This window comes from Rathayibacter sp. VKM Ac-2759 (assembly GCF_009834225.1).
Classification (GTDB): domain Bacteria; phylum Actinomycetota; class Actinomycetes; order Actinomycetales; family Microbacteriaceae; genus Rathayibacter.
On sequence record NZ_CP047176.1, the window covers coordinates 622392 to 679229 of the forward strand.

Sequence of the window (56838 nt, forward strand, 5' to 3'; positions counted from 1 at the left end):
CCTCCTCGAACGGGAGGGGGTCGAGTACGTCTTCGCGCCGACAGTCGCCGAGATGTACCCCGACGGACCCTCCGCGACCCGCGTCGTCGCCGGGAAGGCCGGCACCCTCTACGAGGGCCGCTCCCGCCCCGGCCACTTCGACGGGATGCTCACCGTCGTCGCCAAGCTGCTCGGCATCGTGCAGCCCGACGCCGCGCTGTTCGGGCAGAAGGACGCGCAGCAGCTGTTCCTCGTGCGCCGCATGGTGCGCGACCTCGACCTGCCCGTCGTGATCGAGGCCGTCGAGACGGTCCGCGAGGAGGACGGCCTCGCGCTCTCGAGCCGCAACCGCTACCTCGACGCCCGCGAGCGCCGGGCCGCGCGCACCGTGCCGCTCGTCCTCGAGGCCGCGGCGTCCGCCGCCGACCGCGGTGTCGACTCCGTCATCGCCGCGGCCCAGTCCGCCGCGATGGGCGAGCCGCTGGTTAAACTGGACTACCTCGCCGTCGCTGACCCGACGACGTTCCTCCCGGTCGACGACGACTACCGCGGCCCGGCCCTCGTGCTCGTTGCCGCGGTCGTCGGCTCCACCCGCCTCCTCGACAACGGCCCGATCCTGCTCGCCTGATCGCGCCCGCCGCCTCCGACCGAAAGCACCGTTCCGCCATGGCCGACACCCCCGACCCCACCGAGCTCTCCGCCGAGGAGGCCTCGGAGCAGAAGGCCGTGCGCCTGGCCAAGCGCGAGCGCCTGCTCGAGCGGGCGGGGGACGACCTCGGCGGTGGCGCCTACCCGGTCGCCGTGGGCGTCACCGACACGATCGCCGCGGTCCGCTCGCGCCACGAGGGCATCGAGCCGGACACGAGGACGGGCGACCGCGTCGGCCTCGCCGGCCGCGTCGTGTTCCAGCGCAACACCGGCAAGCTCTGCTTCGCGACGCTGCAGTCCGGCGACGGCGAGCGCATCCAGGCGATGGTCTCGCTCGGCGACGTCGGCGACGAGTCGCTCGCCGCGTGGAAGGAGCTCGTCGACCTGGGCGACCACCTCTTCGTCGAGGGCGAGGTCATCTCGAGCAAGCGCGGCGAGCTGAGCGTCTGGGTCTCGGCGTGGACCATCGCCGCCAAGGCGATCCTCCCGCTCCCGAACCTGCACAACGAGCTCGGCGACGAGACCCGGATGCGCCAGCGCTACCTCGACCTGATCGTGCGCCCGCAGGCCCGCGACACCGTGGTCACCCGCGCGAAGGTCAACGCCTCGCTCCGCAGCACGTTCGTCGGCCACGGCTTCCTCGAGGTCGAGACCCCGATGCTGCAGGTGATGCACGGAGGCGCCTCCGCCCGCCCGTTCGCGACGCACTCCAACGCGTTCGACACCGAGCTCTTCCTCCGCATCGCCCCCGAGCTGTACCTCAAGCGCGCCGTCGTCGGAGGCATCGAGCGGGTGTTCGAGATCAACCGCAACTTCCGCAACGAGGGCGCCGACTCGACGCACTCGCCCGAGTTCGCGATGCTCGAGGCCTACCAGGCGTACGGCGACTACACCTCGATCGCCGACCTCACGCAGGAGCTGATCCAGAACGCGGCGCTCGCGGTCGCCGGATCGCACGTGGTCACCTGGGCCGACGGCACCGAGTACGACCTCGGCGGCGAGTGGGAGCGGATCTCGATGTACGAGAGCCTCTCGCTCGCGGCCGGCATCGAGATCACTCCGTCGACCCCGCTGGTCGAGCTCGAGACACTCGCCGAGCGCGAGGGCGTCGAGGTGCACGTGCCCACGCACGGCAAGTACGTCGAGGAGCTCTGGGAGCACTTCGTGAAGGGCGGCCTGACCCGCCCGACCTTCGTCATGGACTTCCCGGTCGACACCTCGCCGCTCGTGCGCGCGCACCGCAGCATCCCGGGCGTCGTCGAGAAGTGGGACCTCTACGTCCGCGGCTTCGAGCTCGCGACGGGCTACTCGGAGCTGGTCGACCCGGTCGTGCAGCGCGAGCGCTTCGTCGAGCAGGCGCGCCAGGCGGCCGCGGGCGACGACGAGGCGATGCGCCTCGACGAGGACTTCCTCCGCGCCCTCGAGCACGGCATGCCGCCGACCGGCGGCATGGGGATGGGCATCGACCGCCTGCTGATGGCGATCACCGGTCTCGGGATCCGGGAGACCATCCTCTTCCCGCTCGTGAAGTAGACAGGGGGAGACGTGGTCCGCGCATCCAGCATCGTCGCGACGGCTCTCGCCGGCGTGCTCACCCTGGCGCAGTTCGGGGTGGGCACCGCCGTGGCCGCCTCCGTCCTCGTCGACTCCTCCGATCTGGGCACGGCCCTCGCCGACCAGCGTGCGGCCGAGGCGTTCACCCCCGACGAGACGATCAGCGGATTCGCGGAGCGCACCGCGATGTCGACGCGCGGCCGCGCCCTCTACTACGCCTCGAGCCCCTCCGTCGAGCCGACCGCCGGCTTCAACACCCTCTGCGGGTACGGCGCCTCGGACGACATCGTGCTCGGCTGCTACACGGGCAGCGACATCTACATCTCCGATGTCGAGAACGCCGATCTCGACGGGATCCGCGACGTCACCGCCGCGCACGAGATGCTGCACGCGGCGTGGGTGCGCCTGGACGCGAGCGAGCAGGAGGAGCTCGGCGCCGAGCTCGAGGCGGCGTACGCGGCGCTGCCCGCGGACGGCCCGATCGCCGAGCGGCTCGAGCTCTACCGCACCGGCGGCCTGGGGGAGCGCGTCAACGAGCTCCACTCGATCCTGGGCACGGAGGTGGCGGATCTGCCGCCGGCGCTCGAGGCGCACTACGCCGCGTACTTCACCGACCGCTCCGTCGTCGTCGGGCTGAACGCGCGCTACGAGGCGGTCTTCACCGACCTCGAGAACCGCATCGCCGATCTGGTCGCCCGGATCGACGCGATGTACGCCGACCTGACCGCGCGCGTGGACGCGAACAACGCCGACTACGACGCTCTGAACGCCGAGATCGACGACTTCAACGCGCGCGCCGACAGCGGCGACTTCTCCTCGAACGCGGCCTTCGACGCCGAGCGGGCCGAGCTCCTCGAGCGCGGCGACGAGATCGACGCGACGCGCGACGCCATCGACGCCGACATCGTCGTGTACGACGGCCTGCGCTCCGAGCTCGAGGGCCTGAACGCCGACGCCTCGGCCCTCAACCAGTCGATCGAGAGCCGCTAGCGCCCGGCGGCCACTCCCGGGGGCTTCCCCGCGCCGCCCGGTAGGATCGCCGCATGGACTGGGAGATCTGGAATCAGGGGCTGTGGGCACTCGTGCCGACGCTCAGCGTCGGGCTCCTCTTCTGGTTCATCATGCGCGCCGTGATCCGCTCCGACCGCAACGAGCGCCGCGCCTACGACCGCATCGAGGCCGAGGAGCGCGCGCGCCGCGGACTCCCGCCGCGCGACGTCTGAGCCGCCCCGACCACCGAACGCATCCGAGGAGTCGCGCGTGCCGCGCCTCGGTGCCCCCTGACAGAGCGACCGGCGAGGAGGAGCGGTGACGGGACCCGACTGGTCGCTGGTGCTCGCCGTGGGGGCGATCGTGGTCGAGCTCGTCGTCCGGGTCGTCGCCGTGATCGTCGTCCCGCGCAACCGCCGCCCGACGACCGGTCTCGCCTGGCTGATGGCGATCTTCCTGATCCCCTACGTCGGCATCCTGCTGTTCCTGTTCATCGGGAGCTACAAGCTGCCGCGCAGGCGTCGCCGCAAGCAGGAGGAGATCAACCGCTTCATCCTCGAGTCGACCGAGGGCATCGACCGCGTCGCGCGCGACCACCCGTGGCCGCAGTGGCTCGAGTCGGTGGTCACCCTCAACCGCAACCTCGGCGCGATGCCGCTGGTCGGAGGCAACGACGCCGGTCTCCAGGGCGGCTACGAGGAGACCATCCAGGCGATGGCCGACGAGATCGACCGCGCCCGCCGCTACGTGCACTGCGAGTTCTACATCCTCGCGGCCGATGAGACGACCGCGCCGTTCTTCGCCGCCCTCGACCGGGCCGTGGCCCGCGGGGTGACGGTGCGGATCCTGCTCGACCACATCGCGTCGATCCGGGTGCCCGGGTACTTCACCGGCACGCGCCGCCGCCTCCGCGCCCTGAAGGAGGCCGGCGCGCACTGGTCGTACATGCTGCCGGTGCGCCCGTGGCGTCTGCAGTACCAGCGCCCCGACCTCCGCAACCACCGCAAGCTGCTGATCGTCGACGGCAACACGGCGTTCATGGGGTCGCAGAACGTCGTCGACTCGAGCTACAACAAGCGCGGCAACATCCGCCGCGGCCTGCACTGGCACGACCTGATGGTGCGCCTCGAGGGCCCGGTCGTGCAGGGCATCAACGCCATCTTCATCACCGACTGGTACAGCGAGACCGACGAGCTCCTGCTCCGCGAGTCCGAGCCGATGGAGGCACTGCAGAAGCGCGACACGATCGACTGCCAGGTCGTGCCGAGCGGGCCCGGCTTCGACGGCGAGAACAACCTGCGCCTCTTCCTCACGCTGCTCTACTCGGCCCAGAAGTCGATCATCATCACGAGCCCCTACTTCGTCCCGGACGAGGCGATGCTCTACGCGATCACCACGGCCACCCGGCGCGGCGTGCACGTCGAGCTCTTCGTCTCCGAGATCGGCGACCAGGCCGTCGTCTACCACGCGCAGCGCTCGTACTACGAGACCCTGCTGACCGCGGGGGTGCGGATCTGGATGTACCGCAAGCCCACGATCCTGCACGCGAAGCACTTCACGATCGACGACGACGTCGCCGTGATCGGCTCGAGCAACATGGACATGCGCTCGTTCAGCCTCAACCTCGAGGTGTCGCTCATGGTCCGCGGCTCGGAGTTCGTCGAGGACCTGCGGCAGGTGCAGCAGGACTACCGCGAGCACTCCCGCGAGCTCACCCTGCGCGAGTGGCGTCAGCAGCCGCTGCGCTCGACGATCCTCGACAACCTGGCGCGACTCACCTCCGCTCTGCAGTGACTCCCCCCGGACGGGGCTGAGGCGAGGAACTCTCACGTCTTATAGGCTCCCGGAGGACGAACGCTCCCCGAGCGGTCGTCCCGACGATCGGAGTCGCCACCGTGGTCCCTCGCCCCACCCTGCTCAATCCCGTCAGCATCCCTCTGAGCCCCGGGGTCCGAGCCGTCCGGCTCCGAGGTGCCGACGGCGTCGCGGCCCTCCGCCGCCTCCTCGAGACCGGCGTCGACCTGCCCCTCGGCTTCCGGATGGACCTCGCCGTCGGCGCCGTCGAGAACCTCCGGGTCCTGCACGTCGTGTCCACCCCGTTCGCGGCGCGCTGGCCCGGCCCGTCCGCGTCCGACGGCGCCTCGGTGTTCGTGCTGCCGATGGAGGGGATCCTCACCCTGGAGTCCGCCTCGAGGCTCGTCGAGGTCGACGAGGGCGGGATCGCCCTCTCGGCCGACTCGCCGGCGGTCCTCCGCGCGCGGCGCCCGGTCCGGTTCCTCGTGCTCTGCACCGACGCCCCGGCCTCGGAGCGCGCGCGCCGCATCGAGCCCGCGCGCACCCTCCCGGAGTCGCCGCTGATCGCCTCCGCGCGGACGGTGCTCCGCGCGTTCCTCACCGACCTCGACATCGCGCACCCGGTGCAGACCGAGTACCTGCAGGGCACGGTGCTGCGCCTCGCCCGCATCCTCGGCGCCGAGCGGGAGGAGGAGGACGTCGAGCGTCTCGGTCTGCACGACATGGTCGACGCCGCGTTCCACGTCATCCGCGCCGACTACAGCGATCCGCTGCTCGACCCGGGGACGGTCGCGCGCCGCTGCCGGGTGAGCCTGCGCACCCTCCAGCGCGCGGTCGCCGACGAGCGCGGCACCACGCTGCGCGAGATGATCTCGGCGGTCCGCACCGAGAACGCGCTGCGCCTCGTCGCCACGGCGGAGGCGGCCGGGCTGCCGCTCAGCGACATCGCGCGCCGCTCCGGCTTCTCTTCGCCCGAGCGCCTGCGGCGGGCGATCACGACCGAGACCGGGCTCTCGCCGAGCGAGTACCGCCGTCGCCTCCGTCTCGAGGAGCGGGCGGCCGGCTGACGCGCGGGCGGCCGCTGCGCAATCCCCTGGATCGGTCGAGGATCGCGGCGTAGCGTCGGAGACTCCCCAGCACCGGTGCGCGCGGCTCCACCTCTGCGCGTCGTCGGCGGAGGGCTCGAGAAGGGAACGGACATGACGGCATCCGGAACGACGCGCATCCTCATCCTCGGCGGCGGCTACGTCGGCCTCTACACCGCGTGGGGGCTCGAGAAGCGGCGGGGGCTTGCTCCGATCGACGTCACCGTGGTCGAACCCAACCCCTACATGACCTATCAGCCGCTGCTGCCCGAGGTCGCCGGCGGGCACGTGCAGCCGCGGCACGTCACGGTGCCCCTGGTGTCGGCGCTCAAGCACACCCGCGTGATCCGCGGGGCGATCACGGGCGTCAGCCTCGCCGATCGCACCGCGACGGTCGCCGCGCTGGACGGCTCGACCCGCACGCTGGCGTTCGACCAGGTCGTCTTCGCGCTCGGCGCCGTCACCCGCACGTTCCCCACCCCGGGACTCGCCGAGCACGCCATCGGCTTCAAGACCGTCGAGGAGGCGGCGCACCTGCGCGACCGCGTCATCGAGAACGTCGCGCAGGCGGCGCTGACCACCGACTCCGCCGAGCGCCGCCGGCTGCTCACCTTCGTCTTCGTCGGCGGCGGCTACACCGGAGTCGAGGCGCTGAGCGAGCTGCTCGACCTCAGCCGCCGCGCGCTCGCCGCCCAGCCGTCGCTCTCGATGGGCGACGTGACCTGGCACCTCGTCGAGGCGCTCGACCGGGTGGCCCCCGAGGTCGGCGCGGAGCTCTCGGCCTGGACCCTCGACCACCTCCGCTCGCGGGGCGTGCACGTGCACCTGAAGACGACGATGCCCTCGTGCGAGGACGGCGTCGTCGAGCTCTCGAGCGGCGAGCGGATCCCCGCGGCCACGATCGTGTGGACGGCCGGCGTGAAGCCGAACCCGATCCTCGACGCGACCGATGCGCCGCGCGGGCCCAAGGGCCACGTCTCGGCCGACGCGCGCCTGCGCGTCATCACCGACGACGGCGAGCCGATCCCCGGAGTGTGGGCCGCCGGGGACGGGGCGCAGATCCCCGACCTGACGGCCGCGAAGCAGCCGGCGTACTACCCGCCGAACGCGCAGAACGCCGTGCGGCAGGCCAAGCTGCTCGCGCAGAACATCGTCGCCGACCTCACCGGCGGCGTCGTCGAGGAGTACCGCCACGTCTCGGTCGGCACCGTCGCCGAGTACGGACTCGGCAAGGGCGCGGGCCTGATCAAGGGCGTGAAGCTCCGGGGTCCGCTCGCCTGGCTCTCGCACCGCGCGTACCACGGCGCGGCGATGCCGACCCTCGACCGCAAGTGGCGGGTGATCTCGGGCTGGGTCGCCGACGCGATCGCTCCGCGCGACCTCTCGCCGATGAGTGCCATGCAGGACCCGCGCCGCGCGTTCCGCGAGAGCGCGGAGGCGACGGATCGGGCCGCGGCCGAGAAGGCGGCGTCGGAGGGATCGTGACCGGGCCGGGGCGCGGCCCCGCGGTCACGCTCCTCGCGGCTTGAGCCTCACGGTCGGCAGCGTCGGCGCGGGCAGGGCGCGACCGTCGTAGCCCTCGACCGTGCCGAACGGCCCCTCGGAGTCGCCTCCCGCGATCACGTCCTCCTGCCAGCGCTCCCGCGCGGCCGCCACGTCGTCGTGGCTGCGGCCGACGAAGTTCCACCACATCACGAGCTGCTCGCCGAAGGGCTCGCCGCCGAGGAGCACGACGCGACCGCCCTCGTCTCCCGCCGACAGCGTGAGCGTCGTGCGGCCCGGCGCGAGGTAGGCGAGGTCCGAGCGCTCGACGTCGACGCCCTCGACCCCGACGGGTCCGGAGTCGACGAGCACGCCGTACTCCCACCCGCCCTCGATCGGCAGCTCGACCGTCGCTCCCGGCTCGAGGTCGATCTGCGCCGCCACGAGCGGGGTGAAGGTGCTCGCGGGCACGGAGGCGCCGAGCATCCCGCCGACGAACACCCGGACCACGGCGCCCGCCAGGTCGGCGCGGACGCCCTCGTGGTGCTCGAAGAACGGCTCGATCACGCGCGCCTCCTCGGGGAGCGCGACCCAGAGCTGGACCCCGTGCAGCACCGGCTCGGCACCGGTCGAGACCTCGGAGTGCGAGATCCCGCGCCCCGCCGTCATCAGGTTCAGCTCGCCCGGCCGCACCAGCTGGTGGCTGCCGACACTGTCGCGATGGTCGATCTCGCCCTCGAAGAGCCAGCTGACGGTCTGCAGCCCGGTGTGCGGGTGCGGCGGGACGTCCATCCCCGCCTCCTCGCCCAGGCGCACGGGACCGTAGTGGTCCGCGAAGCACCACGCGCCGATCGTCGAGCGCGAGCGCTGGGGGAGCGTGCGGCGCACCTCGATGGCGCGCGGCCCGCCGAGCGGCACGAGGCGCGCCTCCAGGATCTCGACGGCGGAACCGCCCGCGGCGGGCTCGGAGGCGACCGGATGCTCGTCCGGATGCCGCTCCAGGTTGCTCATCCGGGAAGTGTATGCCGACGCATGGAGTGCGGCACAGGACACCGTCCTGAGCGACGGCCGCGAACGCCCTCACGCCCAGGGCGAACAGGGGGTCCGACCGGGAGGACCGCTGGTTACAGTCGATCTATCGGAGCCCACCCCTGCGGGTTCTGTAGGGAGTGACAGCATGTTCGAGAGATTCACCGATCGCGCACGGCGCGTCGTCGTCCTGGCCCAGGAAGAGGCCAAGATGCTCAATCACAACTACATCGGCACGGAGCACATCCTGCTCGGCCTGATCCACGAGGGTGAAGGAGTCGCCGCCAAGGCGCTCGAGTCCCTCGGGATCTCGCTCGACGCGGTGCGCGAGCAGGTGCAGGACATCATCGGCCAGGGGCAGCAGCAGCCTACCGGCCACATCCCCTTCACGCCGCGTGCGAAGAAGGTCCTCGAGCTGTCGCTCCGCGAGGCGCTGCAGCTCGGCCACAACTACATCGGGACCGAGCACATCCTGCTCGGCCTCATCCGCGAGGGCGAGGGTGTCGCCGCGCAGGTCCTCGTCAAGCTCGGCGCCGACCTCAACCGCGTGCGCCAGCAGGTCATCCAGCTCCTCTCGGGTTACCAGGGCAAGGAGCAGGTCGCCGTGGGCGGTGAGCAGCAGCAGCCTCAGGGCGGCTCGCAGATCCTCGATCAGTTCGGACGCAACCTCACGCAGGCCGCGCGCGACAACAAGCTCGACCCGGTCATCGGGCGCGAGAAGGAGATCGAGCGGGTCATGCAGATCCTCTCGCGCCGCTCCAAGAACAACCCCGTGCTGATCGGCGAGCCCGGCGTCGGCAAGACGGCCGTCGTCGAGGGACTCGCCCAGGCGATCGTCCGCGGCGACGTCCCCGAGACGCTGAAGGACAAGCAGCTCTACACGCTCGACCTCGGCTCGCTCATCGCCGGATCCCGCTACCGCGGCGACTTCGAGGAGCGCCTGAAGAAGGTCACGAAGGAGATCCGCACCCGCGGCGACATCATCACCTTCATCGACGAGATCCACACCCTCGTCGGCGCAGGGGCCGCCGAGGGCGCGATCGACGCCGCCTCGATCCTCAAGCCGCTGCTCGCCCGCGGCGAGCTGCAGACCATCGGCGCGACCACGCTCGACGAGTACCGCAAGCACTTCGAGAAGGACGCCGCGCTCGAGCGCCGCTTCCAGCCGATCCAGGTCGCGGAGCCGTCGCTGCCCCACACGATCAACATCCTCAAGGGTCTGCGCGACCGCTACGAGGCGCACCACAAGGTGTCCATCACCGACGGAGCGATCGTCTCGGCCGCGAACCTCGCGGACCGCTACATCAGCGACCGCTTCCTCCCCGACAAGGCGATCGACCTGATCGACGAGGCCGGCGCGCGCCTGCGCCTCTCGATCCTCTCGGCCCCGCCCGAGCTGCGCGACTTCGACGACCGCATCGCCGTCGTCCGCGCCGCGAAGGAGGCCGCGATCGAGGATCAGGACTTCGAGAAGGCCGCCTCGCTCCGCGACGAGGAGAAGCAGCTGCTCGGTGAGCGCCTGCGCCTCGAGAAGCAGTGGAAGTCGGGCGACGTCAAGGCGACCGGTGTCGTCGACGAGGGCCTGATCGCCGAGGTCCTCGCGCAGGCGACCGGCATCCCGGTGTTCAAGCTGACCGAGGAGGAGTCGTCGCGACTCGTCTTCATGGAGAAGGCTCTGCACCAGCGCGTCATCGGTCAGGAGGAGGCCATCGCGGCCCTCTCGCGCACCATCCGCCGCACCCGTGCGGGTCTGAAGGACCCGAAGCGCCCCTCCGGATCGTTCATCTTCGCCGGCCCCACCGGTGTCGGCAAGACCGAGCTCGCCAAGGCGCTCGCCGAGTTCCTCTTCGACGACGAGAACGCGATGATCTCGCTGGACATGTCGGAGTACGGCGAGAAGCACACGGTCTCGCGACTGTTCGGTGCCCCTCCCGGGTTCGTCGGCTTCGAGGAGGGCGGGCAGCTCACCGAGAAGGTGCGCCGCAAGCCCTTCAGCGTGGTCCTCTTCGACGAGATCGAGAAGGCGCACCCGGACATCTTCAACTCGCTCCTCCAGATCCTCGAGGAGGGTCGTCTGACCGACGGCCAGGGGCGCGTCGTCGACTTCAAGAACACCGTCATCATCATGACCACCAACCTCGGTGCGCGTGACATCGCCGGTGGTCCCGTCGGGTTCCAGATCGAGGGCGACAACGCCACCGGCTACGACCGCATGAAGGGCAAGGTCAACGAGGAGCTGAAGAAGCACTTCAAGCCCGAGTTCCTCAACCGCGTGGACGACGTCATCGTCTTCCCGCAGCTGTCGAAGCCGGAGCTGCTCCAGATCGTCGACCTGTTCATCAAGCGCCTGGGCGACCGCCTGCTCGACCGCGACATGACGGTGGAGCTGACGCAGTCGGCCAAGGAGCGGCTGATCGAGGTCGGGTTCGACCCGGCCCTCGGCGCCCGCCCCCTGCGCCGCGCGATCCAGCGCGAGATCGAGGACCAGCTCTCCGAGCGCATCCTGCACGGCGAGCTCGGCGCGGGAGACCACATCCACGTCGACTTCGTCTCGGGCGGCTTCGTCTTCACGACGACTCCGCGGCTGATCTCGATCAGCGCCGGCGCGACGACGGGAGCGGCGACCGCCGGCCCGGCGACGCCCGACCTGATGGCGTGATCGCGTAGGTCGTCCCGAAGGCCCGTCCCTCCTCCGGAGGGGCGGGCCGTCGTCGTTCCCCCGCGGCTGGGCACCGGGCCGCGGCTCTAGGCTGGACGGATGGCTGATTGGAAGTACCCGGTGCGCCGGGCCCGCACGAGCGACGTCCCCTTCATCCAGGAGCTGAGCGAGCCGCTCGTCAACAACCGCGTCCTGCTGGGCAAGGACCGCGTGGTGCTCTACGGGGCGGTGCAGGAGTTCCGGATCGCCGAGGACGGCGCGGGCGAGCGGATCGGCTGCGGCGCGCTGCACGTGATGTGGGACGACATCGCGGAGGTGCGGACGCTCGCGGTCGCGCAGGACTGGCTCGGCAAGGGCGTGGGGCACCACATCCTCGAGCGGCTCGAGAACGACGCCCGCGAGCTCGGCCTCTCGCGCCTGTTCTGCCTGACCTTCGAGGTCGACTTCTTCGCCCGCCACGGCTACGCCCCGATCGGCGAGAAGGTCGTCGATCCCGAGGTCTACGCCGAGCTCCTGCGCTCTCCCGACGAGGGCGTGGCCGAGTTCCTCGACCTCGCGCGGGTCAAGCCGAACACGCTCGGCAACACCCGCATGCTGAAGACGCTCTGACGTCCCGTGCGCCGTAGCCTGGAGCGATGACTCCGCCGCCCCGCCGCCTGCCCTCACGGGTGTACCGGCGACGCCGAGCGGGAGTGCTGCTCGCGCTGGTCGTGATCGTCGCCGGCCTCGCCGTGGTGCTGTCGCTGCAGCCCTGGGCGGGAGCGGGTTCCGGAGGAGAGAGCGCCGACCCGTCGGCCACGCCGCTCCCGACCCTGTACCCGTCGACGGCCCCCGGGGGCTCGCCCGCCGCCGCTCCCGAGTGCACCGCCGCCTCCGTCGCGGTGACCGCGGTGACGGATGCGACGAGCTACGCCGCGGGCGCGGATCCGCAGCTCTCGCTCTCGCTGGCCAACATCTCGAGCACCGACTGCGTGATCAACGCGGGCACGAGTCAGCAGGTGTTCACGATCACGAGCGGCTCCGACCAGATCTGGACGTCGACCGACTGCCAGACGGGAGCGGCCGATCTCGAGGTGCTGCTGGAGGCGGGCCGGTCGGTGACTGGCAGCTCGATCACCTGGGACCGCACGCGCTCCTCTCCGGACACGTGCTCGGGCGGGCGCGAGGCGGTCGCGTCCGGGGGAGCGGCGTACAACCTCTCGGTGACGGTGGCGGGGATCCCGTCGGGGTCGCCGACGCAGTTCCTGCTGCAGTAGAGCGGGTAGCCCGCCCGGGGGACGTGGTCGCGGGAAGCCGCGCGTAGCATCGCTGGCATGACGCGGACGCTCGCCGGGATCCTGACCGCGACGACCGGGAGCCGGTGGTCGCGCGTCCGCTCCGGGATCGTGCTGGGAGTGGTCGCCGTGATCCTCGGCGCGACGGCCGCCTCCGCGGCACCGGTGCGCACCGGCGTCGACGACTTCCGGTTCTCGGACTACTCGGCCGTCTTCCGTCTCGGCCGCGACGACGAGGGCCACTCGACGCTCACCACGACCGAGACCTTCGTGGCCGAGTTCCCCGCCGACCAGAACCGCGGGATGCAGCGCGCGATCCCGCTCGACTACGAGGGGCATCCCACCGACGTCCGGCTGATCTCGGTCACCGACGAGGACGGCACCCCGCGGCCCGTCGAGACCGAGAGCGAGGACGGCATCCTCCTCGTCACGAGCGCCGCCGAGGACTACGTCAGCGGCAGCAGGACCTACGTCTTCACGTACACCCAGCGCAACGTCACCCTCCCCGCCTCCGGGACCGGCAGCGGGCAGGACGAGTTCTACTGGGACGCGAACGGGACCGCGTGGCGGCAGCCGTTCGACCGCTACCTCGTGCGCGTCGAGCTCGAGGACGGGCTGGCCGCCGCGGCGACGGGGACCGCGAGCTGCTACCGCGGTGCGGCGGGGTCGACCGACGGCTGCTCCCTCACCGCCGACGGCGGAGTGGTCACGGCGACCGGAGCCGACCTGGCGGCGGGCGAGAACGTCACCGTGGCGATCGGCTTCGCGCCCGGGACCTTCACGCCGCGGGACGACTCGTACCTCGCCTCCGGCTGGTCGTGGCTCCAGCTCGCGGGCGTGCTGCTCGCGCTCGGGGCGCTCGTCGCAGCCGTCAGGCGGAGGACGACGGTGCTCCGCGACGCCCCGGGGCGACCCACGGTGATCGCCGAGTACGAGCCGCCGACCGCGGGGATCTTCCTCTCGGCCGTTCTGCGCGGCAAGACCGCCAAGGCGCCGGCCGCGGCGTTCGTCGATGCCGCCGTGCGCGGCCTGGTGCGGATCGAGGAGGCGGAGGGGACGCGCCGGCGTCCGGCCTTCGTGCTGCGCGTCGAGGATCCGGCTGCGAGGCGGTACCGCAGGTCGCTTCCTCCGCCGGCCGAGGACGACCAGCGCTTCCTCGACATCGCGTTCGGACCGTCGCCGCGGCCGGGCGAGGTCCGCGATCTGTCCGAGAAGGACAAGGTCTTCGGCAAGGAGGTCTCGGCGTTCCTCACGGCACTGCCCGCGAGGGCGACGGAGGCGGGGCTGCGCCGCCCGGGCACCGTCGGCGGTTCGGTGCTCGTGATCGGCGCGGCGGTGCTCGGGCTGATGGCCGGGTTCGTGGGCGGGGTGATCCTGCTCGATCAGGCGTACGGCGGGGCGCTGCCGCTGATCCTGCTGCTGCTCGTGCTGGTCGCGGGAGTGGTCTCGACGGTGCTCGTGTCGAAGGTGCCGCTGACCGCCGCGGGGGCGGAGCTGCGCGACCACCTCGCCGGTCTCGAGCTGTACATCCGGCTGGCCGAGAAGGACCGGCTCGCGATGCTGCAGTCCCCGGCGGGAGCGGAGCGCCGCCGGGAGGGGTCGGTCGACGTCGTCGAGGTGACGGAGCGCCTCCTGCCGTGGGCGGTGCTGCTGGGGCTCGAGTCGCGCTGGGCGGAGGCGCTCGCGCTCGCCTACGAGCGGGCGGGCGCGGACCCGGTCTGGTACTCGGGGACCGGCGGCTTCCAGGCCGCGGCGTTCGCGGGGAGCGTCGCGTCGTTCTCGTCGTCGGCGTCGAGCTTCGTCGGCTCGTCGTCGAGCTCGTCGAGCGGCGGTGCAGGCGGCGGCGGCAGCTCGGGAGGCGGCGGTGGCGGAGGCGGCGGGGGCGGCGTCTAGCGCGTCCTGCGGTTCCGGAGCGTCCTGAGCCTCCTCGCCTCGGCGCGCTGCCGGCTCCGCGCGGCGGCGTAGTCGCGCGAGCTGCGGCTCGACAGCGCCAGGAGGACCAGGATGTCGAAGGCGACGCTCCCCAGATTGGTCTGCAGGCTGATCGCTGCTCCGCCCTGCAGGACGGCGGTGAAGGCCGTGATCGTGCTGAGCAGGCTCGAGGTGAGGGCGAGACCCCTGGCCGTGCCGGAGCCGCGGAGCACGAGCGCTCCGAGCACGAGCCAGAGCAGCATCGCGGCCAGGAGGAGGGCGCCGGCGACGGCCCGCGTCTGGCCGTCGCCGAGGGTGGAGGTGGAGCCGCCCGCGGTGTCGCCGGTGACCAGTGTCAGGTCGTCGACCGACGCGGCGCCGGCGAGGAGGAGCGCGGCCTGGAGCGCGTAGGCGAGTCCGCGGGCGACGAGCATGAGCGCGCCGACGTGGGTCGTCGCGGGGCGGCGGAGGGTCGCGGTGCTCGCGGCCCCGCCCGTCAGGACGGTCTCGGTGGAGACGACGGCCGACCCGTCCTCGAGGGCGACGGAGTCGGCGGGGACGGTCACCGGACGCAGATCGATGACGGGGAGGTCGCCGTCGGTGACGATCGAGTCGCCGCCGCCGTTGCGGGCGTGGTAGCCGGTCGAGAAGTCGCGGATGACGTCGACCGCGACCTCGGGGTGGTGGGTGCGGATGCTCTCCACGATGTGGTCGCGCTCCCGATCGGTGTCGGGCGAGATCTTGTGGGTCACCTGCAGCGTGAAGAGCGAGAGGCCGACGCTGCGGTCGAAGGTGCCGGCGGCGATCCACTCGGCGGGGAAGCCGCCGGGCAGCAGCCAGCCCTCGGGGCAGCGCCAGAACCGGACGTGGTGCCGCTTCGCGGGGTTGCCGGCGACCTCCTGCTGGAACGCGACGTCCTGCTGCCGGCCGAAGACGAAGAGCGGGGAGACGGGGGCGCGGTGGTAGCTGCGCCGGGTGAGGGTCGCGGTGATGATCCGCCGGCTCGAGGCGAGGGTCACCTCGTCGGCGCGGGTCCAGCCGGAGGAGGTCATCGTGTGCAGGAGCTGGGCGTCGCTGCCCTGCAGTGCGAGGTTGACGGGGTCGCCGAGCAGGCCGTCGCTGGTGCGGGCGCGGCCGATGAAGTAGTCGGGCACGTAGAGGCGGGTGAGGATCCGGTGCAGGCGGGGCAGCGCGAGGTAGGCGACGAGCACCCAGACGGCGAGGTAGAAGCCGATCTGCGCCCAGCCGGCGCTGAGGCCGTCGGTGACGAGGACGACGGCGAGCAGCACGGCCGCGACGCCGCCGAGAACGAAGAAGACCTGGTCGAGGATCGCGGGGAGGGGGAACCGCCGGCGCCTCGGGCGCGCGTCGTCCGCTCCTGCGCCGTCGTGCTCGCTGCTCACGGCGTCAGCCTAGGCGCGGGCCGTCCGATGTGGGCGGCTCCGGTGCGGTCTCGTTCGGTGCGGCCGGGGGCTCAGCCGCGCGCGCCGGCGGGGATCCGCTCGGGGACGGGCACCAGGGCGTGCGTGATCGCGCTCGACAGGGTGAAGGCGCTCGAGTCGAGGTGCGAGGAGTGGCCGAGGCGGGTGGCCTCGTTGGCGCGCTGCTTGGCTCCGGAGGCGGGGCGGATGTCGCCGGAGAGGCTGATCTCGCCGAAGGCCGCGATGCCGGGGCGCAGCGGCGTGTAGGCGTGGGCGGAGGCGATGGCGACCGCGATGGCGAGGTCGGCCGCCGGCTCCATCAGCTTCACGCCGCCGACGGTCGAGACGTAGACGTCGCAGCGGCGCAGCGGGATGCCGGCCTGGCGCTCGAGGACCGCGAGGATCATCGCGACGCGCGAGGCGTCGACTCCGTTGGTCACGCGCCGGGGGTGGTCGCCGTCGTTGGCGATGACGAGCGCCTGGATCTCGACGGGCAGTGCGCGGCGGCCCTCCATGGCCACGGTGACGCAGATGCCGGGGGTGGGGAAGCGGGTGCGGCTGAGGAAGAGGCCGCTGGGGTCGGGGATCTCGGCGATGCCCTCGGCGGTCATCTCGAAGCAGCCGACCTCGTCGGTCGGGCCGAACCGGTTCTTGAGCGAGCGGACGAAGCGGAGCGCCGTCTGCCGGTCGCCCTCGAAGTGGCAGACGACGTCGACGAGGTGCTCGAGGAGGCGGGGGCCGGCGATCGAGCCGTCCTTCGTCACGTGGCCGACGAGGACGAGGGGGAGCGCGCGCGCCTTGCAGACCCGGATGAGCGTGGCCGCGACCTCGCGCACCTGACTCGGGCCGCCGGGCAGCCCGTCGACGGTGTCGCTCGCGACGGTCTGCACCGAGTCGACGATCAGGAGATCCGGCTGGACCTCGTCGATCTGGCCGAGGACGGTCGCGAGATCGGTCTCGGCGGCGAGGTAGAGGCTGTCGTGCATCGCCCCGGTGCGCTCGGCGCGCATCCGCACCTGCGCGGCCGACTCCTCCGCGCTGACGTAGAGGACGCGCTGGCCCTCGGCGGCGGCGCGGGAGGCGACCTCGAGCAGGAGCGTCGACTTCCCGACGCCCGGCTCACCCGAGAGCAGCACGACGGCGCCCGCGACGATGCCGCCGCCGAGCACGCGGTCGAGCTCGCCGACCCCGGTAGGGCGGTGGTGGGCGCCCGAGGTCGTCGGGATCTGCGTGATCGGCCGTGCCGCGCGGGCGGCGGTCGGCGCCACCGCGGCGACGGCGCGGACGATGCCCGTGCGCTCGGTGCTCTCGACGACGGTGCCCCACTGCTGGCACTCGCCGCAGCGGCCCGCCCACTTCGCAGCGGTCCAGCCGCACTCCGAGCAGCGGAAGGCGGCGGTGCGCGTCTTCGAGGAGGCCATGGGGGTCCTTTCGGGAGCGTGGGGGGAGCGGTGCGGGAGCGAGGGGCGGAAGGTGCGAGCGGAGGGGTGAGCCGATGTCGTGAGGCTAGGCGCCGCCTCCGACATCGATCGCGATTCGAACGTGTCTTCGACAGTACCGTCGACCGCCGACACGCGGAGGCGCCGCGCCCGGTGCTGGGGAGAACACCGCGACGAGCGCGCCTGTGGAGTTCGAGCGCGCCCCGAGCGGCGCCCCGGCTGTGTCGGTGGTCTGCGGAAGACTGAGCACATGGCCTCGTCAGTGCATCTCCTCAAGTCCGGCCGCTCCCTGGGGGTCAGCTGGTCCGGTCCCGAGAGCGCCGAGCACGTGGTCGTCCTCGCGCACCCCGCCCCCGGTGCCGCCGACTTCGACCCCGATCCCGAGACCACCGCACGGCGCGGCGTCCGGCTCCTCTCCTTCGACCGGCCGGGCTACGGCGCCTCGTCGCTCCTCACCGACCTCGACCCCGCGGGCGCCGGCGTCGGCGCGAGCCCCGAGCAGGCCGCCGCCGACATCGCCGAGTACCTCGCGACCATCGGCGTCGCCTCCGTCGCCGCGGCGGGATGGTCGGCCGGCGGCCGCGTCGCCCTCGCCCTGTCCGCGAACTACCCCGGTCTCGTCGAGCGCGTCGCCGTCATCGCCACCCCCGCTCCCGACGACCAGGTGCCGTGGGTCGGCGACGACAACCGCGCGATGCTCGAGGCCTGGCGCGAGCGTCCGCTCGCCGAGGCCGTCCGCTCCCTCGCGGCGATGCTCGACGGCGCCTTCGGCCCCGCCCCCGACCCGGCGGCGATGCTGGGGATGCTCGGCGCCTCCGAGGCCGACGCCCCCGTGCTCGAGGCGCCCGGCGTCCGCGACCGGCTGCTGCGCATGCTCGAGCGCGCGGCGGCGCAGGGCAACCTCGGCTCGGCCGCCGACATCGTCGGCTACACCCTCCAGGAGTGGGGCTTCGCCGTCGAGGGCGTCTCCTCGCCCGCGCTGCTCCTCTACGGAGCCGAGGACGCCGTCGTCGGCCGCACCCACGGCGAGTGGTACGCCGCCCGCCTCCCCGATTCGCGCCTCGAGGTCGTCCCCGATCGCGGTCACCTGCTCGCCGTCTCCGAGTGGAGCCGCGTGCTCGACTTCCTCCTCCCGAGCGCCGGCTGACCCTCCCGATTGGCGCCGCTCCCGGCCGTCGCGTACACTCTTCCCCGGTACCGTGTCCGAGCGGCCGAAGGAGCATGTCTCGAAAACATGTGTGGGCTTGCGTCCACCGTGGGTTCAAATCCCACCGGTACCGCCACGAGAAGGCCCCCGCACCTCAGTCACCTGAGGCGGCGGGGGCCTTTCGCTTGCCCCCGGCGACGTGGGCGCAGTCCCGGGCGAGGGAACCCCGAACCGTCGAGGGAACCCGGTGCTCAGGGATCCCTCGACGGTCCGGGGTTCCCTCACGGTGCGGAGCGGCGCGCGGCAGCGGCGTGCGCGAGCAGCGTCGCGGCGACTCCGACGGCCACGCCGATCGCGGTCTCGAGGGCGCGGTCGCGCAGGAGGACGAGCTCGTCGGTGCGGTGCGCCAGCTCGACCATCAGGATGGCGAGCGGCGTGACGAAGGCGAGGGTCAGGCCGTAGTTGCGGCCGACGACGAGCTCGGCGGCCATCTGGAGGAGCACCACGACGACGATGGTGCCGAGCGGCGACAGGGGCAGGGCGAGGAGAGCGGCGGCGATCGCGACTCCGACGACGGTGCCGAGCATCCGGTGGCCCGCGCGGACCAGGCGGGCCGCGGCATCGACTCCCGAGACGGCGGCGACCGCCGAGACCATCGCCCAGTAGGGGTGACCGAGTCCCGTCGCGGTCGGGATCGCGCCGGCGACGAGCACGACCGCGCCGAAGCGGATCATGGCCGCCCGGGTGCCGGGGCGCGCCGCGGCGGCGCGGAACGAGGTGCGCCACGGAGTCGGCGCGAGGCGGCGGGCCCGGGGCGAGGCGATACCGCTCACGCCGACGAGGAGCGCGAACGCGGCGGAGCCGGCGGCCAGGGCGAACGCCTCCACGATCCGCGACGGCTCGACGGGGACGGAGGCGCACGCCGTGACGGCGAACACGGGGAAGAGCGCGCCGGGCGGGTGCCAGTGCAGGGCGTCGCTGAGGTAGCCGGCGGCGGCCGCGACGAGCGTCACGACGGGGATGATCAGCCACTCGCGCTGAGGGGAGAGGGCGACGGCGGTGCCGATGGTCACCATCGCGACGAGGTAGGCAGCCGCAGAGAGCTGCATGGCGAGCCGCGGGCGGTGGGTGTGCTGGCGGCCGTAGAGGGCGGTGAAGGAGCCGAAGGTCGCGTAGAGGGCGAGGTCGGTCCGGCCGATCGCCCAGAGCAGGAGCAGCGGCACGGCGATAGAGACGCCGGCGCGGAGTGCGACGCGGTGGGCTCCGGCGTGCGGGCCGAACGCGATCAGCTCGCGGGGGTGGGGCAGGGCGGTGGAGACGGGCATCGGGGTCCTCGGGTCGCTCGGGATCCGAGCGGCGGCGATCGGTTGGATGCTTCACGCGTGAAGCACTTATACTTTACCCGTGAATGATCAGCAGCGCGACGCCGTCGACGAGATCCGGGCGGGCTGGGCGGTCCTGCGGCCCGAGCTCGACACGACACCGGTCGACATCGCCGGACGGTTGATCCGCGCCTCCGCGCTGATCGTGCGGGCGACGGAGGAGCGGCTCGCGGCCTTCGAGCTCACGCGTGGCGAGTTCGACGTGCTCACCACGCTCCGCCGGGCGGGGGAGCCGCAGTCGCCGACGGTGCTGCGCACGATCGGCCTCGCCTCCGCTCCCGCGATCACGAAGCGGGTGCAGGCCCTCGAGAGGCGGGGCCTGGTGGCGCGCTCGGCGAATCCGGCCGACGGACGCGGTGCACTCATCGCGCTGACCACGGCGGGCGCCGACCTGATCGACCGCGCGTTCCCCGAGGTGCTCGCCGTCGAGCGCGCGCTGCTGGCGGCCGTCGAGCCGGACGCCCAGGAGTCGGCGGCGCACTCCCTCCGCGCCGTGCTCGCGAGCGTCGAGGCGGCCGCGACGCCGTGACGCCCGCGGCTACCGTGGACTCATGCGCCTGACCTCGAGCTTCACGGTGGCCACGCGACCACCGCTGCTGCAGCTGGTGAAGACGGCGGCGGCGACCGTCGTCACCTGGATCGTCGCGGGCCTGATCTTCCCCGGCACCCTGCCCGTGTTCGGCGCGATCGCGGCCCTGCTGGTCGTCGCCCCGAGCGTGAACCAGTCGTTCTCGAAGGCGCTCGAGCGCAGCGTCGGCGTGATCGTGGGCGTCGTCGTCGGCTCGCTGATCGGCACGCTCTTCGGGGCCGACAGCACCATCGTGCTGCTCGCGATCGTGGCCGCGATCGCGGTGGGCTGGGCGATCCGGCTGACGCCCGCCTCCGCCGTGCAGATCCCGATCAGCGCGATGCTCGTGCTGTCGGTCGGCTCGGTCACCCCGAACTACGCGTTCGACCGCATCATCGAGACGCTGATCGGCGCGGTGATCGGAGTCGTGATCAACGGAGCGATCGTGCCGCCGATCACCCTCGCGCCGGCCGAGCGGGCGGTCGGCGACCTGACGACGCAGGTCTCGGCGGCCCTCGACGACCTCGCCGACGTGCTGCAGGCGCCGGTCGCGCGGGCTCGCCTCGACGAGCTGCTGATCAACGCGCGCCTGCTGCAGACCATGCAGCGGAAGGCGGAGGAGGCGATCGCGACCGGCGAGGAGTCGCTCCGCCTGAACCCGCGCCGCTCGGCCCACCGCGACCGGCTCGTCGCGCTCGACTCGGTCACGCCGCGCCTCGCCCGCATCGTGACGCGCGTGCGCGGGATGACCCGCACGGTGCACGACCTCTACGACGCCGACCTGGTGCGCGAGCCGACGATCGCCGACATCGCGGTGCAGCTGCACCGGGCGGCGCACGACCTGCGGCTCCTCGTGCAGTCGTCGGTGGACGTCCCCGAGCCGGAGGCGATCACGGACGAGCTGCCGGCGCTGACGGCTCCGCTCGTGATCGCGACGCCGCACCCCGAGCACTGGATCCTGATGGGGGCGCTCGCCGAGGACCTGCGGCGCATCCGCGAGGAGATCGTCGGCGAGGAGTCCTGACGCTCAGCCGGCGGCCGGTGCGTCGTCGCTGTCGTCGTGCAGGGCTGCGGGGTCGGTCGCCTCGGCGTGCTGCGTCTTGCCCTCGGCGATCAGCGAGTCGTCGTCGAGGAGGATGCCGGCGAGTTCGGTCACCCGGCCGCGCGCGGCACCGAGCGGATCGGTGACGGGAGCGTCCTCCTGCGAGCGGTCGATCTCGTCGTCGGGGAAGCGCTGCAGCTCGGCCTCGTCGCGGTCGGGCTGTGGTGCGCGGGCGTGCTCGAGGCAGAGCCGCGCGACCTCCTCGGCGTGCGCGTGCATCACCGAGTGGGAGGCCTCCGGGATCTCCCATGCGCGGGCGTGCGGGATCGCCTCGGCGATCTCCTCCACCCACTCGCGCGGCACCAGCCGGTCGTGCTCGCCGCGGATGACGAGGGTGGAGGCGCGGATCCGCGGCACGGTCCGCTCGATCGGGTAGTGCATCATCTCGGGCAGCACCCGCGAGAACCAGCGCGGGCCGCAGAGCAGGTAGGCGGCGGCCGCGAGGACCGCGACCTTCGGGGGCTCGCGGAGGCTCGACTGGGCGAAGCGGAGGCCCGCCACGGGGAGGCGGCGCTCGTGCCGGTTCATCACGGGGCCCAGCAGCACGATGGTCGTGAGCTCCGGGCGTCGCGCCGCGAGCTCGGCGACGACCTGCGTCCCCATCGAGTGGCCGAGGACGACCGGGTTCTCGAGCCCGAGCTCGTCGATGACGGCGCCCACGAGCTCGGCGTAGTCGGCGATGCTCATCCGCTCGGCGTGCGGCGGGTGCGGCACCCCGCCGAAGCCGGGCAGATCGAGGGCGTGCACCGGACCGAACTCGTTGAGCGCGGGGGCGAGCCGCTCGAAGTAGGTGGCTGCGACTCCGATGCCCGGCACGAGGAGGAAGGTGCGCTCGCCGGAGCGACCCACGGTGCTCACGCGCGCCCAGGCGTCGCGGTGGTGCACCCTCTGCACCGAGACGTCGGTGCTCGTGTAGCGCCGTCGGGGATCGCGCCGCCGCGACCGGGTCGTCGCGAGGACGTCGCGGGCGCCATCGCGCAGGCTCGCGGCGAGGCTGCGGAGGGGGCGGCCGGGTCGGGGCACGGGCGCCTCCTCGTGGTCTCGGTGGGGGTTCGGTCGGGAGCGAGCCTAGGTGCTGAGGAATGAGCTCAGATGAGCATCTCGTCGGATCGGTGGAGAACGAGGCGGGCGGGGCCGAGGTGGAGGACTCCGTTGGTGAGGGGCGCGCAGCGGACGCCGCCGCGCCTCCGCATCGCCTTGTGCGCACCGGGGGCGAGCGACACGTTCATCCACGCGCAGGGATTGGCCGGGCGGCCGCCCTGGAAGCCGATCCGCTCGCCGCCCTGCTCGAGGGCGAACTCGCGACCCGCCAGGGCGTCGATGTCAGCGCCCCGGACGATGATGTTGCGGCGGGTGTCCGCCGGATCGAAGGGTCCCGCTCCGAGCTCGGCGGCGACGTGCTCGAGCGACTCGATCGCGAAGAGGGTGACGGCGGCGGTGCGGTGCGCCCGCTGCGCGAAGTAGCGGTCGCCGACGATGCCCAGGCCGGCGCGGATCTCGATCCGCTCGGGCTGCTCGTTGCCCTCCCAGGGGATCGGCCCGTCGGCGGGGCGGCCCTCGAAGCGGTGCAGCGGAGAGACGACGAAGCGCACGAGCTCGATCGCGGCCGCCTCCATGGCTCCCACGCTACGCGGTGCACCGGCCCGGCACCGCGGCGGCGGTGCACGGCCCAGGGAGGTACCAGCAGAACCCTTCACCGCTCGCGCGGCGGACCGTACGGTACCGCTATGGATCACCGAGCCGACGCCCGCGAGTTCCTGGCCTCGCGCCGGGCCCGCCTCACGCCGGAGCAGGCCGGGATCGAGCCGAGCGGCGGCCGCCGCCGGGTCGCGGGACTCCGCCGCGACGAGGTCGCGCGGCTGGCCGGCGTGAGCGTCGACTACTACACGCGGCTCGAGCGAGGGAACCTCGCCGGAGTGTCCGACTCCGTCCTCGACGCGATCGCCCGGGCGCTCGCGCTCGACCGTGCCGAGCACGACCATCTCCACGACGTGGCCCGCACCGCGAACGAGGCGGGGTCCGCTCGCAGGCGCGCGAAGCCTCCGATCGCCGAGGCGGTCAGGCCCGAGCTGCAGTACCTGCTCGACGCGATCACCGGCGCACCGGCGTTCGTCTCGAACACCCGGATGGACCTCGTCGCCGCGAACGCGCTCGGCTTCGCGCTCTACTCCGAGATGTACGCGGGCGAGGCGCGGCCCGCGAACCACTCCCGCTTCATCTTCTTCGACCCCCGGGCGCACACCTTCTACCCCGACTGGGAGCGCGCGGCCGACGTGAACGTCGCGATCCTGCGTCGAGACGCCGGACGGAACCCGCACGACCGGCAGCTCGCCGAGCTGATCGGCGAGCTCTCGATGCGCAGCGACGACTTCCGGACGCGCTGGGCCGAGCACAACGTGCGACGGCACTACACCGGCGCGAAGCAGTTCGTGCACCCCGCGGTCGGCCTGCTGGAGCTGACCTTCCAGGCCATCGAGCTGCAGGGCGACCCGGGGTACTCGATGACGGTGTACCCCGCCGTGCCCGGCAGCGCCTCCGACGAGAAGCTCCGGCTGCTCGCCACCTGGGCGGCGACCGAGGGCCTCCCGCGACTCACGACCCGCTGAGCGGCTCGAACCCCCGTCCGCCCTCTGTCCCGAAGGACGTCATGACCTCCACCGCGCCCGTCTCCACCGCTGAGCAGGCCGAGCCCGCCATGCCCTGGCTCGCCCTCGCGCTGCTCGCCACGATGGGCTTCCTCCTCGTCGCGGCCGAGACGATGCCCGCCGGGCTCCTGCCCGTGATCGCCGAGGGGATGGGGATCAGCGAGGGGACCGTCGGGCAGTTCATCAGCGTCTGGGCACTCGGCACGGTGATCGTCACCGTCCCGGCGATCAGCCTGACCCGCGGCCTCCGCCGCAAGCCGCTGCTCCTGTCGGCCATCGCGTGCCTGATCGCCGCGAACACGGTCACCGCCCTCTCGAGCGACGTCGTGGTGTCACTGGTGTCGCGATTCCTCGCCGGAGCCTTCACAGGGATCATCTGGGGGATGCTCGCCGCGTACGGCCGCCGCATCAGCCCGCCGCGCCGCGCCGGCCTGGCGCTCTCGATCGTCTCGGTCGGGGCGCCCGTCGGCTTCGCGCTCGGCACGCCGCTCGGCGCCTGGCTCGGGACGGCGCTCGACTGGCGCTGGTCGTTCGGCGGCCTCAGCCTCCTCGCGCTGATCGCGTTCGGACTGATCGCGCTCTTCGTGCCCGACGCCCCCGGTCAGCCGAAGACCGCTGCGGGGAGCCTGCCTCTCGCCCGTGTCCTCGCGATGCCGGGCGTGGGGGTCGTGTGCCTGGTGATCGTCGTCTGGATGCTCGCGCACAACACGATCTACACCTACATCGCCCCGTTCCTGCGGGAGGGCGGCTCGGGACTCGGCCCGGACCTCGTGCTCCTCGTCTACGGCGTCTCGTCGATCATCGGAGTCGCGATCACCGCGGCGGTCATCGACCGCTTCCCGCGGGCTCTGCTGCACGGGAGCGTCGCCGTGTTCATCGCCGCCGGCCTCCTCCTGCTGGTCGGTCGCGCGGCACCGGCCGCCGTCCTGGCCGCGAGCGTGCTGTGGGGCGTCTCCTTCGGCGGCGCCTCGGCGCAGCTGCAGTCGGCGCTGAGCCGATCGGGGCGCGAGAACTCGGATGTCGCGAACTCCTTCCTCCCGGTCGCGTTCAACCTCGCGATCTTCGCCGCGGGGATCGTCGGCGCCGTGCTGCTTGAGAGCGTCGGCGCGCTCGTGCTCGCGGGTCTGATGGCGGCGCTCGGGGCGCTCGCCCTGGTGATCACGCTCGCCGGCCGCCGGACGGCGTTCACGGTGGATCACGTCGAGGGCGGCGCTCGCCGAAGGGGCTGAACGGCCACTCCTGCCGAGGAAGCCCTGACAGTGCCTGCTTCCTGAGCGACTCCTCAGATACCGTCGAGAGACGGGCCGCGATCGCCGTGCCCGCGCCCCTGTCTGCTCGTCCCCCGCGAGATCTGACACCGACGATCCGGACGCCCCGGACGGTCGGACCCCGCGACGGCCGTCGCCCGCATCCCGCCCCGACGAAGGACCCACCCCCATGACCCTGTCCCCCTGCGCTTCGCGGGCCGCCACGCGCGAGGAGGCGCTCGTCGCGGTCGTCGACGCCTGCCTCCTCGGCGACGCCACCCTGCGCGCGCACATCGACCACCTGCGGTCGGCGATGCCCGATCCCGACCGGATGCGCTCGCTCCAGTCCCGGCTCCGACGCGAGGTGGACGCCGCGCGCGCCCTCCTCGAGGCGGCGGCAGAGCCCGAGTGGTGGTGCGACGTGACGGCGGAGCGACTCGGCGCGGCCTGCCAGGCGGCGCGGATCTGGAGCGAGGGCGACCCCGTCATCGCCGACCTGGAGCGCCGCCTCGCCTCGCAGCTCCGCCGCGTCTTCGGGATCGACCTCGCGGGCGTCCCGCGGCGCTGACCCCTCCGCCCCTTCCGCCGATTCGCGGACGGGCCGCGCGCCATGTATAGTCGTACCTCGTTGCGTGCGCCTCCTGGGCCGCGCGATGGACTGCGCCCGTAGCTCAACGGATAGAGCATCTGACTACGGATCAGAAGGTTGGGGGTTCGAATCCCTCCGGGCGCACTCGGAATCCAGGCCCTCACCGGCCTCGGAGCCACCGAGTACTGGTTGAGACAGTGCCACTCGCGAGAGTGCTGAACGGCCCGCTTCGGCGGGCCTTTCTTCGTTAACCGCTGTGTGAGCGGACGTTTCGCGCCAGGCGAGGAACTCCCGGTACTCGTTCGCCGGCACGAAGACGGCGCCCTGGAGGCGGTCGGGCTCGTCGGTCTCGCCGGTCAGGAACGCGATGGTCGTCCCGAGCGCTGACGCGACCGCCTCGATGTCCTTGAGGTACCAGCGCGACTTGCCGTGCATCTTCTGGCTGAGGTAGGTCCGCTGGATGCCCGACGCGCGCGCCAGGGACGCCATCGTCATCCTCCGCCTGAACGCGAGGAGCGTGATGCGCTCCGGCGTCACCGCCTGGTCGCCGTGAGGATTCGGGACAAGACGTCGACGTTCATCGCGTGCGTGTCGGGCAAGAGCGTGACGGGCGCCGGTATCAGTGACGGCGACGAGCTCGTGGTCGACCGCTCGGTGACGCCCACGCACGGGAGTGTGGTGGTTGCGATCCTCGACGGAGAGCTGACGGTGAAGCGCCTCGAGCTGACAGCTGGGGGAGTGGTGCTGCGGGCAGAGAACCCGGAGTACCCGCCGATAGCGGTGGCGTCGCTGAGCGATCTGCAGGTCTGGGGTGTGGTGACCTACTGCCTCCACCACCTGCATCGCGCGCGCTGAACGGCGCATCGGCCTCGTCGATGTGAACTCGTTCTACGTGTCGTGCGAGCGGCTTTTCGACCCACGCCTGGTTGGTGTTCCTGTCGTGGTCCTCTCGAACAACGACGGATGCGTCGTCGCGCGCAGCGACGAGGTGAAGGCGCTCGGCATCGAGAATGGCACTCCGTGGTTCAAGATCGAGCCCCTCATTCGCGTCGGCCGTCTCCCGCTCATTGAGCACCGATCGAGTAACTATGAGCTGTACGGGGAGCTGTCGGCACGCGTTATGGAGCTACTCGGCCGGTACTCGGCCTGGCAGGAGGTCTACTCGATCGATGAGTCGTTCCTTGGGATCGAGGGCGACGTCGCGGAGCGCGCGAAGATCGGCCGCGCGATGCGCGAGGCGGTCGCGAAGAACGTCGGCCTCCCTGTCTGCGTCGGCATCGGGTCGAGCAAGACCCTCGCGAAGTTCGTGAACAAGGGCGGCGCGAAAAAGCACCCGCGTCTGGGCGGTGTGTGCGATACCGACTGGTACACGCCCGAGCAGCTCGACGCACTGATGGCGTCAACGCACGTGACTGAGCTGTGGGGTGTTGCTGGCCGGACCGGGAAGCGGCTCGCGGAGTTGAGCATCCACACGATCAGGGATCTCCGCGATGCCGATCCGGCGCTGATCCGGAAGAAGTTCTCCGTCGTCCTGCAGCGCTCGGTGTACGAGCTGCGCGGTATCGACTGCATCCCGCTCGAGGCCTCTCGGTCGGTGCGAGATCAGCTGATCTTCTCCCGGTCGTTCGCGACGCCAGTGACAACGATCGCCGACATGGAACAGGTGCTCTCCGTATACGGGCAGCGGGCAGCGCATCGTCTCCGGGCGCAGGGGTCGGTGGTGGAGACGCTGAGCGTGTTCGCGTCGACGTCACCGTTCGCGGAAGCGCCGTACGAGTCCGCCGGCGGTCTCGCTGGCTTCCCCGTGCCCACGGATGACCCGGTGGCGATCGTGAAGGCCGCGATCGGGACTCTGCGCCCACGGCTGAACGAGGGTGCCCGCTACATCCGTGCCGGCGTCATACTCACGAACCTCTCACCCCGCGGCTCTCACGCGCTGCTGGAAGTCTTCGATTCGGCCTTCGACACCAAGGCGGTCGGCCCCACCATCGACGCTGTGACGAAGCGCCACGGGCGCTCGGCTGTCGGGCTGGGACTCGCCGGGATCCGCAAAGGGCCGGTCTGGACGATGAAGCGCGGCGCACTCTCGCTTCGCGCCACTACCCACTGGAGCGAGCTCGCCATTGCTCACGCCCGTTGACTACGCCGGCACAGTCTGAGGATGAACGATAATCACTCGACCCTCCAGCCACCGGAGCGGTGCTGAGAGCCGTGAAGTGCGGGATCGAGGCGGCGCGTCCGGAAACTACGAACCGGCCTTAATGACCTTCCGGGCGGCATCCGTGAAGTTTGTGAGCGCGATGACAAATGGCGGATACGGACCCACTTGTGGTTTCCCGGTGCTCGTCACGAGTTCGATGCCCAGACCGGCCAGATGAGGCGGTGCCACGAAGGCGAGCTCGCGAACAGCTTCGAGCAACTCGATGTATCGAGGAGCTAGGTCGTCGAGTCCGGCTACATCGTGTTGCAGACTCGCGATTTCGGCTGCGAGTCGCTTTCGGCTGCCTCGCCGGGACAACGGGCGATGAAGGCGAGCAGCTTGCTCTTGAACCTCGCGGATCTTCGCACCGTTCGTCTCTTCCCATTGATCACGAGTCGCAACTTTCAGAACGCGGACGACGTGCTCGTACCGTTTTTCGCGAACCCGTAACCGGTGCTCCCGCGTTGCTTGAAGCCGTGCTCCCGCGGCTGCGGCGATGAGCGAGACCAGTAACGTGAGCAGCGATCCGAGCAATAAATGGTCCACGTCGCCCAGGCTAGAGCCCTCGGTCGCGGCCACTCGTCGACAGTGCAAATTCAACGTGTGCTCGACCATCGGCTCATGGCGAGCACCGACGCTTGCCCTCGGCAAGCGATGCTCGCGCAGCGGCGACAGAGCGCCGCCTTTCGTTGTCGTGGAGCCTTCGGCAGCATACGGTCGGCCGTCCTGCGCGCTAGCGGCTGCTCCGAGACTTCCCGGACGCGTCGCGCTGCTCCTTACTTCGCCCGGGAACTCTCTTTTCCGCCGCCCTGCGGGCGCCTCTCTGGTCAAGCGGCGACGTGGATAGGCTCTGTTGAGGTGGGTTCGGTGAGTGACTTATCCGAAGAGTCGGCGTTGGGATGTGAGCCGGCCGCGCTGGATTGAAGCGTCGTTCCTGGTTGTCCCGCCGGACCCACCGCTGCGCGTAGGTGGTCGGCGACGAGGATGCGGAACACGACCGTTGCCAGGCGCCGTTTCAGGGCGCGGAGCGCTTCCTTGCTGCCCTTGCCCTCGGCGCGTTTGCGCTCGTAGAAGACTCGGCCGGGGCTGGTTTTCATGCTGACCTGGGTGAGCGCGATCACGTGGAGGGCGTAGTTCAGTTGCCGGTCGCCGCTTCGGGAGAGGCGGTGCCGCACGACGTCGCCTGAAGACACCTCGCGAGGTGCGACGCCGGCATAAGCGGCGAAGTGGGCCTCGGTAGCGAATCGGGTGACGGGGCCGGTGCGGGCGAGGATCTTCCCCGCGGTGAGCTGCCCGATCCCGGGAACAACGGTGAGGGTGGACTCCGTCGCATTGACCCGCTCGAGGATGTGTCCAGTCGCGGTGGAGATCCGCTTGTCGAGACGGCGGATCTCCGCGACGAGGTCGACCGCGATGAGCCGGCGTGTTGTGGTCATGCTCTCGGTCGAGCGGACTCGGCGCAGCAGGGCAGCCGCTATGTCTGCGGTCAGCCTGCGAGGCGCTCCTCCGACGACCAGCAACGTCATGATGGCGTGGAGCCGGTTGATGGTCTGGGTACGGGTGCGCACGAGGTCGTCGCGATGCTCGGTGAGCAGCTTCAGCTCCGTGGAGGCCGCGTCGACCTGCACGGTTCGCAGCTTGCTGGACGTCGTGGCGGCGACCGCGACCGAGAGGGCGTCGTCCTCGTCGGTCTTCCGGCTGTGGCCGGTGGAGAGGACCCGCACTCGTGCGGCGAGTTTCGCGGGGACGTCCCATGCGGTGACTCCGTCCTCGGTCAGCATCGCCGCCAGTGGTGCTCCGAGACCATAGGCGCCCTCAATCGCCCAGACAGGCTCGGGGAAACGGGCCGCGAACCGCCGGAGTTGCCGGTAGCCGGCGCTCGTTACCGGCGCCCGCACGGCGCCGATCCGTTCACCGCGAGGGCCGACAGCTACCGCTGTCCAGCTCTCTTTGTGCGGGTCGATACCAATGATCGTCGTCGACATGTCGTGCCCTCCAGCTCAGTCCATTCAATGGGTTTGGCGGAGGGCAAACCAGCTTCCAGAACGCATCCAGGCCTCTCTCGAGCCACGCCGCCAAGAGATCGTGGATGGCCCGCGCGCCCGCAGGAAGCCAGGCCACAAGAGCCGACAGGTTGCACTAGAGCGAGACCATCCACGATCTGAGGACCACGGGCTGCAGACCCGTCATCCCTGCCCCCATTGAACAAGCTGGTTGCACTTCGCTCGGCCCTCCCTAGCGGCGACTAAGTCCTCTCCACGGCAAAAAACGCGGCCGTCGCTGACGGTCACCCGCAGCTCGGATCCGAGCACAAGAACGGCGATCGCCGGTTCGGTGTCGCGGGCGGCCGTTCCCAGGCCCTTGCCGACCGCGGCACACCGATGCTGTCGAGCCTGTATCACTCGACGGTCACTGAGCATGTGCGCGCGGTGCGGGTCGGGGACGAGCTTCGCGTGGAGTGGGACGGCATCCACTGGTGGGCGTCGTCAACGTCCGGCCTTATCGGTCGGCTCTCCTGGTCGCGACGGGATAGGGGCACGCGAGGAGCGTGCGGGTCGCCCCTCACGGGCGATCAGCTGGCCGTGGCCGCCACCACGGCCGCCTTCTCAGCTTGCGCTCACAAGCGGCGTCGACCTTGGCGGCGGTGCGCTCGAGCAGGGCATCGAGCTCCGCCTTCGTGGCGGATGGTTCGATGCCGGTGATGACGGTCGTCGCGAGCACGTCCCCGATGGGACGGGTGATCCGCGCTCGCGTCGCCTTGCCGATCTCGACCTGGATGATCGCCTCCCGCGCAGTCGCCTCGCGCTTCCGACACTACGAACCGTTCCATCGTCCCGATAGGCCATCGTTCTGCGACGAGAACGCTCGCGTGTCGAGGATCCTCGACCTATTCGTTCGCTCGTACAATGACCTCAGAGCACGACACTTTCAAAAACTTTGAAAGGCCCACGATGGCATTCGACTTCGGCAAAATTGCGAGTTCTGGTGCGCTCTCGGGAATCACGGAGCCCGCAGTCCTTTTCGATGCGCTTCCTAACAAGGTGGCGGGATACGGTTACCTTCGAGCCGTTCAGGACGCCGTACTGACGCAGTGGTCGGAGCGACGCAACGAGCGGGACGTCGTTATAAAGACAAATACCGGCGGCGGCAAGACCGTCGTGGGGTTGCTCATGCTGCAATGCTCACTCAACGAGGGCATCGGCCCCGCTCTCTATCTAACACCGGACCCGCACCTCGCTGAACGTGTACTCGAAGAAGCTGCAAATCTTGGACTAGAAACTGTGCCGGACCCGCTGGCCGCGAAATTCTTGGGAGGTGACGCCATCTGCGTTACGACCATGCAAACGCTCCTAAACGGCAAGAGCAGGTTTGGGCTTCTGGGCCCAAGTGGTCGCGAGCCGTTGAGCGTCAAGACCATCGTTGTTGACGACGCTCATGCCGCCTTGGCTCTGACAGAGAAAAATACACAGCTGGTGGTGCCGTCTTCTCACGATGCGTACGCCGAACTCTTGGAGCTATTCGCGGACGACCTGAAGCTTCAAGCACTCAACGCGTTCTTGGACATTCGGGAGAATGATCGTAGCGCCGTGCTGCGGGTCCCATTCTGGTCCTGGCAAGAAAAGCAAGAAGCGGTCCTATCAATACTACGGCCTCACCGAAACGATCCAGAATTCGAATGGGCTTGGCCTTTGATCGGGGACCTGTTGCCCATCTGTCAAGCGGTCGTAAGCGCGGATGCGTTCGAAATTATGCCGCCCTGCCCTCCAATCGAGAAGTTTCCGAGTTTCTCTGAAGCGTCTCGCAGAATTTACCTAACAGCGACTCTGGCCGACGATAGCGTTCTCGTAACTCATTTTGACGCCGACCCGCTAAGCGTTGCTAAATCGATTGTCCCCGAGAGCGCGGCGGACCTAGGAGACCGCCTGGTACTCGCGCCCCAAGAGTTGAACCCAGAGATTTCACACGACGATGTAAGGGGACTAGCGCGAACTGTCGCCGACGCAAAAAACGTTGTTGTTTTAGTCCCAAGTAAGAGACAAGCGGGTCTGTGGGCGAGTGAAGCCGATCTCACCGTCAGCACTGCCTCCGACATCAGCAGCGCGGTTGAGCGTTTGAAGAACGACGATCACGTGGGCCTCGTAGTAATCATCAACCGTTATGACGGTATCGACCTGCCTGACGAGGCATGCCGCTTGCTCGTCATCGACAGCCTTCCGTTCGCGTACACCGGAGTAGAACGGCGCGAAGCCGTAGCGCTACGCGATAGCGACGCAATGGTAACCCGGCAGCTTCAGCGCTTGGAACAGGGAATGGGCCGCGGAGTACGCAGCCGCGATGATCGGTGCGCAGTTCTCCTCGTCGGGCCGCGACTGACCCAGCTGGTCGCGCGCGCCGACGTTGCGGATCGTCTCTCGCCGGCGACACGTGCGCAACTGACACTATCGAGGAAGGTCGCATCGCAGCTTGAAGGATCAGACACTGCCGCCCTCCTCGGAGTCGTTACCCAGGTCATCGCCGGCGACGCAGATTTCCGTGCCAGGTCACGTGAGGCGCTCTTGGGGGTGACGTACGGTCCAGCGACGCTCTCCGCGACGGCAAAGCCACTTCGGAGCGCATATAACTCCGCCATCGCAGGACGCCATTCCGAAGCAGCCACGTTTGCAACCGCGGCGGTAAACGCGGCCCTGGCAGACAGTGACGACCGTCTCGCCGGCTGGCTCGGAGAGACCCAAGCAGCGTACATACAGCTTTCAGACCAAGTAAATGCACAAATCGCACTCGGTGCTGCCGGGCGACGCAACGGTGCAGTCCTTCGTCCGATCGCAGGGTTGGAATACGAGCGAATTGATTCTCCAAGCCGGCAGTCCGAGCAGGCAGCCCTGTACTTGGAAGCAAGGTATCCAACCAGCGCAGACCTAGTTGTCGGCTTCAATGCCATGCTGTCGGACATTGCATGGGACAACTCTCGAACTGATGAAGCAGAAGCGGCGATCGCTGACCTGGGGCGTCATCTGGGAATGGTCGCGCAAGAGCCCGAGCGACAGTTTGGGATTGGAAGCGATGTGCTCTGGGCCCTTGGGGGTCATGCGTACGCCGTCATTGAGGCGAAAACTGGTGCCACCGCACCGCTCATCTGGAAAAAAGACATAAACCAGCTGGGCGGGTCTGTGAATTGGTGCAAGAGCGAGTACGGCGCTGATGCGAAGGTGGTCCCCGTCATGGTTCATCCAAGCAATGTCATCGAACGAACGGGAACGCCGCCAGCAGGTGCCAAAGTTGTTACGAAAGCACGACTCAAAGCTCTGAAGGAGGCCGTGCGGCGCTTCAGCGTTGCCGTGGCTCAGGACGACTCATTTAAGAATGCAGGATCAATCGACAGCCAGCTGGAGCATCATCGTCTCACCACAGCTGCCATTTTCGACGAGTTCACCGTACCTGGTGTTCGTGAGCCCAAGAAAATTGTCTAATTTGGGCTCAGCTGCACAACTACGCACTTCGGTCTGCTCGACGCCCATGCTGCCCTTGCCCCGCTTCTCTCGCCGGGCCTCTGGACGTACCTCGTAGCGAGGACGCTGCCCTTCCTCGCGGTCGCCTGCACAACCGACGCGGGAACGGCGGAACCGTCCGTATGGAGGTCGCTCACCGCATCAGTTCGCCGAGCGGGATGCCCCGCGCTTCGGCGCGGGCGGCAGTGTCCCGCAAGACCCGAACGATGAAATGCCCGGTGACGGGGCGGCTATCGGGACACTAGAACGGTGGATCAGAAGGCGATGCTGCGCATCCGAGCCGAGGCGCTCGACAACCTCGAGCAGCAGCTGCGTTCCGGGGTCGACGTCGCGAGGGAGCGGATCGTGCGACGGAGAACGGCTTCCGGCTGCAGGAGATGGAGCCCTTCACGGTCGAGGTCTGGAAGATGCTGTTCAACTGGGGGCTCGTGGTGATGCCGCCGCATCAGCAGATCGAGACGACCCACGGGTACTGCTTCCTCGGCACCGGCCTCGAGAGCTTGGTCCGCGCGGTCGCCGCCGGCCTGCAGTGGGCAGATCCGATGAACACAGCTCTCGAGGGGTTCGGCAAGTAGGCGTTCTGACGCCGCTCTAGACCTCGGTCGCGACGAGCTCGTCGGGCTGGGGAGTGCCAGCGCTCGGTAGAGGGTCGTGCGGTCGACGCCGAGCTTGCGTGCCACTGCTGCCTTCGGGACGCCGGCGGCGATGTCCGCTCGAGCTGCAGCGACCTGGTCGGCGTCGAGTCGGCGTTGCCAGCCTGTGTACTTTCCTGCGGCTTTCGCGATGCGAATGCCATCGGCTTGCCGCTCGCGAATGAGGGAGCGCTCGAACTCCGCGAACGCGCCGAGCAGGTGCAGCATCAGCTGTCCGAGTGCGTCGTCGCCGCCGGGTCCGTAGGTCTGCTGCTCCTTGATGAACTCGACGGAGGCGCCCTTCGCAACGATCTCGTCGACGACGTCGCGAAGATCTCGCAGCGAGCGCGCGAGGCGGTCCATCGACGCGACTCGAACGAGGTCGCCGTCTCGGATTTAGCGGATGCAGTTGGCGAGAGCAGGCCGGTCGGTGCGGTGGCGCCGGACACCTTCTCATCGAAGATCCGGTCGACGGCACCGATCGCCTCGATCTGTCGATCGAGGTTCTGGTCGGTCGTGCTGACTTGGACTTAGCCGACGGTCTGCGTTCGTTGCGTCACTCCTAGACCCTGACACAGATGTGTAGCGAAAGGTCGAGAGTCGACCCTACTGCGACGCGAGTCGCGCCACCTTATTGGGGTTGCGTTGGGGTATACCCCAGCTGGACGTGCGCATCTGAGTGCCGTCGGTGCAGAGGAGTCGGAGGTCATTGATCGTGGTTCAGCGGGGGTCGGACGCGGGGGAGCTGAGCTACTCGCGCACTCGAGTCCATTCTCCGTTCTTCAAAGTGTGGCGGAACCAGCCGGCGATCGTCTCGGCCTCATCGGGGTCCTCGAGCTCGTAGATCGGGTATTCGTACGCCAGCACATCCGTGCCCTCGAGACGCGGAGAGTCGCTCCCGTCGTCATCGATCTTGGCGTCGACGTCGCCCTCGGAGGAGGACAGACTGCCACCGGAGAACGGCGTCCCGATCAGAACGGGAGTCGCGCCGCTGAGGTCGAGCGCCAGCACCGTCGACAGGATCGACGAGCGCCCGGCGCAGCACTGCGCGGCCGGCGTACCCGTGCACTGGACGACGAGAACGGCGTCGTCTCTGCCGTCCCCGGTGAGATCCGTGGTGCCGACGAGCCGCGTTTCGAGGATGCCCGTCCCACTTCCTCCGTCGTCGAAGTTCTCGCCCTGACCGCCGGACAACTGGATGGGCCGGGACCCTTCCCACTGGGTGCACGCACCGGCGGGGATGAGCAGCTCGCCGACGACGCCCTCGATCGGCCCACGGCTGTCGACGTCGTCGACGACGTATCCGATCATGGCGTTCACGAGTTGCTGCGTGCGCATCAGAGACCCGTGGTAGCACGGCGAATCGCCGCCTTCCATCAGGTCACGACCGACTTCGTCAACCGTCTTCAGCTTCATGCCCCGCAGGAAGTTCTCTTCGACGAAGTGCACCGGACTGATGGTGTAGCGGCAGCGGGCGCTGTCTCCAGTCGTCACGTGGTCTGTGGCCGATTCGTGGCCGACGACCACGTCTCCGATGCGGACGTCCTCTGTCCGGAGGGGGAGACCGAGGAAGCCCGACCGCGGCATCGTCACCGTTATGTCGCCGTAGAGCGCGTGCACGGGCAATCCGGCCGGCCACGGCGCCGACAACGCCAATTTCTTGAGCTCCGTCGATCGGGTCTGGAGCGCGCGCCCGGCGTCTGCCTGGAAGGCGCTCGCCTGCGCGGGCAGCCAGTCGCACGGGGTCCCGGTGCTCAGCGAAGTGCTCGCGGCGGAACCGCAACTGCTCAGCGCGCTCCGCAGCAGCGCCGCGAAGGCGCGGCTGGTCGCGCCACCGATCGACCCGCTAGAGCCTCCTTCGGAGACGAAACGAGCGAAGTCGGATCCGGTGTTCGGCGTCCCGAAGGTGATGACCTGGCTCAGGTCCCCGAGCAAGCCAGGATTCTGGGCCAGTGCCTGCCGTACCGCGAGGCCGCCCATGGAGTGCGCGACGACGATCACCTTCTGGCCGGAGTTCTGAGCCAGGCAGCGGATCGAGTCCGCTAGCGGCGCCGCGATCCGATCGGACGTGACCCACTGCGCTGACGCGTCGTGATAGTCGAAGGTGTAGACGTCGGTGTTCCCGAGGTACTGCAGGATGCCGACCACGGTCCGAGAGGACGGGGTGATCGATTCGCTGATCGTGCCGAGGTCGGCCGTGCGCGAGAAGTTGCCGAGCGGATTTGAGAGGTGTGCTGAGTTCCCGGTCCACCCGTGGACCATCAGTAACGGGACGACTCGGCCCGATTCCGGATCCGGTCTCGCCTCGCCGTCGGCTTCGTAGTCGCTGATCCAGACGCTTGCCTGCTCGAGCCCTCCGGGCGCACAGCCGGCAGAGAGATCCGGGTACGAGTTCTCGGTCGGCGAGGCGACGGCGGGTGGCGCGGCGACGACGAACGCCGCGAGCAGCAGCATGACCAGGGTGACTCGAATGCGTCTCACTGCTGCAACTCGCTCTGGATCGTGCCGTCCAGCTTCCAGCCGCCGTTCTCGACGACCATGAACGCGAGGTAGGCCCGCGGGTCCGATTCTCCGGGCACCGACATCGACATCGCGATCGTGCCTGCCTGTTCGTCGGTCGCCACCCAGGTGGAGGAGTCGGCGTCGATCGTCGCGCCCGGTGGCACGGCGACGTCCGGTGCGGCCTGAACAGCGGAGCGCAGTGCCTCGGATGCCCCCGCGACAGGATCCTCCGGCAGTGCTCGCAGAGCATCCGCTACGGCTTCTGCTGTCGGGTCGGTCGCATCGGGCGATCGAGTCGGCATCGCGCTGCTCTCGGGGGCACTGGCCGACGATTCCTGTACCGACCGCCACTGGAAAGGATCCACCACGAAGGTCGCGCCTGCGCCGATCAGCACGATCGCTCCGATCGTTACCGCGAGGGTACGGCCATTCACGCTCGGCACCGCATGGTCGACACGGGTGCAGAGGTGTGGTGGATGACCTCGTCGAGTCCGAGAAAAGTCAGACGCGGTCCGGGCGTCGAGTGCGGTGCGGACGCACCGGCCGTACGTGATCGCATGCGGTCATTATGTCGACGGGGTTTCCGGAGGCACAACGTCGAGTTCGTGTGGCGAGACATCACGTCCTGTGGCTGCGGTCACCAGCGCCGTGCTGCCAGAGCTCGATCGCCGCGATCCGCTGCGCAGAGGGCTCGTTGAGCTCCTGGTGCTCGCGCTGTCGGAGGCGACGCGCGATGAGAGCTCGCCTTGACCATTCTCCGTGGCGGCGCGTGTCGAGGTGTCATGCCCTCAGAGCGCCGCCGCAAATCAGCGCGACCTGCAAGGCGGTTTGTACCGCATTTCGGCAACCGTGACGGACGGCGATCGTAAGAGAATGGCCACCATGGTCACAGGAACGCCTCAGAGGTCCAAGCGCCCGTGGGCTGTCTCAGATGGGATCGCGGTCCTCGCACTGGCGGTCAGCCTCGTTTCCGCCGGAGTTGCGGTCTTTCAAACGCAACGGGCTAATGACATCAGCGATGGTGCGTACGCGCTCAGCCGGTCCCTCGCGCCAGCCACGGACATCTACGTCAACGTGGTCTGGGCAAGTCTGGTAGAAGACGAAGGCAAGCCTGCGATCAAGATGGAGCTGGAACTCGTCAACACTGGCGAGGTCGCACTGAGCGGGTGTGGCACGTACGTGCAGTCGTCTGATGCGGACGGAAAGCCCATCCGATATTGGCCTTCGATCGTTGAGCCAGGCGGTGCATTATGGGGTCTGGCTCCTGCGGAAAAGCATCCCGCGTCGGCGATCGTGCCCCTTTCGAGCATCCAGTCAGATTCAGCAGCATCGAAGGTGTACGTGGCCATCTGGTTCGAGTGCGTATCTGCCGATCTGGTCACTCTGGGTCACCTGTTTGGAGTGGATGTGGCCGCTCAGAACCTGATCGCTGAGAACTACCTCGCCACAGCGGACGGGGAGGTGCATTCGCCCTTGAAGCAGCTCGACCCGCTGGGATCGTATGAGCGTTTCGCGATCGTTGAGCGGGACAGCGGTAGGACGCCCCCGCCCAGTCCGATCCCGTCTCCACGATTTACAGTGCGCGCTGAGACGCCACGCGCCTGAGGAAGCGTCACCGTTCTGCGTGTTGGTGCGCCTCAGTCGGTGTCTGTGGCTTCTCCGGTGTCGCGCAGTTCGTCCTTCGCCGCCTCAGAGGCCGCCCGGCGCCCCTTGCGTTCGAGGATCTTGGCAGATCCGAATCGGTACAGCTGATGCGCACCGGCCGCGACCACGAGGCCTGCGGCTAAGCCTCCGGCGATGAGCTTCGGCGCGCTTTTTGACACGGCGGCCTTCTCGATGATTTCAATCAAGTTCTCTACGCCGCCGACAGATCCCGCTTGCGTGGTGAAAGATTCGTACGCGCCCAAGTTGCTCATGCATTCCCCTAGCTCTGCTGCCAGCTCGGACTCTACCGGTCGTCGCCGGGCCAGTTCCGAGGGCGGACAAGAAACGAGCCGGACTGCCGGACTAGGCAGCTGCCGACTACGCACTGAGGCCATCCATCCGCTAAGCGGCGCGATCCCGGAGGTGGGTGGCCGTGAGGAGCGCCCCGGAGGGGCATCCCGGAGGGACGCGGAGCGCTCTTGACGGCCGGCCGGCGCAGGCAAGAGTGAAGCATCGGATGGACGGCCGGACCGCAGCCTGCGCGCTCGTCGTGGGGGCGGAAAAGCCCCGGGAGCAAAAGTGCTCGAGCGGGGGCCTCCCTAGCGACGAGGGGGATCTTCGTGCGCGATCAGATTACTCGTCCGGCCACGTCGCCAGCGCGTCGTGGGGAACGATCGTCGGCACTCCGTCGACGGTCCGGATCGTCGTGCCGGGCTCTCCGAGTCCGGCGGCGTGTGTGATCGCGGCGAGGACCAGCCGAGTGTGTCCAAGATCGTGGCCGGAGACGTCCTTGCGGAAGTCGACCGGAACGCCGCCAACGACACTATCGTACCCACGGTCCGCGTCGCGGCGATCGTTTCCCGGCCCGACTTCGCGGCCACGGCGTACACCGTCGAGCCGGGAATCGAGCACTCCCAGTACTTCGCGCACCCGGAGTGCCGCCGACGTCTCGCCGGCTGGCTCGGGGTCCCGTGGCCGAGCGCGTGACGCCGCCGCTCGGGCGGCGATTGACGCCGGGCGAGAGCGCGTCGGTGGTCGTGAATGCCCGGTCGCAGTGGAACGACACCGGGATCGATCTCGAAGCCGGCATCCGCTACCGCTTCCGGGCCGAGGGGGCCTGGTGCGACCGAGACCTGCACGGAGACCCCGACGGGCTGCACGAGCGCAGCTGGGTGCACCGCTTCGGGTTCCTGCGGCGGGTCGGCGACGCGGACTGGTTCACGCTCGTCGGAACCGTCGGCCCTCCACGAGGACCGCGTTCCGGATCGGCTCCGAGTCCACGTCTCAGGTGCGGCAGGGCGGCCGACTGCTCTGCCTTGCCAACGACGCCGCGTGGTTCTACGGCAAGAACAGTGGTGAGGTGACGCTGACGATCGAGCGGGACTCTTGAGAACTGACGCCCAAGCCTGGGTGTCGGTGCCCGACATCCGCAGGGCGAAGAGTGAGGTGGTCAGCATCAGCACGACAGCCAAACCGACGGCCGCCGGGAAAGGGTAGGCATCATCCAGCGCGCCCGCGGCCAGGGGGCCGACGATGGCCGCCGCGTCACCGACCGCCCGGAACACCGCGACCGGCTGACCGCTCCGTGTGCCGGCCGCGTCGCCCACGTTACGCAGACCATCGTCCTCGACTGTGCTCAGCGGAGCCCGGCAGTAGCGGCGACAGCAGAATGCCTCCGAATGTGGACGGCCCCGCTAGGAGCAGGATCTCGGTCCCGCCGGCATCGGGTACATCAGCGGATCGACCGCCTCTGAGCGCTTTTGAAAGGAGCTCGGCTGAGGCAGTGAACTTTCGGAGCGCTCCGAAGTGGAGTCGAATTCTAAGCTGACATAATCTCGGTTATTGGCGTTGATCTGCGCAGCCCGACCATCCGCCGAGATGGTGCCCGCGGTCCGGCGCGGCTGGGACACTGAGGACATGAGTGATGACTTCCTAGCCAAAGTTGGCAGCTGGCTCGAGAAAAGTGGGTACGCGTTCGAGTTGCGAATTGCCCGCGCTATACGTTCGGAAGGCGCCAATGACGTGAATCTGTCGTTCTCGTACACGGATGCCACCACCGGAGCCCTTCGAGAGGGAGACGTTCTCGCGAAATTTGATTGGACTGCAATAGAAGGTGTACCGGCCTCCATAGAGGTCGTCATCGAGTGTAAGAGCGGTCGCGATCACCCATGGGTGCTCTTTTCGGACGAAGATGTCACGATGGGATCGACGATTGAAGATTGGGCCTACTTCTCTCATGGTTCATTTGTCGGCATCACCGAGCCCCTCACCAAGGATTGGAGCGACCAGCCGCCGTTTCACGACCGGCGAGTCGCCAGTCATGTCGTAGCCATGGGTGCCAAGGACTCGCACAACCCTGCGAGTGATGCCGTGCGACAGGTTCTCAGCGCAGCAGAGGGCCGAAAGACGCGATATACGGAAAGACATTTCCAAGATCGTCGTGGTTGCGTAATCATTCCTGTCATAGTCATTGGTGGTCGCCTCGTCGAGGCCCGGCTATCCTCCATTGGAGACATTGAACTTACGGAAGTCGCTTCGGCCGTCGTGGCTGGCCCTCGGCGCGGGGACAAGCCCGCCCATGTCTTTGTGGTCACCGAGACCGAAGTAACGGAGTTTGCTCAGTCATTCCGGGATCTTGCCGACCGAGCTAATAAGCAGCGGTAGGGGACTGGCGGAACAGGCGAGAATGAAGAGGGGACAACATGAGGGATGAAAGTGGCACGGTAACTGAGACCAGCTCGCTCGAGCGATTGGCCTGGCAACTCGAAGTCGTGAAGTCGTTTGAGGATCAGTACGGCCGAGAATCATGGGCAGCCTGCTCCGCAACCTCCGAGCTCGGAGGCGACGACAAGATCCTAGACCCGTTTCAGACGAGCCATCGCGTCGCGCATGCACTAGGGATTGCGCTTGACGCCCTACGTACAGCCCGAATCATCATTGACGGACCCGCTGGAATCCGGGTCGCTTTAGTTGGCCAATACCCGGTGCTTCGGACGGCAATGGAGTCCGCCGCCCTCGCGATGTGGCTGCTTCAGCCCGACGAGCGCGCCAATAGGCTGGCTCGATCAATCGCTGCGAGCTGGGACGATGTTCTTCACGACGTCCGGCTAGTGACAGCATCGACAGAGGAAGACGTTAGTGATACGAAGGCGCAGAGATCTGATAAAAATAAGATTCGCCGCGAGCATGTTCAACAGGTTCGAGCAACTAAGAAGCGGATTCGTGAGGTTGCGCACTCTGCGGGTATCAGTGACGACGACTATAACCGTGGTCTTCCCGGTTTCGGCCCAATAATTCGAGAGTCGGCGGAAGCGGTGGGAGTCTCTGGAAGCCACGCTCTTGGTGCATGGAGCGCAATCAGCGGGTTGACCCACCCATCGCAAGCCCGAACCCTGATGCTCTCAGATATGGCGATTTCATCGACAAACGGCTCTGTGCACACAGCTCGACTGACGGCCCGGATAAGTATGGTAGCTTTCGCAATGGATGCCGCGATGCTCAGCTTTTCAGGTGCCCTAGATCTGCTCGCGCGTCGAAGCGATGATGCGTCCGTCGCTTGGACTCCAGCTTCGATAAACCTCAAGCTAATTCCGCCGCGCTTTCGCACGGTCTCGAATCAGTCTTCTTGCTCTGAAAACTGAACACGCAAAACATGGGCGGACCGGGAAGATTTTGAAGAAGATTTCGCCTACGAGATCAACGACAGGATCTAGCCGTCAATTGTCCTGGGTCAACATCCCCTGTTGACCCGGGACAGCTCCGGCCAGGCGTATCGACGATTCTTCCCGCAGATACGCAGTCCTCGACCGGATCTGAAAGAGGCGGACCGAAGCGGGTCCCATTTCCTCGCGTGGCCACGATGTCGGCATTGACGCGCTTAACGATGAGCCCGCCTGTCCCGCGTCGATGTTGCCGAGGCCACCTCTGTTGAGGAGGGTTGCATTTTTAAGGGCGATTGCTCCGGAAACGACGGTTTCTGATCGATCGATTCCAGCTCGTGCTCGTCGATCGGCGGCCCGCGAAGTTCCGCGCTGTGGCGGCGCTGCTCATTCGATCAAAACTCATTCCCGAAACTCGGGCTGATCACAACGTGACTCTAGGCGGCGTCGCCAAATGATCTGCAGGTGTGGGGCGTGGTCACCTACTGCCTGCACCACCTGCATCGTGCGCGCTGAACGGCGCATCTGCCTCGTCGACGTGAACTCGTTCTCCGTGTCGTGCGAGCGGCTCTTCGACCCACGCCTGGCTGGTGTTCCCGTCGTGGTCCTCTCGAACAACGATGGCTGCGTCGTCGCGCGCAGCGATGAGGTGAAGGCGCTCGGCATTGAGAACGGCCCTCCGTGGTTCGAGATCGAGCCCCTCATCCGCGCAGGACGCCTCCCTGAGGTCATCGCCCGCTTGAGCAACTTCGAGCTGTACGAGCGCGTGACCCTTCGACGAGCCGGTTCACGACGAACGCGATGGCGGAGATTTCTCGACACGCTCGGTTTCGACTCCCGCCGCCGGGCGGACCTCGGCCAAGCGCTGCTCGAGAAAGGCGCGCTCGGCGGAGTTCGCCGTGAGGTCGATCGCCCGTCGGTACGACTCGGTCGCGCCTGCGATGTCGCCGAGGCGGCGCAGCAGGTCGGCGCGGGTGGCGGGAAGGTAGGGGTAGGCGGCGAGCCGGGGATCGGTCATCAGCTCGTCCAGGAGCGGCAGGGCGGCGGCCGGCCCGTCGGCGAACGCCACGGCGGCGGCCCGGTTGAGTGCGACCACCGGGGTGTTCCACACCGCCAGCAGCCGGTCGTAGAGGTGCACGACGCGCGGCCAGTCGGTCTGCTCCAGAGACGGCGCCGTCGCGTGCACGCCGGCGATCGCCGCCTGCAGGGTGAACCGCCCTGGTGGGCCGGACGCCAGCGCCCCCGCTGTCACGGTCAGCCCCTCCAGAATCGCGCGCTGGTCCCAGCGGGTCCGGTCCTGGTCGGCGAGCAGGAGCAGTCGGCCCTGCTCGTCGGTGCGGGTGGCCCGGCGCGCGTCGGTGAGGAGCAGCAGGCCGAGCAGGCCGCGGGTCTCGGCCTGCTCGGGGAGCATTGCGGCGAGGGTGCGCGCGAGGTGCAGGGCGCGGTCGCAGAGCGCCTCCTGGACGAGCGCGTCCCCCTCGCGGGCCGTGTGGCCGGTGCTGAAGAGCAGGTGGACGGCGGTGAGCACGCTGTCCAGTCGCTCGGGCAGCTCCGCCCGACCCGGGACCCGGTAGGGGATCCGTGCTTGGGAGATCTTCTTCTTGGCCCGGGTGATCCGTGCCGCCATGGTCGGCTCGGACACCAGGAAGGCCCGGGCGACGTCGGGCGTGGGCACGCCGCAGACCAGGCGCAGGGTGAGGGCGACCTGGGCCTCGGGGGCCAGGGTGGGATGGCAGCAGGTGAACACCAGTCGGAGCCGGTCGTCCGGCACCGCGGCGTCGGGCTGGTCCGGGTCGGCCGGGTCGTCGTGATCGACTGTCGCCGGCTCCACGAGCATCGGGAGCTTGCGTCGGAGGGTGACCTCGCGACGCAACCGGTCCCGTGCATGGTTTCGCGCCGCGGTGGTCAGCCACGCGCCGGGCCGCTCGGGTATGCCGTCCCGGGTCCAGGCCCGCAGCGCGCTGACGTACGCCTCCTGCGCGCACTCCTCGGCGACGTCCAGGTCGCCTGCGACGCGCACGGTGGCGGACAGCACGAAGGCCCACTCGGAGCGGTGGGCCTGCGCCAGCGCAGCGACGACCGCGTCCGCCTGCTGGGCGGACGCGGTCGGCTCGTCGCTGTGGATGATCAGAACGGGTTCGTCGACGGGTCCACGAGCGGGCGGACCTCGACGCCGCCGCCGGGGGCCGGGCACAGCTTGGCGATCTCGACGGCATGGTCGAGGTCGCGTGCCTCGACGATGTAGTAGCCGCCGAAGGCCTCCTTGGTCTCGACGAACGGGCCGTCCGTCACGGTGCTGCCACCCTTGATCGTGGTGGCCGTCGTCGTGGGCGCGAGCGCGCCCCCGCCCGCGAGGGACCCGCCGAGCTCGGAGACCTGCTGGGTGAAGGCGTTGTGCGCGTCGAGCACCGCGCCCCACGTCTCGGGCGAGGCGTTCGCGTAGAACGACGGGTCTTCGTAGATGAGGATCGCGTACTGGGACATGGGTCTGCCCTCCTGTATCAGGTGCGGGCCGGCCTGTCCGGCTCCGTCACTCATGACGACGAACATCCTGCCGCCGAATCGACAGCCAGGCCCGAATCTTCTTCTTTCAGGGAACGACGGATCAGCTGCGACTCAGCCGGAGCCGGCCGGGCGATTCCTCGCTCGGTCGAAGAGATCGTCAGGGCTGTGCAGTGCGGTGCCGACAGACACGTACGTGGCATAGGCCAGCCAGATCAAACGCGGGACGAGAGCCCACGCCGCCTTCCTGTCGATGCGGGCCGTCGCGGCGGTGGCGTGCACTGTCGTGGCGAGTCCGGCGACAGTGTCGACCGCGCCGAGAACGGGGCTTCGGAGCCCGAAGTAGACGGAGGAGAAGCCCGCGAAGAGGACCCACGTGATTCCTTCGGAGACCAGGACGCTTCGGCGGCCCCGAGTGCTCGGGGGCAGGTTGACGATGCGCAGGTCGCTCCACAGCGTGAGGATGTTGTTGACAGCCCACGCCGGCGCGAAGACCCAGCCGGGCGGAGAGCCGGGGGGCGTTCTCAGCCGCGCGAAGTAGCTCTCATCGCCGTTGTACCCAGCAGGCAGCGCGCTGGCGATGTTCGCTGCGATGCCCAGAACAGCCGCGTGCTTCCAGCCGTACTTCCGTCGTGTGGTCATCTCTCCTATCCTTCGGTGAAGGAATGGTTCCGTTGCCTAGTGTTTGGTTTGCGGACGGACCTGTCAAGTAGGATCACGAGGTGAACGCCGATTCCGAGTACCCGCCCGATGAGGCCGTGGAACGATCGAGGATGTCCGCCCACGAGTTGAGCTGGTCGCTGCGTTCGACCCATCGGGCGGCGGGAGAGGCCGATCGGGCTCTGGCTGCGCACCTGTCGCTGCGACCGTTGGAGTACGACGCGATCGAGCACATCATGTCCAGCGAGAGCGACCCGATCGGGCCGGTGGAACTCGCCTCCCGACTCGGGATCAGCCCCGGATCGGCGACGGAGCTGATCGACCGCCTCGAGCGGTACGGGCACGTCACCCGCGAGCGTGGTGCCGTGGACCGTCGACGGGTGCTCGTCACCGCGCGCCCCGAAGCCATCGGCCGCATCCTCAGCGATCTCTCCCCCCTGTTCGCCGAGCTCGATGGTCTCGCGGCGGGTTTCAGCGCCGACGAGCAGGTGAGTATTCAGCGGTACCTCCGCGACGCATCCGCGCTGCTCACCCGCTACGCGTCGTCACTGCGGCACAAAGATCCGGCCGGTGAGCGGCGAGTCGACTGACCCGCACACCGCGCCCGCGAGCGAGAAAGCGTGGGAGGCCGACGCCCGCAGCCGAATGCACGGCCGCGTGGTACGAGCTCCTCGTGACCTCCATCCTCGACGCCTTCGCCGACGGGACCGTACCGTTGAAGCTCCTCGTGGACGAGGGGCAGCGAGCGCTGGGTGATCACCCGGCCTTCCCGGGCGGGCGACCGGGCAATGACATCCGCTTCACCGAGGTCGACCTCGAGGCCAGGGGAGTAGTGGAACGGATCCCGCCCGCCCTCTCCGACGGGACCAAGGGCCCTTGGAGGTCCGCCGCGCCCGGATCAGGCTGGTGGCCTCGGGTAGCACGGGGAGGCGTCATGGAGCTGCAGACCTCGCCGCTCGTCGAGATGGCGGCGGAGGCGAGACGTCCGACGCGCTGGTGGCTCGCCTGGATCGTCGGGGCGATCGTGATCACGGTCGGCACGGTCCTCGGTGACGTGATCGGATCGGCGGTCCTCGGCAGTCCCGGGCCGACCGACACCCGCTACCAGTTCACGGAGCTCTTCCTCTTCGGCACGACGCTGCTCCTGCTGTTCCTCTGGGTGCGCCTGAAGGAGAAGCGGCGGTTCTCCTCGATCGGCTTCCGCGGCGCGAACCCCGTCGGGAAGGTACTGCTGGGCCTCGTGATCGGCGCCGCGATGATGACGCTGGGCGTGCTGATCCCGTGGTCGTTGGGTGAGTACGCGATCGACGTGTCACCGCACACGACTCTCGGAGCGTCCGCGCTCGTCCCGGTCGCCCTGCTGCTCCCCGTCTTCCTGGTGCAGGCGTCCACCGAGGAGGCCGTGCTGCGCGGATACATGCTCCAGGTCGCCGGACGGCAGATCAACGGCGTCGTCGCCATCGTCGCCGGCTCGGTGCTCTTCGCGGTCCTCCACCTCGACTTCGAGCCGATCGTGCTGGCGAACATCACCCTGTACGCGGTGTTCGCCTCGTTCCTGGCGCTGGGGCAGGGGAACCTGTGGCTCGTCGCCGGCATCCACACCGGGTGGAACTACTTCCAGGGCAACGTCTTCGGCCTGCCGGTCAGCGGCAACGCCGAGGCCAGCAGCCTGTTCGCGTTCGGGCCCGCGCCCGACTCGCAGGCCCTCCTCACCGGCGGGGACTTCGGCGTCGAGGCGAGCCTCGTCGGCACGGCGATCCTCGCGATCGCGACGGTGATCGCCGTCACCTACTACCGCCGCCAGGAGAGGCGGCGCCGGGCGCTGCGGAGTCCCGCGGTGCATCAGCCGTCAGAGCGAGCGTGACCCGGGAACGATGACACTCCCGCCCACGCTCCACGAGGTCGTCCGATCGGCGCGACGGCCTGCACCACACCAGCAGCACCACCCCCGAACGGAGAAGCCATGACCACCTCATCCACCCCGTCGACCGTCTCATCCGCACCGATCCCCGGCAGGACGCTCGGGATCATCGCGGTCGTGGTGGCCGTGTTCTTCAACGTGATCGGGCTGATCCTCGGGATCGTCGCGCTCGTCCAGAGCCGCAGGGCCGGCTACAGGAACGGTCCCGCCGTCGCGGCGATCATCGTCGGCGCGATCTTCACCGTCGCCGCGATCATCGCGACCATCGCGATCGTGACGGTCGCGGGCTTCTCCGCCGAGGCGTACCAGGCCTGCCAGGCCGTCGACTTCTCGGGCACCGTCACCGTCGGCGGTCGGGAGGTGGCCTGCAGCACCATCAATCCGTAGCCCGGACGCTCGACCGGCGGGCTACGGGAGGGCCGGGACCTTGGTCCCGTCGAACGGCCGCCGCGACGAGGAGAGTTCGACGCGTGTCCTGGAAGGGTGTCCCGGCCGGCTTCCGGGACGCATCCAGAGGAGGAGCGCAGCATGGCGGATCCCGAATGCGGCCGACGGCTGTCAGCGGCCCCGCGCCGCGACGGTGGCAGTGCGCGCTCCTTCGACTGGCCGGCTTCCCGGACGCGCCGGGCGAGGGGCTCGGCCCCGGGGAGCCGAGATCGTGGACGTCGACGCCTGCGGTCTCTACGACGGCCGCCGCGGGCGGTCCGGAGCGCGCCTCCGCCCTGCGCGGCGCAGAGCGTCGGCGTCGGCTGAGCGCTCTCGGCGTCGGAGCCCTCCGACGTCTCGTCGGGCTGCGGCTCTCCGCGACGGCCCATCACTGTGGAAGGAACCATCATGTCGAGCTTCGTCCTGCTCTACCTCGGAGGCACCGCGCCCGAGAGTCCCGCTGATCGGGCCGCCTCGGAGGAGGCCTGGGGCGCGTGGTTCGCGCGCGTCGGGGACGCGTTGACCGACCCCGGGAGCCCGTTCGCCGGATCGTTCTCGACCGGCGCCGACCACGCCCCGAGCGGGGTCACCGGGTACAGCATCGTCCAGGCCGCTGACTCCTCCGCGGTCGAGCACCTGCTCGACGGGCATCCCCATCTCCTGAGCGGCGGAACGATCGAAGCGCACGAGACCGTCCCGATGTGACGCACCCTCGCGGACCCGGTACCGACCGGACTGCGCCTGGAGATCCTCCGGGCCGTATCGTGCACTCCGGCTGACGTCAGGAAAGGACTGGCCATGGGACAGCTCATCTACGGCGCGTGGCGGTGGCGCATCGACTTCGACGACCGCACTCTCCACCATCTGCGCCTCGCGCTGGAGCGTCGCAGGAAGAACGGAGCGTCGTTCCAGCTGACGTGGACGCAGCGCGGTCGCGCTGAGCACCACCCGAACTCGATCATGATCCATCCCGGTACCCCGCTCGAGTACCACTTCGACGAGAGAGAGACGAGCGGGATGAACCCGCTCTGGCTGCGCGCACTGCTGCGCCCCGTGCTCAACCAGGACATGGTCGTCATTCCCGAGCCTTCGACGGCCTCGCGCTGAACCCCGGTGAGCCCACCCGCGACGCGGTCCGACATCGGCGTCCGCGCCGTCGAGCACTTGCGCGGCGTCGTCGGGGATTCTCGTATCGCAGACATCGCCACCAGGTCCGCTTCCACCTCCCCTCCGACTTCCCCGACCGCGTCTTCACCCCCGGATCCGAGCACACCTCCCAGGCCACCGACCTCTTCGTCCAACTCGAAACATGGGCCGGCGCCCTGCGCACCGTCCGCCCCTGAAGCCTCACAGCACCTGACGGAGACGGCACCGTGACCACTCCGTTCTGCGACCACGCCCGCGGCGTCCTCGACGACGCCGAGAATGCCGAGAACGGCGACCTCGCCACGGAACACCGGTCGTTCTCGCAGGTCGGGGTGAACGGCGCGCCCACCGCACGCGCCGCCCTCACCGCGAGCGGACGGCGAACGCCTCTCCGGGGGCGACCACGCGGATGCGGGACGGGTTGACGATGCGCGACCACAGGTCGGCGGGGTCGCCGTTGAACGGCGCGAAGTCGGGGGAGTCGACGGAACCCCAGTGGTGGAGCACCAGATCGGCGTTGGGATACGCGTTCGCCATCTCGACGGCGCCGTCGAGTCCGAAGTGCCACTCGCTGTCGGAGAAGTCGAAGAGGAGGACGTCCGGCGCGGGCATCGTGAGGTGGTGGTCGCGGATCAGGCGGGAGTCGCCGGGCGCCCACACGACTCCGTCGGGCGTCCGGATCCAGAAGCCGCAGCTGTCCTCGTCTTCGAACCTGCGCCCCCGATAGCCGGGCTGGGCGTTCTGCCAGGCGTGATCGGCGGGCAGCACGGTGACGCGGACCCGGTCGCCGACGGTGAAGTCGTCTCCGATGTCGTGGCCGGTCCCCGGGATCGCCTCCTCCGTCATCACCGACGCGACGTAGCGGGTCGAGTGGAAGGCCTCCGTCACGGGCACCAGATCGCGGCAGCTCGGGATGCTGAAGTGGTCGTTGTCGGCGTGGGTGACGAGCACCGCATCGACGCGCGGCACGTCGGCGATGCCGAGAGGGATGTCGATCAGCAGCGGCATGTCGAAGCCGTGCAGGACCGGATCGATCAGGATCGTGGTTCCGCGGGCGTTGAGGAGGAATCCGGCCATCCCCAACCACCGCAGGGTGGTGCCTCCGCTGCCCTCGAAGGCGTCCTCGCCGATCGGGACGCTGGGCGGGGCGACCGCCTGGCGGGGCTCTCGTGCCGTGCTCATCGGTCGACGTAGCCCATGTGCTGGGCGTTGTAGCGGTCGCCGTGCACGCCGACGCGGTCGGCAAGGCCGTCGAGGTCGGCCAGCTCGTCGGGGGAGAGACCGACGGTGGTGGCGTCGGCGTTCTCCCGGACGCGGGAGGTGCGCCGTGTCCCGGGGATCGGCACGATCCACGGCTGCTGGAGGAGCAGCCAGGCCAGCGCGATCTGCCCGGGGGTGACCTCCTTCGAGGCGGCGAGGGCGGTGACGTGATCGACGAGGGCCTGGTTCGCGGCGAGGTTCTGCGCCTCGAAGCGGGGGACGCGGCGCCGGATGTCGTCGGCCGCGAACGACGCTCCCGCCGTGACGCCTCCCGTGAGGAAGCCCTTGCCGAGCGGGCTGAACGGGACGAAGCCGATGCCCAGCTCTGCGAGGACGGGGAGCACCTCGGCTTCCGGGTCGCGCGTCCAGAGCGAGTACTCGCTCTGGACCGCCGTGACCGGGTGCGCCGCGTGCGCACGGCGGATCGTCTCGGCGGACGCCTCGGACAGCCCGAGGTGCCTGACCTTGCCCTCCGCGATGAGCTCTCCCACGGTCCCGGCCACGTCCTCGATGGGCACGTCGGGGTCGACCCTGTGCTGGTAGAAGAGGTCGATCACGTCGGTGCGCAGGCGGGTGAGGGACGCCTCGGCGACGCGGCGGATCTGCTCCGGGCGGCTGTCGAGGCCCGTGCTCGCCCCGTCCCGGATGTCCCACCCGAACTTGGTGGCGACGACGACCTGGTCCCGGACGGGGGCGAGGGCCTCGCCGACGAGCTCCTCGTTGACGTAGGGCCCGTACACCTCGGCGGTGTCGAAGAAGGTGACGCCGAAGTCGACCGCGCTCCGCAGGACGCCGATCATGTCGTCGCGGCTGCCGGGATTCGGACCGTAGCTCTGGGACATGCCCATCGCGCCGAGACCGATCGCGGACACCCGCAGGCCGTCACCGAGTGTGCGCAGGTGCATGGAGGGCTCCTTCTGATCGACGGACGTCGCGTGATCGACCGTAGAGTCCGCGCCTGTTCCGCGGGGTGCCCTGTCAGGACACCTCTCCGACGAGGATCGCGGCGGCGACGAGGCGCCCGACTCCGGGGTGACGGCGAGAGGTGTTCTGCCGGAGCACCCCGGAGGGCCGGATGCGGCCATAGCGTGATCGACATGGACAACCGGAACGAGGTGCGCGAGTTCCTGACCTCGCGCCGCGCTCGCGTGCAACCCGAGCAGGTGCAGCTGCCGGGCGGACCGAACCGCCGAGTGGCGGGCCTGCGCCGCAGCGAGGTCGCGATGCTGGCCGGCGTGAGCGTGGAGTACTACTCGCGTCTCGAGCGCGGCAACCTGAGCGGGGTGTCGGACACCGTGCTGGCCGCGATCTCCTCGGCGCTGCTGCTGGACCACGCCGAACGTGCGCACTTGGCCGATCTCTCGCGCGCCGCGAACGAGTCGTCGCTGCGCACCCGCCGCGCCGCCCCGACCAGGATCCGCTCGAGCATGCAGCTCGTCCTCGACGCCGTCACGGCGGGACCCGCGTTCGTCCGCAACGGAAGGATGGACGTCCTCGCGGAGAACGCCCTCTTCCGCGCCCTGTACAGCGACATGTACCTCTCGCCCGAGCGCCCCGTCAATCTCGCGCGCTACGTGTTCCTGCACCGGGATCGCGCCGAGGAGTTCTACCCCGACTGGTCCCAGGCCGCCGACATCAACGTGGCGATCCTCCGCACGGAGGCCGGCCGGAACCCGCACGACCGCGAGCTGCAGGACCTGGTCGGAGAGCTCTCCACCCGGAGCGACGAGTTCCGGACGCGGTGGGGCGCGCACAACGTCCGCCACCACGCCGCCGGTCAGAAGCACTTCCGCCACCCCGTCGTCGGCGACCTGCACCTGGTCTACGAGGCGATGGAGCCGATGGACGCGCCGGGCCTGAACTTCCTGATCTACAGCGCCGAAGCGGGATCGGCCACCGCCGAGCGGCTGCGCCTGCTCGCGAGCTGGGCGGCGACGTCTCCGGCCGTCCCGCTCTCCGGACCCCGGACGGCGCGATCGGAGCGGTCCGACTCCTCGCGCACCTCGTGACGGAGGCGTCGCCGGGCCGGCGTCGTCGGCTCACGCTGCTGCTGTGCTCGTCGGGATTCTTCCTGATCACGCTCGACATCCTGATCGTCAACGTCGCTCTGACCGCGATCGGCCGGGATCTGGGCGGCGACACGGTCGCCCTCCAGTGGACGATCGACAGCTACACGCTGGTGTTCGCGGCCCTGCTGCTCCTCGCCGGCAACCTGTCCGAGCGCCTCGGCGCGAAGCGCGCCTTCCGGATCGGGATCGTCCTGTTCGCCGCGGCGTCGATCGCGTGCGCCGCGGCTCCCTCCATCGAGCTGCTGATCGCGGCCCGTGCTCTCCAGGGCGCGGGAGCCGCGGTGATGCTGCCCGCGTCCATGGCGCTGATCCGCGAGGCGTACGACGACGACCGCGAACGGACGAGGGCGCTCGGGATCTGGGCCGTCGGCGGTGCCGTGGCCACGGCCGTCGGCCCGGTTCTCGGTGGAGCACTCACCTCCGGTGACTGGCGGCTCGTGTTCGCGATCAATCTGCCCGTCTGCGTGCTGATGCTCGTCCTGCTCCGCGCCGTCGGCCGCTCGCCGGTCGAGCCCTCGCCGTTCGACTGGGCCGGTCAGGTCGCCTCCGTCGTCGGGCTCACCGCGCTGGTCTTCGGCCTCATCGAGGGCGGGGCGGTCGGATTCACCGCGCCGCTGGTGCTCGCGAGCCTCGCCACGGCCGTCGTCGCGATCGCCCTCTTCCTCGTGATCCAGGCGCGAGCAGCGCATCCGATGATGCCGCTGGACCTGTTCCGCTCGAGCGGCATGCGCATCTCGCTCGGGGTGGGCTTCGCCTTCATGGTGAGCAACTTCGGCACGGTCTTCGTCCTGAGCCTGTTCCTCCAGCAGCAGCTCGGCCTGCCACCGCTCGTCGCCGGCCTCGTGTTCCTGCCGGGAGCCGCCTTCAGCATCCTCGGCAACGTCGTCAGCGGAGTGCTGGCCAACCGCTTCGGGACCCGCGTCCCGATCGTCTCGGGGCTGACCCTGATGGCGCTCGGTCTGGTCCTCACCGTCCTCACGGCTCCGCTGGAGTCGCCCGTGCTCGTCGGGACGGCGGTCTGCCTCACCGGCTTCGGCGGCGCGGTCGCGATGCCTCCGGTGACCTCGGTGGTGCTCAGCAGCGTCCCGCCCGCCCGGGCCGGGACGGCCAGCGCCGTGTTCAACACCTTCCGCCAGGTCGGCGGCGCGGTGGCGATCGCCGTCTTCGGCGCCTTCATCGCCGACCGCGACTCCTTCGTGCCGGGCCTGCAGCTGAGCCTGGCCATCGCGGCCGTGCTCGTCGTCGCCGCCGCTGCGGCGAGCCTCTTCCTCCGCACGAGGTCGGCCCCGGCCGAGCCGGAGGCATCGCAGCCGACCGCGGAGCCGGCGACCCGGGCGATCCTCACCTGAGGCGCGGTGCGACGGAGCGGACGGGTCGACCGGTCAGGCCGACTCGCGCCGGATCAGGGAGAGCTGCGGCGCCGAGTCCCGTCGCGGGGCCGGTTCTCCCGCCGCCGCGCTGAGCGCGAGCTGCGCGAAGTACCGGCCGAGGCCCGCGTCGTCGACGTGGACGGTGGTCAGGGAGGGGACGATCAGCTGCGCGAGCGGCGAGTCGTCGTGGCCGACGACGGAGAGGTCCTGCGGGACCGAGAGACCGAGCCGGATCGCCGCGCCGACGACGAGAGCGGCGATGTCGTCGTTGTAGGCGACGACGCCGGTGACTCCGGTGCGGTGCCAGTGCTCGACCAGGGCGTGGACGCTCCCGGCGTCGACGTCGGCGCGCTCGAGGCCCGGCAGTCCGCGGTCGCGCGCGGCTCGCCCGGCGACGGCGAACCGGGAGGCGACGAGGCTGCCCAGGCGCGGATCGGGGGAGGAGGCGAAGACGAGGCGACGCCGCTCCTGCGCGAGCAGGTGCTCCACCTGCAGGCGGGGGCCCTGACTGAAGGAGGCGTCGTCGCCGTTCCCCGGTTCGTCGGGAGAGGGGATGACGACCGGCACGCCCGCCGCCCGGATCTCGTCGTAGCGGGCGCGAGTGAAGGGCAGCATCCCCATCACCACGTCGGGCTGGAGGGTCTCCCAGAGCGGACGCGCCCGCCCGCTGGCGTGAGGGGTCATCGTGACGAGGGAGTAACCGGCCTCGTCGAGAGCGGTGGACGCCTCGTCGACGTGCCGGCGCATGCTGTACTCCATCGGCCAGTCCGGCAGCACCAGGAGGATGATGCGGCTCCGACCGCTCGCCAGGGCCTGCGCGGCGAGGTGGGGGCGGTAGCCGAGGCGCTGCGCGGCGGCGAGGACCCTGGTGCGGGTCGCCTCCGAGATGGTCTGCCCCGGGGTGTCGTTGAGGACGAAGCCGACGGTGGCGCGGGAGACCCCGACCGCACGCGCGATGTCGGCGGCCGTCACCCGCTTCTCGGTCGTGGCTGCGCCCGTCATCCTGCTCCGTCCCGCTCTCCGACGAGCCTAGGGCTTGTGCGCGCTAGCCCCTCCGATGAAACGATCCATCCGATCGCTTGCACGCGCTAGCGAGGGCGGGCTAGTCTCTCGTCAGCTAGCTCGCGCTAGCGCCCGCACCGCGGCCCTCTCGACAATGGAGTCCTCAATGGCGACACACCCCGGCGACCGTCCCGTCACCCCACCCACGCCTCAGCCGATCCCGGCACCGCCCGGAGCCGTCGAGGAGCTCGTCCTCTCCGATGCGCCGCCTCCCGAGACCAAGGCGAGCACCTCGTACATCTGGTTCCAGGTCCTCGGCCAGTTCGGCGTCTTCGTCGCGTTCATCACCCCGCTGGCGATCTCGCTCTCGATCCGGCTCTCGACCCTCGCGCCGGGCCGCGAGGAGTTCCTCGGCTACATCACGGGCTCCGGTGCGCTGGTCGTCATGCTGACGGCGCCGCTCCTCGGTGTCCTGAGCGACCGCACCCGCACCCGGTTCGGCCGCCGTCGGCCCTTCATGGTCGTCGGCATGCTCGTCGGCGTCGTCTCGCTGCTGGTCATGGCCACGGCGCCGAGCGTCCTGCTCCTCGGCGTCGGCTGGGTCCTCGCCCAGCTCGGCTGGGGACAGGTGCTCCAGAACCTGCAGACCTCGATGGCCGACAAGCTCTCGGAGACGCAGCGCGGCAAGGTGGCCGGCCTGACCGGCTTCGCGACCCAGGTCGCCCCCGTGTTCGGTGTCGTCATCGCAGGCAGTGTCGCGGCCGACCCGCTGATGCTGTTCCTGCTCCCCGGCCTGGTCGGAGTCGTCTTCGTCGTCCTGTTCGTGCTGTTCACGCGGGAGGCCGACACCCGCTCGGCGACCTTCGACGAGCGCCTCTCGCCCGCGACCCTCTTCAGCAAGTACCTCTACAACCCGCGCAGTCACCCCGACTTCTCCTGGGTGTGGCTCGGCCGCTTCCTCTTCTACTTCGGCCTCACCCTGAACACGACCTTCACCGCGTTCTTCTTCGCCTCCCGCCTCGGTGTCGACGTGACCGAGGTGGCGCCGATCATCGCCACCCTGGGCCTGTTCGGCATCCTCGCCACCACGCTCGGCGCGATCGGCGGAGGATTCCTCTCCGACCGGCTCCGACGCCGGCGCACCTTCGTCCTCGGCGGCGGCACCCTCTTCGCGGTGGGCGCGATCGTCATGGCACTCGCCTCCGACATCCCGGTCCTGATCACCGGCTCCCTGATCACCTCGGTCGGAGTCGGCATGTTCGCCGCGGTCGATCAGGCGCTGATCCTCGACGTCCTCCCCGAGAAGAGCACGGGGGCCGGTCGCTTCATGGGCATCATCGGCTTCGCCGTCTCGATCCCGCAGGCCGTCGCGCCCTTCATCGCTCCGCTCTTCCTCGCCGTCGGCGCGGGCGCCGCGGGCGACAAGAACTACACGCTCCTCTACATCGTCGCGGCCGTGTTCACGCTGCTCGGCGGACTGGTCGTCATGCGCGTCCGCTCCGTCCGCTGACCCGGCCCCGCTGACCCGCCGGCCCCGCCGACCCGACCGTCCCGCTGATCCGATCCGAACCGCTCCCAGGAAGTACCGACATGCGCACTGCGTTCATCACTCCTCGCGCCGCCACCGGTGGCACCGGCGATCCCGCCTCCTATCTGAGGCGCGAGTTCGCGGTCACCGAGCGGCCCGTGCGGGCCACTCTGCGCAGCACCGCGGTCGGTCTGATCGAGCCCCACCTCAACGGAGGCGTCGTCGGCGACGAGGTCCTGGCGCCGGGCTGGACGTCGTACCGGCACCGCCTCGTCGTGAGCAGCCACGACGTGACCGACCGGATCGTCATCGGCTCCAACGCCGTCGGCGCGGTGCTCGGCGAGGGCTGGGCGCTGGGCCGGCTGGGCTGGGAGGAGAAGCGGCACCACTACTCCGACCGGCCCGCGGCCTGGCTCGAGCTCGTGCTCGAGTACGGCGACGGCAGCACCGAGGTCATCGGCAGCGACACCTCGTTCCGTGCGGCGACCGGAGGCGTGCGGGCCAACAGCATCTACGACGGCGAGGACTTCGACGCCCGGCTCGAGCCCTCCGGCTGGGACAGGGCAGGGTTCGACGACGTCGAGTGGGGAGGCGTCGAGCCCTTCGACTGGCCGGTCGAGTCGCTCGTCGACCCGCTCGCACCGCCGATCCGCCGGATCGAGGAGCTCGCCCCCGTCGAGATCCTGACGACCCCGGCGGGACGCACCGTCGTCGACTTCGGGCAGAACGTCTCGGGATGGGTGCGCCTCACCGCGAGCGGGCCCGCGGGCACGACGATCACCCTCCGCCACTCCGAGGCGATGATCCACGGCGAGGCCGACTTCGAGACCATCCGCACCGCCGCAGCGACCGACCGGTACATGCT

At 69.6% G+C, this 56838-nt stretch carries 50 protein-coding genes, 2 tRNA genes and 2 pseudogenes (2 of these 54 running past the window's edge); 35 read left to right on the plus strand and 19 right to left on the minus strand.

Translation table 11 applies throughout. The features are described 5' to 3' along the window. The 7 genes from panC to GSU68_RS02890 form a co-directional block, all read left to right on the plus strand. A protein-coding gene (gene panC, locus GSU68_RS02860; protein ID WP_159905608.1) for a pantoate--beta-alanine ligase crosses the window boundary here: on the plus strand, positions 1 to 607 show its 3' portion. The gene continues 242 nt to the left of window position 1, outside the view; 607 of the gene's 849 nt are visible here — the last part of the coding sequence; the start codon falls outside the window, past its left edge; it ends in the stop codon at positions 605 to 607. A 38-nt stretch (positions 608 to 645) separates the two neighbouring features. Then, complete coding sequence (lysS, locus tag GSU68_RS02865) at positions 646 to 2160, plus strand: lysine--tRNA ligase (RefSeq protein WP_159905609.1); 1515 nt, start codon at positions 646 to 648, stop codon at positions 2158 to 2160. A gap of 12 nt (positions 2161 to 2172) precedes the next feature. Continuing rightward, a complete protein-coding gene (locus GSU68_RS02870) occupies positions 2173 to 3171 on the plus strand; it encodes a hypothetical protein (protein ID WP_159905610.1) in 999 nt (332 codons plus the stop codon). Between the two features lie 53 nt (positions 3172 to 3224). Further along, on the plus strand, positions 3225 to 3404 hold the full coding sequence (locus GSU68_RS02875) for a hypothetical protein (protein ID WP_159905611.1): 180 nt from the start codon (positions 3225 to 3227) through the stop codon (positions 3402 to 3404). An 85-nt stretch (positions 3405 to 3489) separates the two neighbouring features. Next, entirely contained in the window at positions 3490 to 4965 is a 1476-nt protein-coding gene (gene cls, locus GSU68_RS02880; RefSeq protein WP_159905612.1) for a cardiolipin synthase, read from the plus strand. A 101-nt stretch (positions 4966 to 5066) separates the two neighbouring features. Beyond that, entirely contained in the window at positions 5067 to 6032 is a 966-nt protein-coding gene (locus GSU68_RS02885; RefSeq protein ID WP_159905613.1) for a helix-turn-helix domain-containing protein, read from the plus strand. A 132-nt stretch (positions 6033 to 6164) separates the two neighbouring features. Next, the gene (locus GSU68_RS02890) at positions 6165 to 7535 is read left to right on the plus strand and encodes an FAD-dependent oxidoreductase (RefSeq protein ID WP_159905614.1); all 1371 of its coding nucleotides are present in this window, start codon (positions 6165 to 6167) and stop codon (positions 7533 to 7535) included. Between the two features lie 24 nt (positions 7536 to 7559). On the opposite strand, the gene GSU68_RS02895 is transcribed toward GSU68_RS02890, so the two are convergent. After that, positions 7560 to 8543, minus strand: a complete 984-nt coding sequence (locus GSU68_RS02895; RefSeq protein ID WP_159905615.1) for a pirin family protein — start codon at positions 8541 to 8543, stop codon at positions 7560 to 7562. A 166-nt stretch (positions 8544 to 8709) separates the two neighbouring features. On the opposite strand from GSU68_RS02895, the gene GSU68_RS02900 reads away from it, so the two are divergent. The 4 genes from GSU68_RS02900 (at position 8710) to GSU68_RS02915 (ending at position 14387) form a co-directional block, all read left to right on the plus strand. Continuing rightward, a complete protein-coding gene (locus GSU68_RS02900) occupies positions 8710 to 11220 on the plus strand; it encodes an ATP-dependent Clp protease ATP-binding subunit (RefSeq protein WP_159905616.1) in 2511 nt (836 codons plus the stop codon). A 99-nt stretch (positions 11221 to 11319) separates the two neighbouring features. Next, positions 11320 to 11829, plus strand: coding sequence for an amino-acid N-acetyltransferase (locus GSU68_RS02905; RefSeq protein WP_159905617.1), 510 nt, complete (start codon positions 11320 to 11322; stop codon positions 11827 to 11829). A 26-nt stretch (positions 11830 to 11855) separates the two neighbouring features. Continuing rightward, on the plus strand, positions 11856 to 12476 hold the full coding sequence (locus tag GSU68_RS02910) for a hypothetical protein (protein WP_208544639.1): 621 nt from the start codon (positions 11856 to 11858) through the stop codon (positions 12474 to 12476). A 57-nt stretch (positions 12477 to 12533) separates the two neighbouring features. Then, positions 12534 to 14387: a DUF2207 domain-containing protein gene (locus GSU68_RS02915; protein ID WP_159905618.1), complete on the plus strand. Its 1854-nt coding sequence runs from the start codon at positions 12534 to 12536 to the stop codon at positions 14385 to 14387. Here GSU68_RS02915 and GSU68_RS02920 read toward each other — a convergent pair. Both GSU68_RS02920 and radA read right to left on the minus strand, forming a co-directional pair. Next, a complete protein-coding gene (locus GSU68_RS02920; protein ID WP_159905619.1) occupies positions 14384 to 15808 on the minus strand; it encodes an LssY C-terminal domain-containing protein in 1425 nt (474 codons plus the stop codon). The two genes, GSU68_RS02915 and GSU68_RS02920, sit on opposite strands and share 4 nt — an antisense overlap. A gap of 71 nt (positions 15809 to 15879) precedes the next feature. Continuing rightward, entirely contained in the window at positions 15880 to 17247 is a 1368-nt protein-coding gene (radA, locus tag GSU68_RS02925) for a DNA repair protein RadA (protein WP_159905620.1), read from the minus strand. A 268-nt stretch (positions 17248 to 17515) separates the two neighbouring features. On the opposite strand from radA, the gene GSU68_RS02930 reads away from it, so the two are divergent. Both GSU68_RS02930 and GSU68_RS02935 read left to right on the plus strand, forming a co-directional pair. Further along, positions 17516 to 18412 (plus strand): alpha/beta hydrolase, encoded by an 897-nt coding sequence (locus GSU68_RS02930; protein WP_159905621.1) that lies wholly within the window; start codon positions 17516 to 17518, stop codon positions 18410 to 18412. 46 nt (positions 18413 to 18458) lie between these two features. Continuing rightward, positions 18459 to 18548 (plus strand) — tRNA-Ser (locus tag GSU68_RS02935). A gap of 145 nt (positions 18549 to 18693) precedes the next feature. On the opposite strand, the gene GSU68_RS02940 is transcribed toward GSU68_RS02935, so the two are convergent. After that, positions 18694 to 19737, minus strand: coding sequence for an FUSC family protein (locus tag GSU68_RS02940; protein ID WP_159905622.1), 1044 nt, complete (start codon positions 19735 to 19737; stop codon positions 18694 to 18696). A 79-nt stretch (positions 19738 to 19816) separates the two neighbouring features. Here GSU68_RS02940 and GSU68_RS02945 point away from each other — a divergent pair, with 79 nt between their 5' ends. Together GSU68_RS02945 and GSU68_RS02950 are read left to right on the plus strand one after the other, a co-directional pair. After that, positions 19817 to 20323, plus strand: coding sequence for a MarR family transcriptional regulator (locus tag GSU68_RS02945; protein ID WP_159905623.1), 507 nt, complete (start codon positions 19817 to 19819; stop codon positions 20321 to 20323). A gap of 22 nt (positions 20324 to 20345) precedes the next feature. After that, complete coding sequence (locus GSU68_RS02950) at positions 20346 to 21386, plus strand: FUSC family protein (RefSeq protein WP_159905624.1); 1041 nt, start codon at positions 20346 to 20348, stop codon at positions 21384 to 21386. 3 nt (positions 21387 to 21389) lie between these two features. Here GSU68_RS02950 and GSU68_RS02955 read toward each other — a convergent pair whose 3' ends face one another. Further along, positions 21390 to 22487, minus strand: coding sequence for an alpha/beta hydrolase (locus tag GSU68_RS02955; protein WP_159905625.1), 1098 nt, complete (start codon positions 22485 to 22487; stop codon positions 21390 to 21392). Between the two features lie 65 nt (positions 22488 to 22552). Continuing rightward, positions 22553 to 23080, minus strand: a complete 528-nt coding sequence (locus GSU68_RS02960) for an MOSC domain-containing protein (RefSeq protein WP_159905626.1) — start codon at positions 23078 to 23080, stop codon at positions 22553 to 22555. A gap of 111 nt (positions 23081 to 23191) precedes the next feature. Between GSU68_RS02960 and GSU68_RS02965 the strand changes: the two genes are divergently transcribed. From GSU68_RS02965 to GSU68_RS02995, 6 genes and pseudogenes are all read left to right on the plus strand, one after another. Then, entirely contained in the window at positions 23192 to 24070 is an 879-nt protein-coding gene (locus GSU68_RS02965) for a helix-turn-helix transcriptional regulator (protein ID WP_159905627.1), read from the plus strand. A 41-nt stretch (positions 24071 to 24111) separates the two neighbouring features. Next, on the plus strand, positions 24112 to 25338 hold the full coding sequence (locus tag GSU68_RS02970) for an MFS transporter (RefSeq protein WP_159905628.1): 1227 nt from the start codon (positions 24112 to 24114) through the stop codon (positions 25336 to 25338). Positions 25339 to 25546: 208 nt separating this feature from the next. Then, positions 25547 to 25924, plus strand: a complete 378-nt coding sequence (locus GSU68_RS02975) for a hypothetical protein (protein ID WP_159905629.1) — start codon at positions 25547 to 25549, stop codon at positions 25922 to 25924. A 92-nt stretch (positions 25925 to 26016) separates the two neighbouring features. Then, positions 26017 to 26089, plus strand: a tRNA-Arg gene (locus GSU68_RS02980). A gap of 411 nt (positions 26090 to 26500) precedes the next feature. After that, positions 26501 to 26800: pseudogene (gene umuD / locus GSU68_RS02990) on the plus strand (translesion error-prone DNA polymerase V autoproteolytic subunit); the annotation flags it as partial. A 22-nt stretch (positions 26801 to 26822) separates the two neighbouring features. After that, positions 26823 to 28085 carry a Y-family DNA polymerase gene (locus GSU68_RS02995; RefSeq protein WP_244259369.1) on the plus strand — a complete coding sequence of 421 codons (1263 nt, stop codon included), beginning with the start codon at positions 26823 to 26825 and terminating at the stop codon, positions 28083 to 28085. A gap of 105 nt (positions 28086 to 28190) precedes the next feature. Here the strand turns inward: GSU68_RS02995 and GSU68_RS03000 are convergent, their stop codons facing one another. From GSU68_RS03000 to GSU68_RS03010, 3 genes are all read right to left on the minus strand, one after another. Beyond that, positions 28191 to 28760, minus strand: a complete 570-nt coding sequence (locus GSU68_RS03000) for a hypothetical protein (protein WP_159905630.1) — start codon at positions 28758 to 28760, stop codon at positions 28191 to 28193. Positions 28761 to 28972: 212 nt separating this feature from the next. Continuing rightward, the gene (locus GSU68_RS03005; protein ID WP_104308586.1) at positions 28973 to 30130 is read right to left on the minus strand and encodes an IS110 family transposase; all 1158 of its coding nucleotides are present in this window, start codon (positions 30128 to 30130) and stop codon (positions 28973 to 28975) included. Between the two features lie 577 nt (positions 30131 to 30707). Next, positions 30708 to 30866, minus strand: a complete 159-nt coding sequence (locus GSU68_RS03010; protein ID WP_159905631.1) for a hypothetical protein — start codon at positions 30864 to 30866, stop codon at positions 30708 to 30710. 185 nt (positions 30867 to 31051) lie between these two features. On the opposite strand from GSU68_RS03010, the gene GSU68_RS03015 reads away from it, so the two are divergent. After that, positions 31052 to 33613, plus strand: coding sequence for a helicase C-terminal domain-containing protein (locus GSU68_RS03015; protein ID WP_159905632.1), 2562 nt, complete (start codon positions 31052 to 31054; stop codon positions 33611 to 33613). Positions 33614 to 33906: 293 nt separating this feature from the next. Here GSU68_RS03015 and GSU68_RS03020 read toward each other — a convergent pair whose 3' ends face one another. The 3 genes from GSU68_RS03020 to GSU68_RS03030 form a co-directional block, all read right to left on the minus strand. Beyond that, positions 33907 to 34647: a recombinase family protein gene (locus GSU68_RS03020; protein ID WP_244259370.1), complete on the minus strand. Its 741-nt coding sequence runs from the start codon at positions 34645 to 34647 to the stop codon at positions 33907 to 33909. A gap of 387 nt (positions 34648 to 35034) precedes the next feature. After that, positions 35035 to 36738 carry a hypothetical protein gene (locus GSU68_RS03025; RefSeq protein WP_159905633.1) on the minus strand — a complete coding sequence of 568 codons (1704 nt, stop codon included), beginning with the start codon at positions 36736 to 36738 and terminating at the stop codon, positions 35035 to 35037. Between the two features lie 23 nt (positions 36739 to 36761). Then, the gene (locus tag GSU68_RS03030; protein ID WP_159905634.1) at positions 36762 to 37181 is read right to left on the minus strand and encodes a hypothetical protein; all 420 of its coding nucleotides are present in this window, start codon (positions 37179 to 37181) and stop codon (positions 36762 to 36764) included. A 478-nt stretch (positions 37182 to 37659) separates the two neighbouring features. Between GSU68_RS03030 and GSU68_RS03035 the strand changes: the two genes are divergently transcribed. Beyond that, a complete protein-coding gene (locus GSU68_RS03035; RefSeq protein ID WP_159905635.1) occupies positions 37660 to 38391 on the plus strand; it encodes a hypothetical protein in 732 nt (243 codons plus the stop codon). 32 nt (positions 38392 to 38423) lie between these two features. Here GSU68_RS03035 and GSU68_RS03040 read toward each other — a convergent pair whose 3' ends face one another. Beyond that, entirely contained in the window at positions 38424 to 38702 is a 279-nt protein-coding gene (locus GSU68_RS03040; protein WP_159905636.1) for a hypothetical protein, read from the minus strand. Between the two features lie 490 nt (positions 38703 to 39192). Between GSU68_RS03040 and GSU68_RS03045 the strand changes: the two genes are divergently transcribed. The 3 genes and pseudogenes from GSU68_RS03045 to GSU68_RS03055 form a co-directional block, all read left to right on the plus strand. Next, complete coding sequence (locus tag GSU68_RS03045) at positions 39193 to 39417, plus strand: hypothetical protein (protein WP_159905637.1); 225 nt, start codon at positions 39193 to 39195, stop codon at positions 39415 to 39417. Between the two features lie 930 nt (positions 39418 to 40347). Beyond that, entirely contained in the window at positions 40348 to 41094 is a 747-nt protein-coding gene (locus GSU68_RS03050) for a hypothetical protein (RefSeq protein WP_159905638.1), read from the plus strand. A gap of 1449 nt (positions 41095 to 42543) precedes the next feature. Beyond that, positions 42544 to 42849: pseudogene (locus GSU68_RS03055) on the plus strand (hypothetical protein); the annotation flags it as partial. A 27-nt stretch (positions 42850 to 42876) separates the two neighbouring features. Here GSU68_RS03055 and GSU68_RS03060 read toward each other — a convergent pair. The 3 genes from GSU68_RS03060 to GSU68_RS03070 all read right to left on the minus strand — a co-directional run bounded on the left by GSU68_RS03060 (position 42877) and on the right by GSU68_RS03070 (position 45233). Beyond that, positions 42877 to 44283, minus strand: coding sequence for a sigma-70 family RNA polymerase sigma factor (locus GSU68_RS03060; protein ID WP_244259371.1), 1407 nt, complete (start codon positions 44281 to 44283; stop codon positions 42877 to 42879). Next, the gene (locus GSU68_RS03065) at positions 44217 to 44573 is read right to left on the minus strand and encodes a YciI family protein (RefSeq protein ID WP_159905639.1); all 357 of its coding nucleotides are present in this window, start codon (positions 44571 to 44573) and stop codon (positions 44217 to 44219) included. Before GSU68_RS03065 ends, GSU68_RS03060 begins: the two co-directional genes overlap by 67 nt. 132 nt (positions 44574 to 44705) lie before the next feature. Continuing rightward, complete coding sequence (locus tag GSU68_RS03070) at positions 44706 to 45233, minus strand: TspO/MBR family protein (RefSeq protein WP_159905640.1); 528 nt, start codon at positions 45231 to 45233, stop codon at positions 44706 to 44708. A gap of 131 nt (positions 45234 to 45364) precedes the next feature. Between GSU68_RS03070 and GSU68_RS03075 the strand changes: the two genes are divergently transcribed. The 5 genes from GSU68_RS03075 (at position 45365) to GSU68_RS03095 (ending at position 48705) form a co-directional block, all read left to right on the plus strand. After that, positions 45365 to 45841, plus strand: a complete 477-nt coding sequence (locus GSU68_RS03075; RefSeq protein WP_279631066.1) for a MarR family transcriptional regulator — start codon at positions 45365 to 45367, stop codon at positions 45839 to 45841. A 344-nt stretch (positions 45842 to 46185) separates the two neighbouring features. Then, the gene (locus GSU68_RS03080; protein ID WP_159905642.1) at positions 46186 to 47115 is read left to right on the plus strand and encodes a CPBP family intramembrane glutamic endopeptidase; all 930 of its coding nucleotides are present in this window, start codon (positions 46186 to 46188) and stop codon (positions 47113 to 47115) included. 99 nt (positions 47116 to 47214) lie between these two features. Beyond that, positions 47215 to 47559, plus strand: a complete 345-nt coding sequence (locus tag GSU68_RS03085) for a hypothetical protein (protein ID WP_159905643.1) — start codon at positions 47215 to 47217, stop codon at positions 47557 to 47559. 447 nt (positions 47560 to 48006) lie between these two features. After that, complete coding sequence (locus tag GSU68_RS03090; protein WP_159905644.1) at positions 48007 to 48303, plus strand: hypothetical protein; 297 nt, start codon at positions 48007 to 48009, stop codon at positions 48301 to 48303. A 93-nt stretch (positions 48304 to 48396) separates the two neighbouring features. Next, entirely contained in the window at positions 48397 to 48705 is a 309-nt protein-coding gene (locus GSU68_RS03095; protein ID WP_159905645.1) for a hypothetical protein, read from the plus strand. Positions 48706 to 49107: 402 nt separating this feature from the next. On the opposite strand, the gene GSU68_RS03100 is transcribed toward GSU68_RS03095, so the two are convergent. Both GSU68_RS03100 and GSU68_RS03105 read right to left on the minus strand, forming a co-directional pair. Then, complete coding sequence (locus tag GSU68_RS03100; protein ID WP_159905646.1) at positions 49108 to 49926, minus strand: MBL fold metallo-hydrolase; 819 nt, start codon at positions 49924 to 49926, stop codon at positions 49108 to 49110. Next, positions 49923 to 50909 carry an aldo/keto reductase gene (locus GSU68_RS03105; protein WP_159905647.1) on the minus strand — a complete coding sequence of 329 codons (987 nt, stop codon included), beginning with the start codon at positions 50907 to 50909 and terminating at the stop codon, positions 49923 to 49925. The genes GSU68_RS03100 and GSU68_RS03105 overlap by 4 nt, the downstream gene beginning before the upstream one ends. Before the next feature lie 192 nt (positions 50910 to 51101). Between GSU68_RS03105 and GSU68_RS03110 the strand changes: the two genes are divergently transcribed. Beyond that, positions 51102 to 52013 (plus strand): helix-turn-helix transcriptional regulator, encoded by a 912-nt coding sequence (locus tag GSU68_RS03110; RefSeq protein ID WP_159905648.1) that lies wholly within the window; start codon positions 51102 to 51104, stop codon positions 52011 to 52013. Beyond that, a complete protein-coding gene (locus GSU68_RS03115) occupies positions 52010 to 53422 on the plus strand; it encodes an MFS transporter (protein WP_159905649.1) in 1413 nt (470 codons plus the stop codon). Before GSU68_RS03110 ends, GSU68_RS03115 begins: the two co-directional genes overlap by 4 nt. Before the next feature lie 33 nt (positions 53423 to 53455). On the opposite strand, the gene GSU68_RS03120 is transcribed toward GSU68_RS03115, so the two are convergent. Further along, positions 53456 to 54445 carry a LacI family DNA-binding transcriptional regulator gene (locus tag GSU68_RS03120; protein ID WP_244259372.1) on the minus strand — a complete coding sequence of 330 codons (990 nt, stop codon included), beginning with the start codon at positions 54443 to 54445 and terminating at the stop codon, positions 53456 to 53458. Positions 54446 to 54611: 166 nt separating this feature from the next. On the opposite strand from GSU68_RS03120, the gene GSU68_RS03125 reads away from it, so the two are divergent. Both GSU68_RS03125 and GSU68_RS03130 read left to right on the plus strand, forming a co-directional pair. Next, positions 54612 to 55955: an MFS transporter gene (locus tag GSU68_RS03125; RefSeq protein ID WP_159905650.1), complete on the plus strand. Its 1344-nt coding sequence runs from the start codon at positions 54612 to 54614 to the stop codon at positions 55953 to 55955. A gap of 80 nt (positions 55956 to 56035) precedes the next feature. Next, positions 56036 to 56838 carry the beginning of an alpha-L-rhamnosidase gene (locus GSU68_RS03130; protein WP_159905651.1) on the plus strand. It continues 1684 nt past the right edge of the window, so only the first 803 of its 2487 coding nucleotides appear in the window; its start codon is at positions 56036 to 56038; its stop codon lies off the right edge, out of view.

Bases quoted from the DNA above. Each gene is read 5' to 3' on its own strand.
- GSU68_RS02950 (WP_159905624.1), top strand. From the start codon at position 20,346: ATGCGCCTGACCTCGAGCTTCACGGTGGCCACGCGACCACCGCTGCTG.
- GSU68_RS03065 (WP_159905639.1), bottom strand. From the start codon at position 44,573: ATGTCCCAGTACGCGATCCTCATCTACGAAGACCCGTCGTTCTACGCG.
- GSU68_RS03085 (WP_159905643.1), top strand. From the start codon at position 47,215: ATGACCACCTCATCCACCCCGTCGACCGTCTCATCCGCACCGATCCCC.
- GSU68_RS02960 (WP_159905626.1), bottom strand. From the start codon at position 23,080: ATGGAGGCGGCCGCGATCGAGCTCGTGCGCTTCGTCGTCTCTCCGCTG.
- GSU68_RS02895 (WP_159905615.1), bottom strand. From the start codon at position 8,543: ATGAGCAACCTGGAGCGGCATCCGGACGAGCATCCGGTCGCCTCCGAG.
- GSU68_RS02965 (WP_159905627.1), top strand. From the start codon at position 23,192: ATGGATCACCGAGCCGACGCCCGCGAGTTCCTGGCCTCGCGCCGGGCC.
- GSU68_RS03040 (WP_159905636.1), bottom strand. From the start codon at position 38,702: ATGAGCAACTTGGGCGCGTACGAATCTTTCACCACGCAAGCGGGATCT.
- GSU68_RS03035 (WP_159905635.1), top strand. From the start codon at position 37,660: ATGGCCACCATGGTCACAGGAACGCCTCAGAGGTCCAAGCGCCCGTGG.
- GSU68_RS03005 (WP_104308586.1), bottom strand. From the start codon at position 30,130: ATGTCGACGACGATCATTGGTATCGACCCGCACAAAGAGAGCTGGACA.
- GSU68_RS03110 (WP_159905648.1), top strand. From the start codon at position 51,102: ATGGACAACCGGAACGAGGTGCGCGAGTTCCTGACCTCGCGCCGCGCT.
- GSU68_RS02930 (WP_159905621.1), top strand. From the start codon at position 17,516: ATGGCCTCGTCAGTGCATCTCCTCAAGTCCGGCCGCTCCCTGGGGGTC.
- GSU68_RS03095 (WP_159905645.1), top strand. From the start codon at position 48,397: ATGGGACAGCTCATCTACGGCGCGTGGCGGTGGCGCATCGACTTCGAC.
- GSU68_RS03000 (WP_159905630.1), bottom strand. From the start codon at position 28,760: ATGGTCGAGCACACGTTGAATTTGCACTGTCGACGAGTGGCCGCGACC.
- GSU68_RS02915 (WP_159905618.1), top strand. From the start codon at position 12,534: ATGACGCGGACGCTCGCCGGGATCCTGACCGCGACGACCGGGAGCCGG.
- GSU68_RS03105 (WP_159905647.1), bottom strand. From the start codon at position 50,909: ATGCACCTGCGCACACTCGGTGACGGCCTGCGGGTGTCCGCGATCGGT.
- GSU68_RS02970 (WP_159905628.1), top strand. From the start codon at position 24,112: ATGACCTCCACCGCGCCCGTCTCCACCGCTGAGCAGGCCGAGCCCGCC.
- GSU68_RS02900 (WP_159905616.1), top strand. From the start codon at position 8,710: ATGTTCGAGAGATTCACCGATCGCGCACGGCGCGTCGTCGTCCTGGCC.
- GSU68_RS03070 (WP_159905640.1), bottom strand. From the start codon at position 45,233: ATGACCACACGACGGAAGTACGGCTGGAAGCACGCGGCTGTTCTGGGC.
- GSU68_RS03090 (WP_159905644.1), top strand. From the start codon at position 48,007: ATGTCGAGCTTCGTCCTGCTCTACCTCGGAGGCACCGCGCCCGAGAGT.
- GSU68_RS03075 (WP_279631066.1), top strand. From the start codon at position 45,365: ATGTCCGCCCACGAGTTGAGCTGGTCGCTGCGTTCGACCCATCGGGCG.
- lysS (WP_159905609.1), top strand. From the start codon at position 646: ATGGCCGACACCCCCGACCCCACCGAGCTCTCCGCCGAGGAGGCCTCG.
- GSU68_RS02875 (WP_159905611.1), top strand. From the start codon at position 3,225: ATGGACTGGGAGATCTGGAATCAGGGGCTGTGGGCACTCGTGCCGACG.
- GSU68_RS03015 (WP_159905632.1), top strand. From the start codon at position 31,052: ATGACCTCAGAGCACGACACTTTCAAAAACTTTGAAAGGCCCACGATG.
- GSU68_RS03050 (WP_159905638.1), top strand. From the start codon at position 40,348: ATGAGTGATGACTTCCTAGCCAAAGTTGGCAGCTGGCTCGAGAAAAGT.
- radA (WP_159905620.1), bottom strand. From the start codon at position 17,247: ATGGCCTCCTCGAAGACGCGCACCGCCGCCTTCCGCTGCTCGGAGTGC.
- GSU68_RS03025 (WP_159905633.1), bottom strand. From the start codon at position 36,738: ATGCTGCTGCTCGCGGCGTTCGTCGTCGCCGCGCCACCCGCCGTCGCC.
- GSU68_RS02905 (WP_159905617.1), top strand. From the start codon at position 11,320: ATGGCTGATTGGAAGTACCCGGTGCGCCGGGCCCGCACGAGCGACGTC.
- GSU68_RS03100 (WP_159905646.1), bottom strand. From the start codon at position 49,926: ATGAGCACGGCACGAGAGCCCCGCCAGGCGGTCGCCCCGCCCAGCGTC.
- GSU68_RS02940 (WP_159905622.1), bottom strand. From the start codon at position 19,737: ATGCCCGTCTCCACCGCCCTGCCCCACCCCCGCGAGCTGATCGCGTTC.
- GSU68_RS03080 (WP_159905642.1), top strand. From the start codon at position 46,186: ATGGAGCTGCAGACCTCGCCGCTCGTCGAGATGGCGGCGGAGGCGAGA.
- GSU68_RS02975 (WP_159905629.1), top strand. From the start codon at position 25,547: ATGACCCTGTCCCCCTGCGCTTCGCGGGCCGCCACGCGCGAGGAGGCG.
- GSU68_RS03020 (WP_244259370.1), bottom strand. From the start codon at position 34,647: ATGGACCGCCTCGCGCGCTCGCTGCGAGATCTTCGCGACGTCGTCGAC.
- GSU68_RS02890 (WP_159905614.1), top strand. From the start codon at position 6,165: ATGACGGCATCCGGAACGACGCGCATCCTCATCCTCGGCGGCGGCTAC.
- GSU68_RS02910 (WP_208544639.1), top strand. From the start codon at position 11,856: ATGACTCCGCCGCCCCGCCGCCTGCCCTCACGGGTGTACCGGCGACGC.
- GSU68_RS03120 (WP_244259372.1), bottom strand. From the start codon at position 54,445: ATGACGGGCGCAGCCACGACCGAGAAGCGGGTGACGGCCGCCGACATC.
- GSU68_RS03125 (WP_159905650.1), top strand. From the start codon at position 54,612: ATGGCGACACACCCCGGCGACCGTCCCGTCACCCCACCCACGCCTCAG.